This is a genomic window from Lysinibacillus sp. NPDC097868, from assembly GCF_044761135.1.
Taxonomy (GTDB): domain Bacteria; phylum Bacillota; class Bacilli; order Bacillales_A; family Planococcaceae; genus Lysinibacillus.
The window spans coordinates 2,658,036-2,715,706 of record NZ_JBIWBS010000001.1 but is presented as its reverse complement, the minus strand read 5'-3'; the positions used below and the strand labels follow the sequence as shown (position 1 = coordinate 2,715,706).

General features: G+C 35.5%; 62 protein-coding genes, 3 tRNA genes, 1 pseudogene, 1 riboswitch and 1 other annotated feature (2 of these 68 cut by a window edge). Of the genes and pseudogenes, 57 read left to right on the top strand and 9 right to left on the bottom strand.

Annotated features, from left to right (window positions below):
* The 5 genes from ACIQXJ_RS13695 to ACIQXJ_RS13675 form a co-directional block, all read left to right on the top strand.
* Positions 1-922, top strand: the 3' portion of a protein-coding gene (locus ACIQXJ_RS13695) for an electron transfer flavoprotein subunit alpha/FixB family protein (RefSeq protein ID WP_403054481.1). 56 nt of this gene lie to the left of the window's left edge; the window shows 922 of its 978 coding nt (coding positions 57-978); its start codon lies off the left edge, out of view; its stop codon occupies positions 920-922.
* A 157-nt stretch (positions 923-1,079) separates the two neighbouring features.
* Positions 1,080-1,313: a binding site (T-box leader), on the top strand.
* A 28-nt stretch (positions 1,314-1,341) separates the two neighbouring features.
* Positions 1,342-2,721, top strand: coding sequence for an amino acid permease (locus ACIQXJ_RS13690; RefSeq protein ID WP_403054479.1), 1,380 nt, complete (start codon positions 1,342-1,344; stop codon positions 2,719-2,721).
* 121 nt (positions 2,722-2,842) lie between these two features.
* The gene (gene trxA / locus ACIQXJ_RS13685) at positions 2,843-3,154 is read left to right on the top strand and encodes a thioredoxin (protein ID WP_024363864.1); all 312 of its coding nucleotides are present in this window, start codon (positions 2,843-2,845) and stop codon (positions 3,152-3,154) included.
* A 192-nt stretch (positions 3,155-3,346) separates the two neighbouring features.
* Positions 3,347-5,137 carry an excinuclease ABC subunit UvrC gene (gene uvrC, locus ACIQXJ_RS13680; RefSeq protein ID WP_403054477.1) on the top strand — a complete coding sequence of 597 codons (1,791 nt, stop codon included), beginning with the start codon at positions 3,347-3,349 and terminating at the stop codon, positions 5,135-5,137.
* A 138-nt stretch (positions 5,138-5,275) separates the two neighbouring features.
* Positions 5,276-5,454, top strand: a riboswitch (Lysine riboswitch).
* A gap of 102 nt (positions 5,455-5,556) precedes the next feature.
* On the top strand, positions 5,557-6,786 hold the full coding sequence (locus ACIQXJ_RS13675; RefSeq protein WP_403054475.1) for an aspartate kinase: 1,230 nt from the start codon (positions 5,557-5,559) through the stop codon (positions 6,784-6,786).
* A gap of 342 nt (positions 6,787-7,128) precedes the next feature.
* Here the strand turns inward: ACIQXJ_RS13675 and ACIQXJ_RS13670 are convergent, their stop codons facing one another.
* Positions 7,129-7,563 carry a YslB family protein gene (locus tag ACIQXJ_RS13670; protein ID WP_401008979.1) on the bottom strand — a complete coding sequence of 145 codons (435 nt, stop codon included), beginning with the start codon at positions 7,561-7,563 and terminating at the stop codon, positions 7,129-7,131.
* A gap of 272 nt (positions 7,564-7,835) precedes the next feature.
* Between ACIQXJ_RS13670 and ACIQXJ_RS13665 the strand changes: the two genes are divergently transcribed.
* From ACIQXJ_RS13665 to racE, 7 genes are all read left to right on the top strand, one after another.
* Complete coding sequence (locus ACIQXJ_RS13665; RefSeq protein ID WP_401008978.1) at positions 7,836-8,444, top strand: succinate dehydrogenase cytochrome b558 subunit; 609 nt, start codon at positions 7,836-7,838, stop codon at positions 8,442-8,444.
* A gap of 67 nt (positions 8,445-8,511) precedes the next feature.
* Positions 8,512-10,266: a succinate dehydrogenase flavoprotein subunit gene (gene sdhA, locus ACIQXJ_RS13660; protein WP_403054472.1), complete on the top strand. Its 1,755-nt coding sequence runs from the start codon at positions 8,512-8,514 to the stop codon at positions 10,264-10,266.
* Between the two features lie 5 nt (positions 10,267-10,271).
* Positions 10,272-11,051, top strand: coding sequence for a succinate dehydrogenase iron-sulfur subunit (sdhB, locus tag ACIQXJ_RS13655; protein WP_340823175.1), 780 nt, complete (start codon positions 10,272-10,274; stop codon positions 11,049-11,051).
* Between the two features lie 235 nt (positions 11,052-11,286).
* Positions 11,287-11,745 (top strand): acyl-CoA thioesterase, encoded by a 459-nt coding sequence (locus ACIQXJ_RS13650; RefSeq protein WP_403054470.1) that lies wholly within the window; start codon positions 11,287-11,289, stop codon positions 11,743-11,745.
* Between the two features lie 317 nt (positions 11,746-12,062).
* Positions 12,063-12,284, top strand: coding sequence for a helix-turn-helix domain-containing protein (locus ACIQXJ_RS13645; RefSeq protein ID WP_172772342.1), 222 nt, complete (start codon positions 12,063-12,065; stop codon positions 12,282-12,284).
* 74 nt (positions 12,285-12,358) lie between these two features.
* On the top strand, positions 12,359-12,811 hold the full coding sequence (locus ACIQXJ_RS13640; protein ID WP_172772341.1) for a MarR family winged helix-turn-helix transcriptional regulator: 453 nt from the start codon (positions 12,359-12,361) through the stop codon (positions 12,809-12,811).
* Positions 12,812-12,821: 10 nt separating this feature from the next.
* Positions 12,822-13,619: a glutamate racemase gene (gene racE / locus ACIQXJ_RS13635; protein WP_403054468.1), complete on the top strand. Its 798-nt coding sequence runs from the start codon at positions 12,822-12,824 to the stop codon at positions 13,617-13,619.
* A gap of 66 nt (positions 13,620-13,685) precedes the next feature.
* Here the strand turns inward: racE and trhA are convergent, their stop codons facing one another.
* Positions 13,686-14,327, bottom strand: coding sequence for a PAQR family membrane homeostasis protein TrhA (gene trhA, locus ACIQXJ_RS13630; RefSeq protein WP_403054466.1), 642 nt, complete (start codon positions 14,325-14,327; stop codon positions 13,686-13,688).
* A gap of 175 nt (positions 14,328-14,502) precedes the next feature.
* On the opposite strand from trhA, the gene rph reads away from it, so the two are divergent.
* The 5 genes from rph (at position 14,503) to ACIQXJ_RS13605 (ending at position 18,289) form a co-directional block, all read left to right on the top strand.
* On the top strand, positions 14,503-15,252 hold the full coding sequence (gene rph / locus ACIQXJ_RS13625) for a ribonuclease PH (RefSeq protein WP_401008974.1): 750 nt from the start codon (positions 14,503-14,505) through the stop codon (positions 15,250-15,252).
* Between the two features lies 1 nt (position 15,253).
* Positions 15,254-15,847: an XTP/dITP diphosphatase gene (locus ACIQXJ_RS13620; RefSeq protein ID WP_401008973.1), complete on the top strand. Its 594-nt coding sequence runs from the start codon at positions 15,254-15,256 to the stop codon at positions 15,845-15,847.
* Positions 15,848-15,859: 12 nt separating this feature from the next.
* Positions 15,860-16,363: a metallophosphoesterase gene (locus ACIQXJ_RS13615; protein ID WP_403054464.1), complete on the top strand. Its 504-nt coding sequence runs from the start codon at positions 15,860-15,862 to the stop codon at positions 16,361-16,363.
* Positions 16,364-16,530: 167 nt separating this feature from the next.
* Positions 16,531-18,000, top strand: a complete 1,470-nt coding sequence (locus ACIQXJ_RS13610) for a protein adenylyltransferase SelO (RefSeq protein ID WP_403054462.1) — start codon at positions 16,531-16,533, stop codon at positions 17,998-18,000.
* 127 nt (positions 18,001-18,127) lie between these two features.
* Positions 18,128-18,289, top strand: a complete 162-nt coding sequence (locus tag ACIQXJ_RS13605; protein ID WP_340823188.1) for a DUF2639 domain-containing protein — start codon at positions 18,128-18,130, stop codon at positions 18,287-18,289.
* A gap of 107 nt (positions 18,290-18,396) precedes the next feature.
* Here the strand turns inward: ACIQXJ_RS13605 and ACIQXJ_RS13600 are convergent, their stop codons facing one another.
* On the bottom strand, positions 18,397-19,062 hold the full coding sequence (locus ACIQXJ_RS13600; RefSeq protein WP_403054460.1) for a hypothetical protein: 666 nt from the start codon (positions 19,060-19,062) through the stop codon (positions 18,397-18,399).
* An 82-nt stretch (positions 19,063-19,144) separates the two neighbouring features.
* A complete protein-coding gene (locus ACIQXJ_RS13595) occupies positions 19,145-19,891 on the bottom strand; it encodes an SDR family NAD(P)-dependent oxidoreductase (protein WP_403054458.1) in 747 nt (248 codons plus the stop codon).
* Between the two features lie 233 nt (positions 19,892-20,124).
* Here ACIQXJ_RS13595 and ACIQXJ_RS13590 point away from each other — a divergent pair.
* The 14 genes and pseudogenes from ACIQXJ_RS13590 (at position 20,125) to ACIQXJ_RS13525 (ending at position 35,352) form a co-directional block, all read left to right on the top strand.
* A tRNA-Arg gene (locus tag ACIQXJ_RS13590) sits at positions 20,125-20,198 on the top strand.
* A gap of 164 nt (positions 20,199-20,362) precedes the next feature.
* Positions 20,363-21,343, top strand: coding sequence for a tyrosine-type recombinase/integrase (locus ACIQXJ_RS13585; RefSeq protein WP_402763770.1), 981 nt, complete (start codon positions 20,363-20,365; stop codon positions 21,341-21,343).
* Positions 21,344-22,207: 864 nt separating this feature from the next.
* Positions 22,208-23,338, top strand: a complete 1,131-nt coding sequence (locus tag ACIQXJ_RS13580) for a GmrSD restriction endonuclease domain-containing protein (protein WP_402763773.1) — start codon at positions 22,208-22,210, stop codon at positions 23,336-23,338.
* A 3-nt stretch (positions 23,339-23,341) separates the two neighbouring features.
* Positions 23,342-24,103, top strand: coding sequence for an MAE_28990/MAE_18760 family HEPN-like nuclease (locus tag ACIQXJ_RS13575; protein ID WP_402763776.1), 762 nt, complete (start codon positions 23,342-23,344; stop codon positions 24,101-24,103).
* Positions 24,104-24,619: 516 nt separating this feature from the next.
* Positions 24,620-24,889: pseudogene (locus tag ACIQXJ_RS13570) on the top strand (tyrosine-type recombinase/integrase); the annotation flags it as partial.
* A 764-nt stretch (positions 24,890-25,653) separates the two neighbouring features.
* Positions 25,654-26,601: a hypothetical protein gene (locus ACIQXJ_RS13565; protein ID WP_403054456.1), complete on the top strand. Its 948-nt coding sequence runs from the start codon at positions 25,654-25,656 to the stop codon at positions 26,599-26,601.
* Between the two features lie 16 nt (positions 26,602-26,617).
* A complete protein-coding gene (locus ACIQXJ_RS13560; RefSeq protein WP_402763781.1) occupies positions 26,618-27,052 on the top strand; it encodes a hypothetical protein in 435 nt (144 codons plus the stop codon).
* 418 nt (positions 27,053-27,470) lie between these two features.
* On the top strand, positions 27,471-27,854 hold the full coding sequence (locus tag ACIQXJ_RS13555; protein WP_403054454.1) for a hypothetical protein: 384 nt from the start codon (positions 27,471-27,473) through the stop codon (positions 27,852-27,854).
* Between the two features lie 295 nt (positions 27,855-28,149).
* Positions 28,150-28,362 carry a hypothetical protein gene (locus ACIQXJ_RS13550; RefSeq protein WP_402763786.1) on the top strand — a complete coding sequence of 71 codons (213 nt, stop codon included), beginning with the start codon at positions 28,150-28,152 and terminating at the stop codon, positions 28,360-28,362.
* A 315-nt stretch (positions 28,363-28,677) separates the two neighbouring features.
* Complete coding sequence (locus tag ACIQXJ_RS13545) at positions 28,678-29,556, top strand: STM4504/CBY_0614 family protein (protein WP_403054453.1); 879 nt, start codon at positions 28,678-28,680, stop codon at positions 29,554-29,556.
* Positions 29,557-29,888: 332 nt separating this feature from the next.
* Positions 29,889-30,761, top strand: coding sequence for a tyrosine-type recombinase/integrase (locus ACIQXJ_RS13540; RefSeq protein ID WP_402763792.1), 873 nt, complete (start codon positions 29,889-29,891; stop codon positions 30,759-30,761).
* An 11-nt stretch (positions 30,762-30,772) separates the two neighbouring features.
* Positions 30,773-31,519: a hypothetical protein gene (locus ACIQXJ_RS13535; protein WP_402763795.1), complete on the top strand. Its 747-nt coding sequence runs from the start codon at positions 30,773-30,775 to the stop codon at positions 31,517-31,519.
* A 551-nt stretch (positions 31,520-32,070) separates the two neighbouring features.
* On the top strand, positions 32,071-35,058 hold the full coding sequence (locus ACIQXJ_RS13530; RefSeq protein ID WP_402763798.1) for an SIR2 family protein: 2,988 nt from the start codon (positions 32,071-32,073) through the stop codon (positions 35,056-35,058).
* 221 nt (positions 35,059-35,279) lie between these two features.
* Positions 35,280-35,352, top strand: a tRNA-Arg gene (locus tag ACIQXJ_RS13525).
* 173 nt (positions 35,353-35,525) lie between these two features.
* Here ACIQXJ_RS13525 and ACIQXJ_RS13520 read toward each other — a convergent pair.
* From ACIQXJ_RS13520 to ACIQXJ_RS13510, 3 genes are read right to left on the bottom strand one after another with little or no spacing between them, the layout of a single operon-like run.
* A complete protein-coding gene (locus ACIQXJ_RS13520; RefSeq protein ID WP_403054451.1) occupies positions 35,526-36,620 on the bottom strand; it encodes a site-specific integrase in 1,095 nt (364 codons plus the stop codon).
* Positions 36,621-36,679: 59 nt separating this feature from the next.
* Entirely contained in the window at positions 36,680-37,756 is a 1,077-nt protein-coding gene (locus ACIQXJ_RS13515; RefSeq protein WP_403054449.1) for an ImmA/IrrE family metallo-endopeptidase, read from the bottom strand.
* On the bottom strand, positions 37,722-38,096 hold the full coding sequence (locus ACIQXJ_RS13510) for a helix-turn-helix domain-containing protein (RefSeq protein ID WP_403054447.1): 375 nt from the start codon (positions 38,094-38,096) through the stop codon (positions 37,722-37,724). The genes ACIQXJ_RS13515 and ACIQXJ_RS13510 overlap by 35 nt, the downstream gene beginning before the upstream one ends.
* A gap of 118 nt (positions 38,097-38,214) precedes the next feature.
* Here ACIQXJ_RS13510 and ACIQXJ_RS13505 point away from each other — a divergent pair, with 118 nt between their 5' ends.
* The 4 genes from ACIQXJ_RS13505 to ACIQXJ_RS13490 all read left to right on the top strand — a co-directional run bounded on the left by ACIQXJ_RS13505 (position 38,215) and on the right by ACIQXJ_RS13490 (position 39,949).
* Positions 38,215-38,433: a helix-turn-helix domain-containing protein gene (locus ACIQXJ_RS13505; protein WP_403054445.1), complete on the top strand. Its 219-nt coding sequence runs from the start codon at positions 38,215-38,217 to the stop codon at positions 38,431-38,433.
* 86 nt (positions 38,434-38,519) lie between these two features.
* A complete protein-coding gene (locus ACIQXJ_RS13500) occupies positions 38,520-39,284 on the top strand; it encodes a BRO-N domain-containing protein (protein ID WP_403054443.1) in 765 nt (254 codons plus the stop codon).
* Positions 39,285-39,605 (top strand): DUF771 domain-containing protein, encoded by a 321-nt coding sequence (locus tag ACIQXJ_RS13495; protein ID WP_403054441.1) that lies wholly within the window; start codon positions 39,285-39,287, stop codon positions 39,603-39,605.
* A gap of 8 nt (positions 39,606-39,613) precedes the next feature.
* A complete protein-coding gene (locus ACIQXJ_RS13490; protein WP_403054439.1) occupies positions 39,614-39,949 on the top strand; it encodes a hypothetical protein in 336 nt (111 codons plus the stop codon).
* Between the two features lie 360 nt (positions 39,950-40,309).
* Here ACIQXJ_RS13490 and ACIQXJ_RS13485 read toward each other — a convergent pair whose 3' ends face one another.
* Entirely contained in the window at positions 40,310-40,531 is a 222-nt protein-coding gene (locus tag ACIQXJ_RS13485) for a YozE family protein (RefSeq protein WP_403054437.1), read from the bottom strand.
* Positions 40,532-40,583: 52 nt separating this feature from the next.
* Here ACIQXJ_RS13485 and ACIQXJ_RS13480 point away from each other — a divergent pair, with 52 nt between their 5' ends.
* The 15 genes from ACIQXJ_RS13480 to ACIQXJ_RS13410 all read left to right on the top strand — a co-directional run bounded on the left by ACIQXJ_RS13480 (position 40,584) and on the right by ACIQXJ_RS13410 (position 51,870).
* Positions 40,584-40,841 (top strand): AbrB/MazE/SpoVT family DNA-binding domain-containing protein, encoded by a 258-nt coding sequence (locus ACIQXJ_RS13480; protein WP_403054435.1) that lies wholly within the window; start codon positions 40,584-40,586, stop codon positions 40,839-40,841.
* A 98-nt stretch (positions 40,842-40,939) separates the two neighbouring features.
* Positions 40,940-41,458: a hypothetical protein gene (locus tag ACIQXJ_RS13475; protein ID WP_403054433.1), complete on the top strand. Its 519-nt coding sequence runs from the start codon at positions 40,940-40,942 to the stop codon at positions 41,456-41,458.
* A gap of 47 nt (positions 41,459-41,505) precedes the next feature.
* Entirely contained in the window at positions 41,506-41,802 is a 297-nt protein-coding gene (locus ACIQXJ_RS13470; protein ID WP_403054431.1) for a VRR-NUC domain-containing protein, read from the top strand.
* The gene (locus ACIQXJ_RS13465; RefSeq protein ID WP_403054429.1) at positions 41,744-43,000 is read left to right on the top strand and encodes a helicase-related protein; all 1,257 of its coding nucleotides are present in this window, start codon (positions 41,744-41,746) and stop codon (positions 42,998-43,000) included. Before ACIQXJ_RS13470 ends, ACIQXJ_RS13465 begins: the two co-directional genes overlap by 59 nt.
* Positions 43,001-43,005: 5 nt before the next feature.
* Positions 43,006-43,314 (top strand): hypothetical protein, encoded by a 309-nt coding sequence (locus ACIQXJ_RS13460; protein ID WP_403054427.1) that lies wholly within the window; start codon positions 43,006-43,008, stop codon positions 43,312-43,314.
* Entirely contained in the window at positions 43,314-43,619 is a 306-nt protein-coding gene (locus ACIQXJ_RS13455) for a hypothetical protein (protein WP_403054425.1), read from the top strand. The genes ACIQXJ_RS13460 and ACIQXJ_RS13455 overlap by 1 nt, the downstream gene beginning before the upstream one ends.
* Positions 43,609-43,770 carry a hypothetical protein gene (locus ACIQXJ_RS13450; RefSeq protein WP_403054423.1) on the top strand — a complete coding sequence of 54 codons (162 nt, stop codon included), beginning with the start codon at positions 43,609-43,611 and terminating at the stop codon, positions 43,768-43,770. Before ACIQXJ_RS13455 ends, ACIQXJ_RS13450 begins: the two co-directional genes overlap by 11 nt.
* Entirely contained in the window at positions 43,767-44,708 is a 942-nt protein-coding gene (locus ACIQXJ_RS13445; RefSeq protein WP_403054421.1) for a YqaJ viral recombinase family protein, read from the top strand. Before ACIQXJ_RS13450 ends, ACIQXJ_RS13445 begins: the two co-directional genes overlap by 4 nt.
* A 2-nt stretch (positions 44,709-44,710) precedes the next feature.
* Complete coding sequence (locus ACIQXJ_RS13440; protein WP_403054419.1) at positions 44,711-45,796, top strand: AAA family ATPase; 1,086 nt, start codon at positions 44,711-44,713, stop codon at positions 45,794-45,796.
* Positions 45,793-46,590, top strand: a complete 798-nt coding sequence (locus ACIQXJ_RS13435) for a zinc-finger-containing protein (RefSeq protein ID WP_403054417.1) — start codon at positions 45,793-45,795, stop codon at positions 46,588-46,590. Before ACIQXJ_RS13440 ends, ACIQXJ_RS13435 begins: the two co-directional genes overlap by 4 nt.
* Before the next feature lies 1 nt (position 46,591).
* Positions 46,592-48,310 carry a DNA polymerase B gene (locus tag ACIQXJ_RS13430; protein ID WP_403054415.1) on the top strand — a complete coding sequence of 573 codons (1,719 nt, stop codon included), beginning with the start codon at positions 46,592-46,594 and terminating at the stop codon, positions 48,308-48,310.
* A 13-nt stretch (positions 48,311-48,323) separates the two neighbouring features.
* Positions 48,324-48,758: a hypothetical protein gene (locus ACIQXJ_RS13425; protein WP_403054413.1), complete on the top strand. Its 435-nt coding sequence runs from the start codon at positions 48,324-48,326 to the stop codon at positions 48,756-48,758.
* Between the two features lie 163 nt (positions 48,759-48,921).
* The gene (locus ACIQXJ_RS13420; protein ID WP_403054411.1) at positions 48,922-49,176 is read left to right on the top strand and encodes a hypothetical protein; all 255 of its coding nucleotides are present in this window, start codon (positions 48,922-48,924) and stop codon (positions 49,174-49,176) included.
* Between the two features lie 43 nt (positions 49,177-49,219).
* The gene (locus ACIQXJ_RS13415; protein WP_403054409.1) at positions 49,220-51,112 is read left to right on the top strand and encodes a DNA primase family protein; all 1,893 of its coding nucleotides are present in this window, start codon (positions 49,220-49,222) and stop codon (positions 51,110-51,112) included.
* Between the two features lie 362 nt (positions 51,113-51,474).
* Complete coding sequence (locus ACIQXJ_RS13410) at positions 51,475-51,870, top strand: hypothetical protein (protein ID WP_403054407.1); 396 nt, start codon at positions 51,475-51,477, stop codon at positions 51,868-51,870.
* Positions 51,871-52,068: 198 nt separating this feature from the next.
* Here the strand turns inward: ACIQXJ_RS13410 and ACIQXJ_RS13405 are convergent, their stop codons facing one another.
* The gene (locus ACIQXJ_RS13405; RefSeq protein WP_403054405.1) at positions 52,069-52,236 is read right to left on the bottom strand and encodes a hypothetical protein; all 168 of its coding nucleotides are present in this window, start codon (positions 52,234-52,236) and stop codon (positions 52,069-52,071) included.
* Between the two features lie 438 nt (positions 52,237-52,674).
* Between ACIQXJ_RS13405 and ACIQXJ_RS13400 the strand changes: the two genes are divergently transcribed.
* From ACIQXJ_RS13400 to ACIQXJ_RS13370, 7 genes are all read left to right on the top strand, one after another.
* Positions 52,675-52,748, top strand: a tRNA-Arg gene (locus ACIQXJ_RS13400).
* Positions 52,749-52,824: 76 nt separating this feature from the next.
* Positions 52,825-52,995, top strand: a complete 171-nt coding sequence (locus ACIQXJ_RS13395; RefSeq protein ID WP_403054403.1) for a hypothetical protein — start codon at positions 52,825-52,827, stop codon at positions 52,993-52,995.
* Between the two features lie 180 nt (positions 52,996-53,175).
* Positions 53,176-53,685, top strand: coding sequence for a hypothetical protein (locus tag ACIQXJ_RS13390; RefSeq protein ID WP_403054401.1), 510 nt, complete (start codon positions 53,176-53,178; stop codon positions 53,683-53,685).
* A 1-nt stretch (position 53,686) separates the two neighbouring features.
* Complete coding sequence (locus tag ACIQXJ_RS13385) at positions 53,687-55,477, top strand: phage terminase large subunit family protein (RefSeq protein ID WP_403054399.1); 1,791 nt, start codon at positions 53,687-53,689, stop codon at positions 55,475-55,477.
* 3 nt (positions 55,478-55,480) lie between these two features.
* Positions 55,481-55,714, top strand: a complete 234-nt coding sequence (locus ACIQXJ_RS13380; protein ID WP_403054397.1) for a DUF6148 family protein — start codon at positions 55,481-55,483, stop codon at positions 55,712-55,714.
* Between the two features lie 16 nt (positions 55,715-55,730).
* Positions 55,731-57,278, top strand: coding sequence for a phage portal protein (locus tag ACIQXJ_RS13375; protein ID WP_403054395.1), 1,548 nt, complete (start codon positions 55,731-55,733; stop codon positions 57,276-57,278).
* On the top strand, positions 57,278-57,671 hold the start of the coding sequence (locus ACIQXJ_RS13370) for a head maturation protease, ClpP-related (protein ID WP_403054393.1). It continues 677 nt past the right edge of the window; 394 of the gene's 1,071 nt are visible here — the first part of the coding sequence; it begins with the start codon at positions 57,278-57,280; its stop codon lies beyond the right edge, outside the window. Before ACIQXJ_RS13375 ends, ACIQXJ_RS13370 begins: the two co-directional genes overlap by 1 nt.

Sequence of the window (57,671 nt, the reverse complement as noted above, 5' to 3'; positions counted from 1 at the left end):
ATCTTTCGAGGCAATTGCAGCAGCAAAACAAATCGCTGATGGTGGCGAGGTTGTTGGCGTACTTTTAGGAGATGCGGTTGCAGGATTAACAGGTCCATTATTCGAGCATGGTGCAGATCGTGTTGTGACTGTGGAACATCCACATTTAAAGCAATATACATCAGATGGTTATGGACAAGCTTTATTAGCTGTTATCGAGCAAGAACAGCCAACGGGCATTGTGTTTGGTCATACTGCAAATGGTAAAGATTTATCTCCAAAAATTGCAAGTAAATTACAAGCAGGCCTTGTTTCTGACGTAACATCGATTGAAGGTGCTGGTGACGATGTAGTATTCATTCGTCCAATCTTCTCAGGTAAAGCTTTTGAAAAGGTAAAAGTAAAAGAGGGCATCGTGTTAGCTTCAATTCGTCCTAACAATATTGCACCTTTAGAAAAAGCTGCAGGTAAATCAGGTGATGTATCTTCTGTAACTGTAGATATTACAAACCTACGTTCAATCATTAAAGAGGTTGTACGTAAGTCTTCAGAGGGTGTAGATCTTTCAGAAGCAAAAGTAGTTGTAGCTGGTGGTCGTGGTGTTAAATCAGAGGAAGGCTTTGAGCCACTAAAGGAATTAGCTGACTTACTTGGCGGCGCAGTTGGTGCATCTCGTGGTGCATGTGATGCTGAGTACTGTGATTATTCTTTACAAATCGGTCAAACAGGGAAGGTTGTTACACCAGACCTATACATCGCAGCAGGTATTTCAGGTGCAATTCAACATTTAGCAGGTATGTCTAACTCTAAAGTAATTGTAGCGATTAATAAAGATCCTGAAGCAAATATCTTCAAAGTAGCAGACTACGGTATTGTAGGCGATCTATTTGAAGTGATTCCGCTTCTAATCGAAGAATTTAAAGCATTAAAAGTAAACGCATAACAAGCAGAAGCAGGAAGGGGTAATCCTTTCTGCTTTTTTTATGGATGTATCTAGCGGAAGCCATTATTTAAAAATTATCGTAAAATAAAATATTGACATAACGAACAGTAGACATTATAGTGGTGAATAATCATTAATTTTTTCAATAATAATGTTTTGAAACGCAAAGATTAGGAGTAGTAAAAGCTCATTATTCGGTAAAGAGAGCTGCGGGTTGGTGCAACGCAGTCCAATAAGACTTTGAACTTGCCTAGGAGTGGTAAGATAAATAGAATTATCAGATTATTCTATTTGTTTGACGATTAACCTTCGTTACAAGGTTTTTTAAGTTGGGTTCTTAATGGACCAATTAGAGTGGTACCGCGGTTGCTTATGGCATATCGTCTCTTCTTTCATTTGATGATGAAGGAACAGACGGTATGCCTTTTTTGATTTTAGGAGGTAAGAAAGTGGAAAACAACAGTCAACAATTAAAACGAACTATGACCTCGCGTCATATCACAATGATGGCGTTAGGTGGTGCCATTGGTGCTGGATTATTTAAAGGAAGTAGTGCAGCTATTGATATGGCAGGGCCGTCTGTGCTTATTGCGTATTTAGTAGGAGGCATTATCTTATTATTTGTCATGCAAGGTTTAGCCGAAATGGCCGTTCGAAATAAAGAAGCAAGAACGTTCAGGGATTTAGTTGAATCTGTGTTAGGAAAATACCCTGCGTATTTCCTTGATTGGATCTATTGGAAAATGTGGGTTTTAAATATTACAGCAGAATCAGTAGTGGCTGCTATTTTTATTCAATATTGGCTACCGCAATATCCGGTTTGGATACTTGCGCTATCTGTTTCAATATTAGTGACAGCCATTAACCTGTTATCCGTAAAACTTTTTGCAGAAACAGAATACTGGCTAGCGATGATTAAAATCACTGTTATTATTGTATTTATTATTGCAGGACTTATTTTATTGTTTGGTACGTTTGGAAATCATACAGCAGTTGGTTTTTCTAACTTAACTGAACACGGAGGCTTTTTCCCTAACGGATCAACTGGGTTAATAGCTGCAATGCTTGTTGTCATTTATTCTTATGGTGGTACAGAAATCATTGGGATTACATTAGCTGAAACAAAAAATCCTGAAAAAGTAGTCCCAAAAGCGGTTCGCAGTACATTAGTCCGTATTGTTACGTTCTATCTACTTCCGTTCTTTATTATCGTAAGCTTGATTCCTTGGAATGAAGTAAATGGTGTCCCTGAAAGTCCATTTGTAATGGTATTTAAAATGATCGGAATTCCAGGTGCAGACCATATTATGAATGCTGTTGTTTTACTTGCTATTATTTCTTCTATGAATTCAGGGCTTTATGGTTCATCTCGAGTACTGTATACACAAGCTGTAGACGGTCGTGTTCCTAAAATCTTTGCTCATTTATCTAAACGAAAAGTTCCTGTATATGCTATTTTAATGTGTACGTTAGCTTTATATTTAGGTGTAATCTTTTCTTTATTTGCTGGAAGCAAGACTTTCGATTTCTTAATGGGGTCCCTTGGCTATACAGTATTATTTATTTGGTTAATTATTGCGATTGCCCATTTAAAATCACGAAAAAAACAATCAGAAAACACAAGCGCCTATGAAGTTAAATGGTTTCCGTATACAACTTGGATAGCGATTATAGCGTTAAGTGCCATACTCATTGGGATTATTTTTACAACCTCTATTATCGTGACAGGAATTACGTTAGCAATTTACATCTTTATTACGTTAACGTATGTATTTAAAGGCCGACATCAAGTAAATTAATTGGCGTTATTTATTTTTTTGACACGTTTTTCATAAAATATACATTGCAGGCAGATTGTTCGCTCAAGCTATTTTATCCGTGCTATACTACAACCATAGTAAGATTTAAGGAGGATTTCAAATGGCAATTGTACATGCAACAGATGCAACGTTTCAAGATGATATTAAAGAAGGCTTAGTATTAGTCGACTTTTGGGCTGCTTGGTGTGGACCATGTAAAATGATTGGTCCAGTTCTTGAAGAAATGGACGCTGCAGGTAGTGCGGCTAAAATCGTAAAAGTAGATGTGGATAATAACCAAGGTACTGCAGCACAATACCAAATCATGTCTATCCCTTCATTGCTTTTATTCAAAAACGGTGAATTAGTAGACAAAACTGTTGGTTTCCAACCAAAAGAAGCATTAGAAGCATTCATCGCTAAACATGCTTAATTCGTAAAATAAAGAGCTGAGCCATCTTTAGATGTGCTTGGCTTTTTTTCGTTATATAATAGATAGAGGAAAATCAATAAACGCTCGTTTTTCAATAAATTTTCTTATTTTCGTAAAGATTGAAAGGCAATAAGAGAATGGTAATGGAATGGCGGTTATTATTAAGACATCAAAAAGGGGGGCAGGTAGGCGATGAATGATTTAATTAAACGAAAGCTTGATATTTTACCAGATCAGCCTGGCTGCTATTTGATGAAGGATCGACAAGGGACAATTATTTATGTAGGTAAGGCAAAGGTGCTTAAAAATCGAGTACGTTCATATTTTACAGGAACGCATGAAGGAAAAACACAGCGCCTTGTTGGTGAGATTGAGGATTTTGAGTACATTGTGACTTCTTCTAATTTAGAGGCACTCATTCTAGAGTTGAACCTTATTAAGCTACACGATCCTAAATACAACATCATGCTAACGGATGATAAAACATATCCGTATATAAAAATTACGAACGAAAAATATCCACGTCTTATTACAACACGTAAAGTAAAAAAAGATAAAGCAAAATACTTTGGCCCTTATCCAAATGCGTATGCAGCAAGTGAGACAAAAAAGTTGCTCGATAGACTATATCCACTTCGGAAATGTGTACAATTACCTTCGAAAGTTTGCTTATATTACCATATGGGACAATGTTTAGCGCCGTGTGTAAAAGAAATTGATGCACAAGTATATCACGATATGATTGAAGATATGACGAAGTTCTTAAATGGTGGAGTGGAGACAGTAAAAAAAGAGCTTGAAGCGAAAATGTTGGCTGCAGCTGAGCAACTAGAATTTGAGCGAGCGAAGGAGTTCCGCGATCAAATTGCACATATTGAAACGGTTATGCAAAAGCAAAAAATTGTGTCCAGTGATACAACGAATCGAGATGTATTCGGTTATGCAGTTGAAAAGGGCTGGATGTGTGTACAAGTCTTTTTCGTTCGTCAAGGTAAGCTGATTGAACGCGATGTTTCCATTTTCCCTATTTATCAGGATGTTGAGGAAGAATTTTTAACATTTGTCGGCCGTTTTTATGAAAAGCCTGAGCATATTAAGCCTAAGGAAATTTTTATACCTCAGGCGATTGATGCAGCAATTTTAACGGAATTATTAGAGGTTAAAGTGCTAACACCGAAGCGAGGGCAAAAAAAAGAATTAGTAGATTTGGCCATGAAAAATGCAGAAATTGCTGTGGCGGCGAAATTCCAGTTAATCGAGCGACAGGAAGAGCGAACAATCGGTGCTTGCGAGGCATTGGGTGAAGCAATAGGGATTTCAGCACCACTTCGCATTGAAGCATTTGATAATAGTCATATGCACGGTGCTGATGCGGTATCAGCAATGGTCGTGTTTATTGATGGTAAACCTGCAAAGAAGGAATATCGTAAATACAAAACACGCACAGCCGCTAAACATGACGATTACGGAGCAATGCAAGAAGTGATACGTCGCCGTTACACGCGAGTATTAAAAGAAGGCTTGCCATTACCTGATTTAGTTCTAATAGATGGTGGTAAAGGGCAGATGGAAGTAGCGCGAGAAGTGTTAGAGGATGAGCTTGGTCTTGTTATCCCAATTGCTGGCTTAGCAAAAGATGAGAAGCATAATACTTCCCAGCTTTTATTTGGAGATCCGCCCGATGTCATTGCATTAAAGCGAACAAGTGACGGGTTTTATTTACTACAGCGTATTCAGGACGAAGTACACCGTTTTGCCATTACTTTTTTACGCCAACAGCATGAGAAAAATGCTATCCAATCTGTTCTCGATGGAATAGAAGGCGTTGGTCCAAAGCGCAAGCAACAACTATTGAAGCATTTCGGCTCTGTTAAAAAGATTCGTGAGGCGAGTGAGCTTGCACTTCAAGAAGCCGGAATACCAGCGAACTTAGCGAACAGTATTTACAATTATTTTCAGCAACAGTCATTGTCAAAGGATTAGACATATGCTAAGGTTGTGATAGAACAATGAAGTGAAAAGACTATCATGTTCTATTACAGCTTATATGAATGTTTATGTAAGCAAAGCATAAAAAGGAAGTATTTTCATAAAGGTAAAATTAATAAATTCACTATTTTAAGTGATGATAGAGGTGCAAGATTCAATAGTAGCACATTGAAGGATGGACAAATCCGGTGACAGTGTGTGAAAGGGGAGCTTGCCGAAGTAAAGTATCGTTGTTTCCGATACTTTGCTGGTTTTGCATTTAATAGATGTAAGACTGTCGAATCTTGACGTTTCGGAGAGCTATCACACATGCGCAAGCTTTTTATTGTACATGTTGCAGGCAGCTTTCACGTTATGTGAGGGCTGCCTTTTTGCTGTTCTAGAGACGAATCGATAAAAGGAGAATGATGATAATGGCGAGTATTGTATTGAAATTTGGCGGACCTGCAATCGCTTCAACTGAGCGGATTCGAGAGGTCGCTAAAATAGCGATTGCCAAAAAAGAACTTGGCTATGATGTAGTAGTGGTGACCGCGGCGATGGGTCGCACAGCAAAAGACTTAGCGAAGATGGTACGTGATTTATCAGACGATGCTTCTAAACGAGAGATGGATGTACTACTATCGACGACCTCACAACTAGCAAGTGCCCTTTTTGCAATTGCTTTACAAGAGGAAGACTATGATGCAGTTTCATTGACTGGTTGGCAAGCTGGTGTGCAAACAGATGCGAAACATTTTAATGCACGTATCGACCATATCGATGTGTGCCGTATGAAAGAACACTTGGTACAAGGACAAATTGTCGTAGTTGCGGGGGAACAAGGCATTAATCGTGCGCACAATATCACAACACTTGGTAAGGGTGGAGCAGAAACAACAGCAGTAGCCATTGCAGCCGCATTAGAAGCGGAACGTGTTGATATTTATACAAATGTGGATGGTGTTTATACAGCAGATCCTCGTCATATTGAAAAGGCAAGAAAGTTAAAGGAGATTTCATATGATGAAATGCTTGAACTATCTCATTTAGGTTCACATATTTTACATCCACGTGCAGTGGAGCTCGCAAAAAAATTTCAAATCCCAGTCATTATTCGTTCAAGCGTAGTTGATACTGTAGGTACTTTATTGAAGGAGGAAGTTGAAATGGAGAAAAATTTAATCGTACGTGGTGTTGCTTATGAGTCTGATATCATTCGCCTAACAATCGGTTATGATACATACTCAACTGCATCGTTAGCAGATATGTTTGCGCTTCTTGCAGAGAATCGCATTAATGTTGATATTATTGTGCAAGCCATTATAGAAGGTGTGAGACCATCAGTGTCTTTTACAATTTTAAAAGAAGAGTTTGCTGATGCTTTACGTGTACTAGAGGATAGTAAATTGTCACTTGGTTTTAGCTTTGCAGATTTTGAAATTGGCTTAGCGAAAGTTTCAATTATAGGATCAGGCATGGCATCAAATCCTGGCGTTGCTGCACGAATGTTTGACCGTTTACGCCGCGAGGATATTGCAGTGAAAATGGTCAGTACTTCTGAAATTAAAGTTTCTGTTGTTGTGCCACAGGATGAAATGATCCGCGCTGCAAACGCATTACATGAGGAGTTTAATTTAGCAGAAGAGATTCACGTAAACTAAAAGGTAGAAGGCAACATCCTTAACTGGTTTTATATGCATCACATTAGCTTACTTAGATGGCTACTACAGTTGATTTTCGCTACGGGCAGCCGCTTTCCGCGGGCACAGAGGTAAGCCGTAACCCTCGCTAATGCGCTGATAGTTACGTCTTACGTTCTATGCGTTCTGAGCAGGAGTCGACCGCCCTCCGCTCCAATCGCCTAACAAGGTGGTAGGAATATTCCAATTGATTACTATAAAAGGATAAAGAAATGACAAAAGGCATCAAGTTAACTTCATGTTGCCTTTTGTCGACACTCAAAAAGGATTGCATTTCTAACAAAATCGCAATCCTTTACTAGTTTATTTATTTTGTATTGTATTCATAATACGCTCTTTAACATCCCATTTAACTGTAAACATGACTAGCTGTTGCTTTTCGCGCTTCTCATCATAACATTCCGTTAAGTATCCTTTTGCTTGTTGGATTTGTTCAGCAATAAATCCTGCTTCTAGTCTGAAGCTTCGATTATGAATTTGCAAAAGTGTTGGTTCATTTGTTAAATGGAAAATGCGTCCATCCTTAGACTCCTTTGTCAATTCAAGAGTACCCCAGCACGCATCCGCGAAAAATGCGATAAGTTCTTCTTGACTTTTACAAGGGAACTTCCGTGCAAGCTCCTTCCCAGCCCAATAAAGTACGTCATCTTCATGTTTACCGAGGATAGAAGATAGGATATGATCACGGATTAACTCATATCCAAATGGTGAGATTGTATTAGATGGATTATTTAACATTGAAATCCTTCTTTCTTAGAATTTTCTTATAATTTAGCGTCAATAAAGTAAAGGTAGAATTTTCGAGAAGAAACGACACGTTATGTACTAGATTACTTCTATAATAAGGGCTATTAAAAACTCTATGTTACCTTGACGCTCGTAGCACTTGAGAGTACAATAAACATGTCATAATATTGTACCATGATGAAATACACAGTCAATGGAGTATCATTTACAAAATGGTGACTTCTTTTGTTGTGCTATTTTAAGTACTAAGGGGGGTAACAGTCTTGTCGAAAGATCGAGAGTTTTTATGGCGTCGCTTACATTCTCTACTAGGTATCATTCCAGTAGGTCTGTTTTTAACGATGCACCTATTCATTAACTTTACAGCAACAGGCGGAGCAGAAAGCTACAATGATGCTACCGCAGTAATGGAAAAGATTCCATTTCTTATCCTAGTAGAGTGGATTGTCATCTACATTCCATTAATGTTCCACGCATTTTATGGTGTGTACATCGCATTCACTGCTACACCAAATACAGGGCGTTTTAGCACATACCGTAACTGGATGTTCTCATTACAACGCTTCACTGGTGTATTTTTAGTAATCTTCATTGCATGGCATATTTTCCAAACTCGTATTCAAAAAGCGCTTGGTACACACGTTGATTACGACATGATGGCAAATATCGTAAATAATCCATTTATGCTTGGATTCTATATTGTTGGTATTATATCAGCAACTTTCCACTTATCAAATGGCTTATGGGCATTCCTAGTAAGCTGGGGTATCACACAATCTCCTCAGTCTCAAAAGATTGCTACTTATGTAACAAACGTTCTTTTCGTAATTCTAAGTGTAGTTGGTGTGGCTGCTATTTTAGCTTTCGTATAATTTAATAAAAGCTACTATAGAAGTGCATGCAATCTTTGCAATTTTTTAAGAGGAGTGAGAAATAATCATGGCGAAAAGCAAAATAATTGTTGTCGGCGGCGGTTTAGCTGGTCTGATGGCAACGATTAAAGCAGCTGAAGTTGGTACTGAAATTGATTTGTTCTCATTAGTTCCTGTAAAACGCTCACACTCTGTATGTGCGCAAGGCGGAATTAATGGTGCCGTAAATACAAAAGGTGAAGGGGATTCTCCTTGGATTCACTTTGATGATACAGTATATGGTGGGGACTTCTTAGCGAACCAACCACCTGTTAAAGGTATGTGTGATGCAGCCCCTGGTATTATTCACTTAATGGACCGTATGGGTGTAATGTTCAACCGTACGCCAGAAGGTTTATTAGACTTCCGTCGTTTCGGTGGTACGTTAATGCACCGTACAGCATTCTCAGGTGCAACAACTGGTCAGCAATTACTATACGCGTTGGACGAGCAAGTTCGTTCTCACGAAGTAGCTGGATTAGTTAACAAATATGAGCACTGGGAATTCCTAGGTGTTATTATCGATGATGACGGCGTTTGCCGCGGTATCGTAGCACAAAATATGCGTACAGAAGAAATTAAATCATTCCGTGCAGACGCTGTTATTATGGCGACTGGTGGCCCTGGTATTATCTTCGGTAAAACAACAAACTCTGTTATTAACACAGGTTCTGCTGCTTCTATCGTATACCAACAAGGTGCTTCATACGCGAATGGTGAGTTCATTCAAATTCACCCAACAGCGATTCCTGGAGATGACAAAAACCGTTTAATGTCAGAATCTGCTCGTGGTGAAGGTGGTCGTATTTGGACATATAAAGACGGTAAACCTTGGTACTTCTTAGAAGAAAAATACCCTGCATATGGTAACTTAGTACCACGTGATATTGCAACACGTGAAATTTTTGACGTTTGTGTAAACCAAAAGCTTGGTATCAACGGCGAAAACATGGTATACCTAGATCTTTCTCATAAAGATCCACATGAATTAGATGTTAAACTTGGTGGTATCATTGAAATCTATGAAAAATTCGTAGGTGATGACCCACGTAAATTACCAATGAAAATTTTCCCAGCAGTTCACTATTCTATGGGTGGATTATGGGTTGACTACAACCAAATGACTGAAATTCCTGGTCTATTTGCAGCAGGTGAATGTGATTACTCTCAACATGGTGCAAACCGTCTAGGTGCAAACTCATTATTATCTGCTATTTATGGTGGTATGGTTGCTGGTCCAAATGCAGTTGATTACGTTAAACATCTTAAAAAGCATGCTGAAGATTTATCTCAAGATATTTTCGATGCACGTGTTAAAGAAGAGCAAGCTAAGTGGGATGCTATCATGAAAATGGACGGCACAGAAAACGCTTACCTTCTTCATAAAGAGCTTGGTGAGTTAATGACAGCTACAATGACAGTTGTACGCTTTAACGACCAACTTGAAGAAACTTATAAAAAACTTGGCGAATTCCAAAAACGTTGGGAAAACATCAATATCAACGATACACAAAAATGGAGTAACCAAGGTGCTCACTTTACTCGTCAGTTGAAAAACATGCTTTACTTAGCGAAAGTAATGACAAAAGGTGCTTTACTTCGTAATGAATCTCGTGGTGCGCACTATAAACCAGACTTCCCGCAACGTGATGATGAAAACTTCTTAAAAACAACTATGGCGAAATTCGACCCAGCTACGGGCGAGCCAGTTATCACATATCAAGAAGTAGACGTTTCATTAATCCCACCACGTAAACGTGACTACTCTGCGAAAGGAGACTAAGAATTATGGAAATCGCAGCTAATACTGGAAGAAAAGTAAAAGTTGAAATTTTACGTCAAGATACACAAGGTGGCCAAGGCTACTGGCAGAAATTCGAAGTTCCTTACCGTCATGGTATGAACGTTATTTCTGTGTTAATGGAGATTCAAAAAAACCCAGTGACAGAAACTGGTGAAAAAACAACTCCAGTTTCATGGGACATGAACTGTCTTGAAGAAGTTTGTGGAGCATGTTCAATGGTAATTAACGGTCGTCCACGTCAATCATGTTCAACACTGATTGATCAATTGACTGAACCAGTTCGCCTTGAGCCAATGAAAACTTTCCCGGTTGTACGTGACTTACAAGTAGACCGTGATCGTATGTTCAACGCACTGAAAAAAGTAAAAGCATGGGTGCCAATTGATGGTACTTATGATTTAGGTGAAGGTCCTCGTTTGCCAGAAGGTAAACGTCAATGGGCTTATGAATTATCTAAATGTATGACTTGTGGTGTATGTATGGAAGCGTGTCCAAACGTGTCTGAAAAAGCTTCATTCATTGGTCCAGCACCATTATCACAAGTACGTCTATTTAACACTCACCCAACAGGTGCAATGATTAAGGACGAACGTTTAAATGCAATTATGGGTGATGGCGGTCTTGCTAACTGCGGTAACTCTCAAAACTGTGTAGCTGCTTGTCCTAAAGGTATTCCTTTAACAACATCTATCGCATCTTTAAACCGTGCAACAACAGTGCAAATGTTCCGTAACTTCTTCGGTTCTGACCACTACGTTGACTAATTGTACAATGCAAATCCCTTACACAATTGTGTAAGGGATTTTTTTTATAGACTGTTAGTTATAAGAAAATAGGCGATTCGGGAATAAAACACTAAAATTTCTGATTTTTCTATGATAATATAGCAATTTCCTTTATAATGAATTTGTATTCATTTTTAAACTATTAATATACGGTTAGATAAACAACAGTTTCATTAAACATAAGCTGGATACAGAACGAAGGGGGAAGTTGAATATGAAAGCAAGTTATATTGGGGATTTTGAGAAATGGGCAAATGATTTTTCGTTTTATATTGAGGTACGTGTGCGTTTTTCAGAAACGGATATGTATGGCCATATGAATAATACAGTTAGCTTTACATATTTTGAACAGGCTAGAATCGATTATTTTAATCATCTGGGTATATTATTGCCTTCTGCAATTGATGACAATGTAAATGGAATACCGATCGTAGCAGATTTACAATGTGATTATAGAAAGCAAGTTTTCTTTGATGATGTAATTCGCGTGTACACGAAAGTAGCCAAGGTAGGTAATTCATCAATGGATATTCATTACTTAGCAAAAAATCAAAAGGATGAAGTATGCTTTACAGGACGTGGTACTGTTGTACAAATGGACCCTCGAACAGGTAAAAGTGTGCCAATAACAGAAGAAGAAAAGGCACATTTAGCGGCACTAGCTATTATTTAACTTGCTTCAGCAAAAGTCACTTCTATAAGTGGGGGATAAAAGGCAACTTTTCACTAAATTAAGTGGGGGATAAAGCTAAATCAAGATAAATGCGTAGATGTCACCAATTTAAAGAGTAGTTTTTCGAACAGGCTCAAAAAAGCTGGACGTATTTATGCAAAGGTAATTGATTCATTTTTTTATTTCATATTGCGCTATTATAGAAGAACTTCCGATTTTTTTGTGGAAACTACGTATATTAATGAAAATAGCCGTCACCGCTCAACACTCCTTAACATAAGTTACAATACGTGCGGGGGAGGAGGGTGTGACTGAAAATGAATGGCTCTCATCATCGTTCTCTTTTAACAAACCGAGAACGTGAAATATTTGCGCTTTTATTAGCTGAAAAAACAACGAGGGATATTGCAGGGCAACTTGGTATTAGTGAAAAAACAGTGCGAAATCATATTTCCAATACAATTCAAAAGCTGGGTGTAACAAATCGATCTCAAGCGTTAATTGAGCTGTTACGCTTAGAAGAATTTAAATTAGACTAATGGACTCTTGCTATTTCGTGAAAAAAACGACAAAATAGAACTATTCAACGTATTTTTAGGAGTGGAATAGTTATATGTCGGATGAAGTAACAAAGCACTCACCTGAAACCGTTGCAACGGTTGAAAAGGAACTACGCTATATAGCGGCCATTGTGAAGCAAAAAGGAAGAGAAATTGTTTCACAATATGCGATTACGCCGCCACAATTTGTTGCATTGCAGTGGTTAGAAGAGCTTGGTGATATTACAATTGGCGATTTATCAAACCGTTTATACTTAGCTTTTAGTACGACAACAGATTTAGTGGACCGAATGGAGAAAAATGAATTAGTCAAGCGAATGCGTGATGAAAATGACCGTCGTGTCGTTGTCGTTCATCTTCTCGAAAAAGGCGAACGTATTATTCAAGAGGTTATAGAAAAAAGACAGCAATATTTGCAGGAAATGCTTGTTGGATTTAACGAACAAGAAGTCGCGCAATTATCAAGCTATTTACAAAAACTACATGTACACATGAAACAGGATTGAGGCGGAAAGTATGAATGCCCCGATAGGCGTTATTGATTCAGGAGTAGGCGGTTTAACCGTAGCAAAGGAAATAATAAAACGTTTACCAAATGAAACGATTTATTATATTGGTGATACAGCAAGATGTCCCTATGGTCCACGAACTCGTCAGGAAGTACGAAATTTTACTTGGCAAATGGCAAAAGCGCTAGAGAAAATGAATATCAAGATGCTAGTTATTGCTTGTAATACAGCGACTGCAGTAGCACTCGAAAGTTTACAACGTAATATGCCTTTTCCGGTATTAGGCGTTATTAATGCTGGCGCACGTGCAGCTGTAAAGAAAACGAAGCGACATGAAGTCGTTGTGCTTGCAACAGAAGGAACAATTAAAAGTGGGGCATATGAAGAAGCATTATTATCTCTTAATACGTCTACCCACATTATTCCATTGGCTTGTCCAACATTCGTACCACTAGTAGAAAGTGGCGAATATAAAGGTGAATTTGCAAATAATTTAATTGCTGATGGCTTAAAACCGTTAAAAAACGAACAATTTGATACGGTCATTTTAGGATGTACACATTATCCTATTTTGCAAAAACAAATTGAAGCTGTCGTCGGAGAAGATGTATTCGTGCTATCTTCTGCGGAAGAAACAGCAAAGGATGTTGAGGAAATGCTTGCGTATAATGGCACTTTAGCAGACTCAAATGCTAAGCCCGCACATAAATTTTTTGCAACGGGCTCTGTTCCAATTTTCCGTTCGATTGCAGAAAGTTGGCTGGAGCAAGGTACGCTTGACATAAACCGTATTACATTAAAATAAAAATCAGCTTAGCTTAATAGCTAGGCTGATTTTTTTATTTCGTAATAATTTATGGAGATGAATGTTTTACATAAATAAATAGATCGCAACGAACATAGCAGCACTTCCAGCCATTACAAAGACATGCCAAATTGCATGGTTGTACTTAATCTTTTTGTTCTTATAAAAATAAGTGCCTGCAGTATAAAAAATGCCACCGATTAAAAGTGTCATAAACCCATTGAATGAGATGTAGGCAACTAATGGCTTATAGGCGAAGACAATGAGCCATCCCATACCAATATAGACGATTAATGATATTTTTTTAAAGCGATAAACGAAAAATTGTTTTAGAATGATGCCGATGAAAGCAAGCACCCATTCAATAATAAAAATGCTCAATCCAAGCTTTCCACCAACTGCAATAAGTGCAATCGGTGTATAAGTTCCGGCGATTAATAAGAAAATGGAGCTATGATCTAGTTTTTTTAAAAGCACCTTGTTTGTCGGCAGTGAGTGATACAAGGTGGATGCTATGTATAAACAAAACATCGATAAACCAAAAATAATGTAACTAATAAGCTCGGTGCTTGTACCAGTTGTTACAGCTTTATGCACTAATAGAAGGGTAGCAGGAACTGTCAAAAATGCACCTATTCCATGTGTTAGCGCATTCCAAAATTCTTCCTTTATGGTATAACTACTATGCCCAATTGTTGGTTGAGACATGACCATCACCTCTTTCTTTATTATATTACTATAACATGAAGGGATTTTTCATTGTAGATGAAAATGTAATGCAATTTATATGATAAATATCATATATTGGGCGTAGTAAATCGTCGCACCAATGTAAAATATGATAAAATAAGGGCGCGAAAGATTTTAGGAGGCACGATTAATTATGACAAGATTTGATGGTAGAAATGCAGATGCATTGCGTCCTGTAAAAATGGATAGCGATTATTTATTACATCCAGAAGGCTCAGTATTGATCCAAGTTGGAAATACGAAAGTAATTTGTACGGCAACAGTTGAAGATAAAGTACCGGGTTTTTTACGCGGGCAAGGAAAAGGATGGATTACAGCTGAGTATTCTATGCTACCACGTGCCACAGCACAACGTACACCACGTGAATCGTCACGCGGGAAAGTAAACGGACGTACAATGGAAATCCAACGTCTTATTGGGCGTGCATTGCGTGCTATCGTCGATTTAGAGGCTTTGGGTGAACGTACGGTATGGATTGACTGTGACGTGATTCAAGCAGATGGTGGGACACGTACTGCGTCAATTACAGGTGCATTTGTAGCGATGACACAGGCGATTGCTAAGCTTGCTGAAGATAAGCAATTAGAAAAATTCCCTGTTACAGATTTTTTAGCTGCTACAAGTGTTGGCATTGTTGAAGAACAAGGTGCCGTTTTAGACTTAAACTATGTTGAAGATGTAGATGCAGCTGTAGATATGAACATCGTTATGACCGGAGCAGGTCGTTTTGTAGAATTACAAGGCACTGGTGAAGAAGCAACCTTTTCACGTGAGGACTTAAATGATTTGCTTGCATTAGGTGAAAAGGGAATCCGTGAGTTAATTGAGCTACAAAAACAAGCGCTTGGAGAAATCGCTCTTAAAGTAGGAGGAAACGACTAATATGAAACAAGTTGTAATTGCGACAAAAAACAAAGGCAAGGCAAAAGATTTTGAAGCATTATTTGCGCCACTTGGTTATGAAGTGGTGACGATGTTTGATGTCGCACCGAATATGGAAATAGAAGAAACAGGCACAACTTTTGAAGAAAATGCTGTGTTAAAGGCAGAGGCTTTGGCGAAAGAACTTGCAACTATTGTCATTGCTGATGATAGTGGCTTAGCTGTAGATGCACTAAATGGTGAACCAGGTGTATATTCGGCTCGTTATGCAGGTGATCACGATGACGAGGCAAATATGGTAAAGCTTTTGCATAATTTACAAGATGTTGAAGATGATAAGCGTACAGCTCGTTTTTGCTGCTGCATTGCCATTGCAGGTCCTGATTTTGAAACAACGACTGTATTCGGCACTTGTGAAGGTGTAATTGCACATGAAAAACGTGGTACAAATGGCTTTGGTTATGACCCAGTCTTCTTCGTACCAAGCTTAAATCGTATGATGGCTGAGTTAACACCAGAAGAAAAAGGTGCTATTTCTCACCGTGGAAATGCCATTCGCAAGCTAAAGGAACAATTGCCAAATCTTATTAAGTAAGAGGTGATTTCTATGCAAATATTAGTCATGAGTGATACACATGGAGATAGCGCTGTTATTGATAAAGTACGTAGCTTTTATCCTAATGTAGAAACGTTGATTCATTGTGGCGATAGTGAGCTTCCCTTCTCCCATGATGCACTCAATGATATGAAGAAAGTACGGGGAAATTGTGATATCGATAAAGCATTTCCAGATGAAGTCATTATGGAAGTGGGAGATGTTACCCTGTTTGTGACACATGGTCATTTATTTAATGTGAAAACATCAATTTTGTCATTGTCGTATCGTGCAAAGGAGGTCGATGCACAAATTGCCTGCTTCGGCCATTCTCATGTATTAGGTGCTGAAATAATTGATGATGTGCTATTTATAAATCCAGGAAGCTTATTAAAGCCAAGAGGTCGCACCGAAAAAAGCTTTGCAATTATAGATATTCAAGATGATTATTTTCAGGTCAATTTCTTAACAGATGACAACGATTGTATTTCAACGCATAAGTTTATTCGGAAATAAATCATAAGAAGTCATAAGGAATGACACTTATATAAAAACGCTTAAGATTCTGCTAAAAGAGAGTTTAAGCGTTTTTATATTTATGTACACAGTGTTTATGGAAATTATATCCATGAATTAATTGCATTATAGTAGAAAAACTAAATGAAAAGAACAAGGGTGATTAAATGACAAAGGCAAACAACATAGGTTGGAATTTCGATAATAGCTACACTCGTCTACCAAGTTCATTCTATAGCCGTCTTCAATTGAATCGTGTACAAGCGCCAAAATTGGTGATCGTTAATGAGGCAGTTGCTAAGTCCCTTGGATTAGATTATCAAGCCCTCCAACGCGAAGACAGTATCGAAATACTTGCAGGTAATGAGGTGCCAAGTGATGCATGTCCGCTTGCACAGGCTTATGCAGGACATCAATTTGGGCATTTTAATATGTTAGGAGACGGTAGAGCACTGCTTCTCGGCGAACAAATCACTCCAACGGGGGAGCGCTATGATATCGGGCTTAAAGGGTCAGGGCGAACACCGTATTCTCGAGGTGGTGACGGTCGCGCGGCACTCGGTCCGATGCTCCGCGAATACATTATTAGTGAAGCGATGTATGCACTGGGCATTCCGACTTCTCGTAGTTTAGCGGTGGTGACGACAGGAGAAACAATAATACGTGAAACTGAACTGCCTGGTGCCATTTTGACGCGTGTTGCAAGCAGTCATTTGCGTGTGGGGACATTTCAGTATGTGGCACAATGGGGGACGGATGAAGAGCTTCAAATTTTAGCTGATTATGCGATAGAACGCCATTTCCCAATGATTGATCAGATGCACCCTAATCGCTATTTGAGTCTGCTTCAGGAAGTCATGGAGAGACAGGCTAAACTCATTGCACAATGGCAGCTAGTTGGCTTTATTCACGGTGTTATGAACACTGATAATATGACCATTAGCGGTGAAACAATTGATTATGGTCCTTGTGCTTTTATGGATACTTACGATCCTGCTACAGTTTTTAGCTCAATCGATAGACAAGGTCGCTATGCATATGGAAACCAGCCACCTATAGGAGGGTGGAATATTACTCGTTTTGCTGAAACACTGCTCCCGCTTATTCATGAAAATGAAGAAGAGGCTGTAACACTAGCACAGGAGGTTATACAACAATATCCTCAGCTTTATTACACAAATTGGCTCAAAGGCATGCGAGCGAAATTAGGAATCTTTAACGAAGAAGAGCAAGATGCAGCACTAATAGAAAAACTGCTCTCATTAATGGAAAAGAACGGTGCTGATTTTACGAATACATTCCGTGCTTTAACTTTTAATCAATGTGAAGGAACTTCCCTATTTGATAGTACAGAGTTTAAAAAATGGAATGAACAATGGCAAGCCAGACGCGGTAGACAAGAGGAAACCGAAGAGGCATCACAACAATTAATGCGAAGTAACAATCCAGCGATTATTCCTAGAAACCACAGAGTAGAAGAGGCATTAGAAGCTGCTGTTATACATGGTGATTATCGTATAATGTTCAAGCTATTACAGGCACTTTCACAGCCATATGCCCATTTAGCTAATCAAGAAGAGTATGCAACGCTACCAGCACCCACAAATTGTCCGTATCAAACGTTCTGTGGCACATAAACATAGATTTAAAACGAAGGAATGTCATAGCCTTCGTTTTTTTTATTGAAGTAAAAGGAAAGCGGTAACAGCACAAAACCTTTAAGCATACGTTATGTATGAATAACAGAAAAGGAGACTGTGTAACGTGCATCAATATTCTAAAGGTTGGTTTGTAAAGGAGCTCCGTGCAAAGGGGATATTAGTACATCCTCAATTAAAGAGCCATCTAGGGCTTTTTAAAGAATCTGAACTACGGAATTTATATTACCGCTATGTTGACAAGCAACCAATCGATACGGAGAAATGATAGGTTGGTTTAAATAAAAGGGAAACACTAGTTTATAGGAAAATAACGAAAAACCAGATTGATGGACAAAAGATATTGTCGATGAATCTGGTTTTTTATTTATGCGTTTAATAAAAGCGGTAGCAAAACTGCATAACAATTGCCATTGCAATCATATCCGACATCTCGAGCACCTCTGCTTCGATTTCATCGAAAACTTGCACATCTGCTTGATAGTCTTTTTGTATCATGGTAACTGCTTCTTTTTTCGTTAAAGCTAAATGGCTATAAAACATTTGCTGTACGGCTTCTTTACTCAAATAAGGATTAATCGTACTTAAAAATATAGCGATATCATCGGCATTACGATACCATTCTTTTTCTTTTGCCGCTGCTGTTGTCGCAACTCCTTTATTCGCTGCTGTAACGAGCTGCGCTGCAATAAGTAGATGCTCTTTAATAAGTTCGGCGTACCGATCAGCTATTTGATCTCCATAGAATGGACGAAGACAATTTCCTAAATCCGTCGCATTGCGTAAAAGACGCGTTTGCACAAATGGTAAATCTGGCAAACCAAAGACAATACTAATAATGGTCATCCTCGTCCAATTGACATGCTCCATCCACAACAGTCGATTCATAGCTAAATAATCAGATTCAGCTTTACTGATGCACTTTCGATTATCGCGCTGTGGTTGTAAAAAGTGCCGAACAGGCGCTGTATACTGGTTGTATGGGGCAGTATAGATGGCGCTTAATGAATTGCTGTAATATTCATTTGAATACGGAAACAATACACGTTCACTCCTTTAAAAATACATTCTATTGTAGAATACTCGACAATATCTTTGGGTGTGCATGCATGCAGAGCGTGCATTATTCTTCATATATCATTTTCTTTGTCATACCTCCATCGACAGTAAGATTAATACCTGTAACAAATCGATTTGCTGGATTTGTTAAATACAGACATGCTTGTGCAATATCTTCAGGCACGCCAACACGCCCTGATAAATGTTGCGCATGATCGATTGAACGTAACTGTTCATAAGCCTCCGTTTCAATCCAACCAGGTGATATACAATTGACCATAATCTGATCTGGCCCTAAAGAGCGTGCTAAAGCGTGTGTTAAAGCCACAATACCACCTTTTGAAGCGGCATATGCTTCCGTATCGGGCTCAGACATACAAGCCCGTGTAGAGGCTAAAGAAACAATCGAACCACCATTCTCATTCGCCCGCATTATTTTAGCCGCCTCTCGTGAACAGAATAAAACACTCGTTAAATTCGTTTGTAAAATATCATGCCATTGTGCAAACGTAATATCATAAGGAGACACGTGCTGAAACTTTCCAGCATTATTAATTAAAATTGAAATCGTCCCGAAATGTTGAACCGTTTGCTGCATTAAAGAAATAATATCTTGTTCCTTTGTAACATCTGTCTCTACGAATAATGCCGAATAACCTTGCCCATGCATTTCTTGCTCAAGCTGTTTACCGCACTCTACATTGACATCTGCAATGACAACCTTAGCACCATTTTTTGCATATGCCAGCACTACACCTTTACCAATTCCTTGTGCACCACCAGTCACTACAACAACAGCGTTTTCAAACATATTCATTCCTCCAATTTTTGCTTTTTATTATTTTAGCAAAAATAGAGCAGTGTACTATATTGAAATGGCATAAAGAAACATCTAGATTCATACAATAAATAGGTATATAATATTTTCAAGGCAAACCTTGCCTTCATAGTAAAATTAATGTTGACATTATGTTATAAACGACATATAATAAATATTGTCTTTCCTAAGAGAAAATTAAATTAGAAATTAGGAATATACATCATGTCTCAGTAGCTCAGCAGGATAGAGCAACGGCCTTCTAAGCCGTCGGTCGGGGGTTCGAATCCCTCCTGGGACGTCTAAAAAGCAGTCACAAACCATTGATACAATTGGATTTGTGAGAAACTAGGGATTCGGTCGGGGCTTCGGTCACTGATGTAGAATCCCTTTTTTATTACCCTAAAATTACGTGAACATCGTACCGAAATTATCTTCCAATTCAATTGAATGGAGGATTTTTTTATGACCAAAAAGTCGGGATTATTTGATGTAGACTTCACACTGACAACTAAGGAACTTACCGCTTCTATCAAAGAAGAAAAGACTGTCACAGCTCGCTACAAGCCCTTTTCAGAAGCGTTAGGAACTATCGTTAATCAAATGGAGGTAAGTGGTTATCGTACTCGTACTATCAAAGATTACAATACAGTTCTGATGAATTTCTCAAAGAGTACAGGGGTTACCTATTTGGAAGAAATCTCAGTAGACACGATTTACTCATGGCTTGAGTGTATGCAGGTGGAGAACCAAACAAAGCTAACACGTCTAAAGGTTCTGAAATCGTTCTTAGGTAAATGTTTCACCAATGGTTGGCTGAGCTTGAACTTTTGGCAATCAGTCAATGTGAAGGTAGATAAGAAGGTTAAGAAGGGAGCAAAGCCTAATGACATTGCTATTCTAGTTTCGTTGATTGACAAAAGTACATTCATTGGTTTAAGAGATGTGACTGCCATTTTAACGATGTACAAGACAGGGATTCGCATTAACACACTAGGACAATTAAATGAGCGACATATTGACTGGGAGAATAAATGCTTGGTGCTAGATGGAGCAGTACTAAAAAACCATCAAGTATTAAAGCTACCGATTGATGACCAGCTTGTGAATCTATACCAAATACTTATTAAATGTAATTATAAGTTGAAGGAACATTACGGTGAAAGTAATTCCAATTTGTTTATTTCATCTAAGGCAACATCATTGAACACGAAGTCAACCAACAATGCTATTTCTAAACAGCTTACTAAGTATGCAAAGCGCTTTGGTTTGGAGAATATTAACGCTCATGCTATTAGGAGAGCATACGCAAAGAACTTGCATGAGAAGGGTGCTGGTGTAGCTTTAATCTCAAAAGCTCTTGGGCATCGCTCACTTGATGTAACGACACTTTACTTAGATTTAGATGTTGAGGAAGTAGCAAAGGATTTGAGGGAGTATCTCTAGGATAATTGATTGTCTATGTTTTAGATTCTATATAATTAGTTTCTGAAACATAGGCAGTCATTTTTGCACCAAGCCGTTGTCCTCAACTCTGGCTTCATGTTGGTGGATGGCGACATCAGTGTCAACAAAAAAATGATGTAAATTGGGTTCTTCACCTGCACTGAAAAATGCAATTGGTCTTACTCGATATATGGGTATATCACTTTCTGTTGGAACAAATTACACAACGCAGTATTTGGATTTAGATGTTGAAGAAGTTGCTAAGAGGTTAAGGGACTTCCTGTGAGGATAAGCGATTATTCTTTAGTCGAAACAATAACAATCCTGGTAATAAAAGTATAAGCCACATGAAATTAGACGGACATATGCGAACACCCCCTTGAAGAAGGGGGGAAGTATAGGTCTGTAAGCCTTTTTTGCTGAAACGTTACCTTGTGTACATTGTGAAGAAGAGGTTAAGACAATTGAAGATAATTATTAAAGAAAAATCAAAGTAGAACTCAAATTCTCAACTATCCATAATTTATGTGGAGTATAATGGCATTTATTATTCATGAAAAAAGGATGACATTTCGTAAAAAATAAAAGAGTTAGAGGTTACAACGAAAAAAATCTGACATTCCAGTGATAACTTTGATAAATTAAGATTTGATAAAATAAATAAGTAGATATTTTATAAGGAAAGATAAAAAACGGTTTAATGGAGAGAAGAATCAAACAAAGTTATTGGGAAATTGTAAAGTATGTTGCTTAGACAGCGTGGTTTTTTATAAAAATAAGAATTTGGTTAAGTGGTAAATTTAGTAATAATAATAATTGGTTTAAATGTTATAATAGTTATATTATGAAAGCAGGAGGGATAATATGGATTTAGAAAATCAAGGTAGATTAAATAGGAGAAATTTTGATATTTCTTTTAATGAACTTTATGATATGTATAAGGATGAGGAATTGATAATTCAACCAGAATTCCAGAGGTTATTCAGATGGTCTGGAAAACAACAATCATTATTTATGGAATCACTACTATTAGATATGCCTGTTCCACCTATATATGTCGATGAACAAGTGGATGGCAGTTATGTCTTAGTAGATGGTTTGCAAAGAATATCTTCATATTTGAATTTTAGAGGAATAGAACTAAATATAGTTAATGAAGAAGCTACTGCTGATTCTAATGAAGAAGATATATACGATGATATAGACGAAGAATTATCTATTATGGATGTTCCACCAGGATTTAAATTAAGTGGGTGTGAAATACGTAAAGATTTAAATGGTAAATCTTATGATGAACTTTCAATAATAGATAGAAGAAATTTGAAACGAGTATTTATTAGAGTAGAAGTTTTAACAAAGGATAATGAAAAATCTGTAAAATATCATATGTTTAAACGATTAAATTCAGGAGGAGCAATGCTTTCTGAACAGGAATTAAGAAATAGTAATATAAGAATGGTAGATAATAGATTTATAGACTTTATTAATGATTTGGCAAAAAACACAGATTTCAAAAATCTTACAAGTTATATGCAGCTTTCAGAAATACAGAAAATGAAGCCAGCTGAAAATGTTTTAAGGTATTTTTTATTTAAAAATAAATTTCTAAATAATGGATATGAAAAAGATAGATTTAAACTCGATGAAGAATTGACATTATATCTAGAAGAAGTAACTGAAAGTAAAGTTGATTTTAATTATGAAATCGAAAAAGAGAATTTTGAAGGTTTGGTTAAGTATTTAAGTGATAATTTTGGACCAGGACTGTTTGGGGGAGTTTCAAAAGCAAGTGAAAGAATTATGAAGAAATTTATACAATATAATTTTGATGGATTCATGCTATACTTTTCTAACGAGAATACTAGAAAAAATACCATTACTCTCGAACAAATTACAAATATTAAAAAAAGTAGCGAATATTTAAGTTATAGAACAGGTGGTATAGAGAAAGTAAAATCAAGAATTAGTTATATTAATTCAAAGTTAGGAGAATAATATATGTCTCTTAATGAAGGAATTAATGCAAATAGTAGTATTATCTTATCGGATGATATGGTAATAATAAAAGAACTAGTTGATTCTGCCGTGAATTTGATAAGGGATGAAATGAATTTTTTAAAGTATTATAATATAGAATTAGAGGATTTGAGAAAAAGAGAATTAAGGTGTTTTGAGAATAACAATGGTTTGTACAAACTTATTTTAAGTGTGTATGCAAGTTATGAGTTTACTGTTAAACGAATGTTTGAATATGTTCTGGAAATAATTGATAAAGAAGAAATTAGTATTTCGGATTTAAATGTTAATATTAAAGCATTATATTTTAAAGAAGATTTAGATGATTTAAGGAAGAAAATTAATCCTCAAAGTCAGCAGAGTAATCAACTAATCAAAGAAGAAATATCCAAAAAAGTTGTAAGGATTTTTAGTCACTTTGAGGAAGATAATGTTTTTACTACAAAAGATAACATGATTAATACAAAATCTAATTTAAAAATAGAAGTTTTACTAGAAATTATTTATTATTTCGATATAGAAAAAAGTTTGATTATGCCTTATGATTCTTACATTAAAACTTTAGTTCATCATAGGAATAATATTGCTCATGGTAATCAGAGATTTGCAGATAGTTTACCTCAATATATCATGCCTATTAATGTACAGAATTATGAGCGGTTATGCGAAGCAATTATTAAATTGATAAATGAATTATATAATCATCTTGAAGTATATGTGAATCAAAAAAAATACCTTAGATAAACTTAAACTCTCAACTTCACCTTAAATACCAGGAAGTTTATGAGTAAGAGTAATGAGCTTTGCTATATATCATTTAGACATAATTTCCGTACCTTCCATAATATAGAATGAAAAAAGTGGATTATCAACTCCTAAAATTACTCTTACAACGCATATTTTAAGTGTCTCGTAGTTAAAAACGTAGTCAATGATTAATTAAAATTACATAAACGCTTCAAAACACTGGTATAATGGTATCTCAATAAGATGTGGGTTCGACTCCTGCAGTCTCCATACTTAGATAGGATAAAAATGCAAACATATCAACAATTTTCAATAATAGGGATATTGAACGGGGGTTGAACTCTTGGGCAATATCCCTTTTCTTAATCCTTACGGAAAAATGACATATTTGAACTATTCTTAGACCTTCTAATTATAAAATTTGGAGGTTTTTTATGTTCAACAGAAAGTAAAAACGGCATATTTGTAGTAGATAGTGAAGCGATAGAAATGATAGAGACAATCAAAATGGGATTTATTACACAAAATGGAGCAGCGGTGAATACGAGTAAATCTTCAAATTGTGCTATCTCAAAACAGTTAAACAAATATTCGAAGCGGTATGGACTTGAGTATATTAATGCTCATGCTATTAGAAGGGCTTTTGCAAAGAACTTACATGACAAGGGAGCCAGTGTGGCTTTAATCAGTAAGGCTCTTGGTCATTCAGATTTAGGTGTCACAACGCAGTATCTTGATTTAGATGTGGAGGAGGTGGCTAAGGATTTAAGGGAGTATATGTAAAATTTCGGATGTCTATAGTTTAGATTCAGTTAATTTCTGAGACAGAGGCAGTAATTTTTACACCAAGTCGTTGTCTTTAATTAGCATTCGTTTCGAGTTAACATGTCGATGCAGTTAATTAAAAAAATTTCAAAAAACCCTGTCAAAAGTAGAAATAGAATATATAATACTAAGTGTGAAGAGTTTTTAGGCACATACAGCAGAACATACATCTCGACAATGAGATAGTGCCTAGTATAGTCAAATAGGTTTTTGAAATCCTTTTAGAGGGGTTTATTCGATTTTGCCTTTTATTTTAAATAATGGGTTTATTAAGAATAGGCTTTTTAAGGATAAGGCTATGCTATGGGTTGTCTGTTGTTATGATAATTTGGTCTAAGAACGCAAGAACGTAAACCAAACATTTCAAATGATAGACACTTTTAAACGCTAGTTTAAGAGTGTCTTTTTATATTCTACAACGATAATAACTGAAAGGACTACTTGTGCAAAAATGGTTTCTTTCAGAACCTCGATTTTCCATCATCAACCTACATTTGAGTATCTTCATGACACCTTTATTACCCTGTTTAAAGAAAGACCCTTATTAAAGAGAGAACAAGAGAGGAGAAAAGAAAATTAATACAAAAATTTTTGTAAAGGTACAGAATAGACTTATTACCGAAGATACAGAATCTCACCTGTCTGTAAATGGATTATATCTATATGTACTGATTAATTCACAACTGAATATTAACAAGACATTTTCTACAAATAGAGATGTTTTGATTCAACAGCTAGAAGGTGTATTTGGTTCTAAGCGAAGTACCGTTGTTGCAAAGCTAAATAGTGCAATGGAAGAGATATTAGAAAAGTCGCCTTTGGTTGTTGATAATTCGGATTGGGAAAATAGTTCGAGTAAAGAGCTATTAACTTTCCGTATGCCTGAGAATCGAGAGAACCATACGCAAGTACCATATGAAGTAATACTGTCGCTGAACGATGTCGATATGCTTTATATCTACGTGTGTGTTGCTCGATGGGCAAATAAAGATAAAGGCTTCTTCAAGTGTCCTTACACACGTTGGGCAAAGTTGCTCCAATGTACAGAGCGCACAGCTAAGAGCAAAATTAAAAAAGCCGTATCTGAGAAAATGATATTCGTTAATAGAGGGAACTACATTGATGGTGTTTCCAAGCAACAAGAGGTTAATGAATACCATATCAATCCCATTCCACAGGAGTCTAAGACTCTTGCTTCTATTTCATATGAAAACGCAGCTAATAGCAAGTATATGGATGGAATCATGGGTTATGATAGCACCCCTCTAAGTGGCAGAAAAGGTATGCAAGAATACGCTGTCCAAGTTGATGAAGCAATAAAAGCCTTCGAGAATATGGACAAATCCTTCTTTCCGAATGATGAGCATTACTATACGCTCGCTGTTGTTCAAAGAAGAAAGAAAACACACCTACTAGCACCTGAGGAAGAGAAATTACTTGAAGTGGCAGAACGTAGAATTAAAATTCTATCGACTAACGGAAAGCTAAAAGGCATTGTCCAAGAAAAGATTGAACGGGCAAAATATAAGGTTAGTCAAATTAGTAAAACTGATATTTTATTCGTAACTTATCAAGACAAAATAAAACAGAAATCACCTAATAATCATCAGAATATGAACTCTATTGAAAGAGCCGTAGTACAAGTTGATGACCTATTTGGTGATGATTAGAGAAGGAGTTCAAAACATGACAACAAAAGAAAATGAAATTTTAGCCCCTGAGTATTTAATGCAAAAGGCAGAGAGAGGGCTAGAAATGTATGAAGATTTACTAGAAGAAGGTTTAGTGACTGAGGGGCAAGAGGTAGAAGTAATGACACTTTTCAATAGCTGTTATTCACGATACATTGATACCAAATATGGACATAAGGCTTGGTATATTAAAAAGGAATATCCCTATGATTCTCCCGAACATTTTGTTTGGTCGATACTTATTGAGAAACCTGATTTTTGGACAAAATGGATAAATCAAACTATGAGGTATGGAGAGAGTGGTTGGGAACCTAATTACCGCCCTACTATTGACCGCTTAGATGATTCTAAAGGTTATTTTTTATATAACATTCAAGTGTTGAGTTTTAGAAATAACGCTCTAAAGAATAACCAATTTGTTTTTTTATAATGATTTAAGCACATCACAATTACGTGGTGTGCTTTTTCTGTTCCGCCTTCTCAGAACGCTCTTAGATGGTTCGAGATATAGATAGACGGATTCTCGGTTATATTTAAATTCAAATTGCCTGCTGTCCAGTTCAATGCAGGCGGTAGAGCCTACCTTAGTACTATTCGTTTTTGTTATCAGTATAGATTACATATCATTATGTTACTTATTGGAATTTTATTCCATATAAGTTTAAATTGTGATAAACTTATATTAAGTCATAGAATAGGAGGGGAAGGTTGCTACAAAATGTTGCCCAATGGACAACATTTTGTAATCATTTCAATGTATGTCGAGATGATATTGAATGAGCATACATTGAAACCTTTAGAGTAGAAATATGGGTGGAAAATCAAACTTTTTAGAAGGGGTGATAGTAATGACAGGAATAAGTGAAGTACCAAAGGTCAATTCTGAATATGCGAAATCTGTAATAAAAGCTATGTTTTTAGTTAGTGATGGGCAAATCTATGAAACTTTAGAACAAGCAATGGATGCTTACGAAAGGGTTTCTAAAAGATTTTCTGTTGAAGAAATAGATGCTCTAGGGCGACTTTATGATAAGGAGAACCCGATAACTTTTGCTGGAATCATTAGTTCGAATTATAAAATAGTTCAACTCGTGTTTTTAGAGAAAATAGGAGAATCAAAAGACGATTTAGAGCCGTTAAGTGACCAAGAATTAAAAGATTTGATTGTGGAAAAGATTTTAGATGAACAATACAGAAAACGTGCGGAAAAGCTTTTTTTCATACAACAATAGAAATATTAAATGAAGATTTAAAAGCATACTTGAAAAAGTGTGCTTTTTGTCTTAATCCAAAGCTCAGACCAAAGCTATAAACCGTTTAGAAGTATTGAATAGAGTAGGTGGGTTGTTGTTGCTACCAAACAATGAGCTTGCAACAACAAAACAGGTAGCTAAGTTCTATGGTGTTGACCAAATAGGTAATCAGACAAATCAATCAGCTAAATCGTGAGGAGCTTGAAGTAAACGGTGTAAAAGTAAAGAAATTCGCTGAGTTTAGTGAAGTTTTTAATAAGGAGAAGTGGTGTATATGTCAAAATATTTGAATTTGCCCTCGATGAAATTTAAGTTGGGTGATAAAGTTCGATTCACAATCAATGGCAATGAAATGATTGGAATAGTTGAAATAGCAGACTATGGCGGTTCGATGGAAAATGATTTCCATTCGTATGATATTTTCGTTGCTGAAGACAATTGTTTGTATAAGCATATTCCTGAAGAAGTTTGTGGAATTACTTGCTAACAAGCCTATGCGAAAGTGATATACTCGTATTTCCATGATAGGCAGGTAAAGACCAACAGGGGGCAAAAGGAATACATTGAACTTATCAGAAAAGCAAAAGGAACAGATAATGAGAACTTTATTAAGTTGCTACTAACAGATGTCCAATGGACAACATTCCATATGCACTTTAAAGCAAGTCGTGACGACATAGAGAGAGTGTACAGTGGTGTACAGCATTTAATATATGACTTCCTAGCACAGTATCACAATTAGTGGTGCTTTTTTTATTGTATGGTATTATTTAGTCTATATAGTTATTTTCGGGGTGATACGATGGGGAGAAGTTTTTATGACTTTCAAGTGCAAATGGGGTTCAAAGAGGTAAGTGATGTTTTTCAATATGAAGATGTATCAACTAAAATGAAGAATCAATTTATCTTCATGGTAGAAAAAATAGTAGAAGAAATTTCTGAAAGGTATTATAAAGTTGAATTTTGGCAAAAAGTAATTAATAGAATCAATGTGGAATATGGAAAAAGCGTTAGGACAATTGTAAATCCCGAAGAAAAAGTTCATGAAGCATTTCAAAAGTTAAATAACGAAGAATCATTGTATTTTTTTGAACTAATGCTTGAAGAAATGGATGATTATTTATCATTTGATTATGATGAGTTTGTCAAAAGAGTAAATAAACTCTTTCTTGAAAATTCATTTGGCTATGAATTTGTTGAAGGGCAAATGATTAGAATTGATAGCAAGTTTATTCATCAAGAGGTAATAATGAACGCTATCCAATTGTTGTATGAAGTTGAATTTGAAAGTGCTTCAACTGAGTATATGCAAGCATTTAATGATTACAAAAATGGAAATCTAAAAGGTTCTATCACAAATGCAGGGAAAGCATTTGAAAGTACTATGAAGATTATTTGTGAAGAATTGAATTACTCGTATAAACAAAGTGATAATGCTAAGAAGTTAATTTCAACTTTGATGAATAAAGAGTTTATCCCAAGTTATTTGCAGACACACTTTAGCGGATTAAGTAACACTTTAGAAAGTGGCTTACCAACTGTAAGGAATAAACATTCACATGGCGATGGAGTAATTGAAGTTGAAGTAACCGATAAGATTGTTCGATATGCACTAAATCTATGTGCCACAAATATTGTGCTTTTAGTTGAAATCTACAATGAATATATTCATCAAGGATAGCACGTATAGCAAAGCGAACCTGTTACCATAACTCGACACGATAACGTTTGACTGCTTCAATTCATTTTGAAGTGGTCTTTCTTTTTATCTGAATAGCAGCACTCTTTTGGACAATTAATTAATTTAGTGGTTTGCGTGAAGTAGGAGCAACCAACTGGACAATTAAGTGTGATTAGTGGGCATCTAACGAAAGAGTGATACGATAACGAATTGTACGAATAACGTGTGTTTTAAGAGAATGGATGACCATTCAATTATCGAAAATCTTGCTTTTCATAACTTTAGGATGTATACTAAATTAGTAAAAAATTACATGAACGGTTGTGAATAGGATGGAAGAAAAAGTAATTAAATTTAATCGAGCAATCAAGAAGCACGAAGTAAGCAAAGCGGTACAGGAACAAATTAATAAAAAGTCAAAAATGTATGAGAGCGACTTCAAACGATTCCAACAGTATGCAGAACAGCAAGACCTTGAGTTGTCATTTGAAACACTTGAAGCATACTTATTACATACAGTTAAAACAGGTCTTAAACTCAGTACCTTCAATCGTAGGTCAGCGAGTGTAAAGCATTTCTTAGTCCATGAACTAGGTCAAGTTGAAACAGAGGATAGTAAGCAGACAATAGCAATGATACGCCAAAAGTACAATGATGTTGATTATGCAGAGGGAAAACAAGTGAATGGTCAAGTAGCCCAACCGAAAGATGAAGTGTTGGCTATGATTGATAAACTTGACACAAGAGCGAAAGCAATTTCTTTATTCAATCTGATAACAGCATGTAGACCTAGTGAAATGGTTACAATCCAAGTGAAGCACATTGACCTAAAGAATCGCTCGGTCAATGTTTACTTAAAGAAGCAAAAGGAATGGCATACGAAACGATTAACATTAGAAGCGGTCAATGCAATCAAAGACTATATCAATGCTTATTGTTTGGAATTAGAAAGTTATCTTGTAGGTAAGGTAGATAAGCACAACAATTACACAAGCGTTGAAGTGTCTGACATTGCTTATCGTAAGTCGATTCATAGGTGGCTAGGGTTCGCACCATACACACTACGCAAGACACAAGTTTCAGCAATGCACGAAGCAGGGGCAGACCTAGCGACAATTGCAAAGCAAAGTGGTCACAAAAACCTTGAAACTATCAATAGACATTATCTTTCTGTTAATGATAGAACGGTTGACAAATATTTATGATGAGAGAATACATGTTGAATCCCAAAATATTTAAAAATAATAAAGTATGGTATCTATTAATTGCTGTTGCATCTCTTTCAAATCCATTACTAATGCTAAATAAGGTTCTTTTCGCTTTTATTTTAATGTGTATCTTTTTAGTTAGTCCATTTTTTATGAGTAAATTATTAAGTAGAATTTACAGAGAGAAATTCGAAGTGAAAATATATGTATCTTATATAAAAATGATGTTTTATTTATTTGGTGTACTTCTAATGGCACAATTTATTGAGAGGTATTTTAATCCTAATAATCCGTGGATTGTAATTATATTTTGTTGGTTGATGTTCGGGATATTATTAGTTTGGTTGGTTGAAAATTTAATAATACTAACTAAGCAATTACAAAGGATGATTAGAAAAAAAGAAAAATCTAAAAAGTCTATTTATTATTGTTTAGCAATGATAATTCTTGTATTTATAGCACCAGATGTAACTTTTGGTTATGGATATCAAATCTTTTTCTCGATAATGTATAATATCGAATTTCAAAATTTTTTAGAGAGTTTCTATTTAAGTTTCGTTGTTACCTACACACTTCCAGTAGCAGATGAAAAATTATTATCACACATTGATTTAATTAATAAAGAGTTTGTTCTATATACATATCAAATGGTACAAATCTATTTTAAAAGGATTTTAGATATCGTATTAATTGCTTTAATAGTAGGGTATTTGCAAGATTTAATTAAAGGTGATTTAAAAGGTACTGTTAAATAAAATTCACATTTTAATTAGACTTGAACTAGAGGTCAATGAGTTACTGCGAGAGCGACTAAGCCACCTATGATAGCCTGTTAGTGACCTTGTGTGCGTCCAGAGAAGTCGAGTTAAATATTGGTCAGTGGAGGTCGAAAGTTTGTCACAGAGCCATTTCAAGTGTTACAGGGCAAGGCTTTGGTAGGGGGTATTTTCCGATGTTTTGATGATGGTGAATGAAGAATCTAAGCTACCTACTACACTCACACCAAAAGGAAAATAAAGTAATGCGATTAGAAATTGGAAAGAAATCTATAAATGGGAATTAGAAGAATATATAAGAAATCGGAGTTTTATTTAATAGTATATCGATATTTATTAATGACTTGAAATGGTATTATAATACTAATGAAAATATATGGAAATTGTCATCAAGAATATTATTTTATTGAAATATAAAAGTAAGAAATATAAACATAACTTTTTTTACGTATGAAGGTATTGGTTTTCTTTCTTAAAATATTTTTATCTTAAATAAAATATAAAAAATTGTATGTTGTGGAGTGTATAAAATGGGAGCATTTATAAAAGAAAGTAAAAGAGTCATTAGGGATGCAATTAATAATAATAAGCTTATTATATTTGTTGGAGCGGGTGTTTCTGCAAACTCTGGATTACCATCTTGGTGGGATTTAGTTGAAAAGTTTACTGATGGTCTAGGGATTGATACAGAAAGTATAACCCAAGATGATTTTTTGAAGATTCCACAATATTATTATAATGAGAGAGGTAACAAAGAATATTATGACATAATAAATAAAGTATTTAATGTCTCTGTAAAATCAAATCCAATACACTCATTATTATTAGAATTACAGCCAAGTCATTTTATAACTACTAATTATGACGAACTAATTGAAGATGCAGCAAGAGAAAAAGGTATTTTTTTCGATGTTGTCTCAAAAGACGAAGATTTACCGTTCACACCAAATAATAATATGATAATAAAAATGCATGGAGACTTAAAAAATAAAAATATTGTCCTTAAAGAGGACGATTATTTGTCTTATTCTAATGAATTCAAACTTATTGAACATTATATTAAAGCCTTGTTATCTACACATGTTATTTTGTTTGTAGGTTATTCTTTAAAAGACTATAATGTTAAATTAATTTTTCAATGGGTTAAGGACATTTTAAAAAAAGATTTTCAACCAGCTTATTTTTTAAATATTGATGAAAAGCCAGATGTAGATTTACTTGAGTTTCATTATTATAGAAATCGAGGATTAAATATATTAAATTATTCTGATTTAGAAAAGGAACCAGAGTATACATTTTTGGATTGTACTGAATTAACTAATATAAAAGGAAAAAAAACTTATTCATTTTTAAATTACTTAAAAAAACCTAATGAATACAAGGAGTTAGATTTAGAATATTTTTATTCTAAACTAAAAGAATTTGACCAATTAAATCGAGTGCGCTTTAAAGATATTAAAAGGGCATTAGATATTGAATTTAGCTATAGAATAGAAAGACATTTTCTAATACTTCATGATGATTTATTAAAACCGTTTATAACGGATTTAATTTCTATTGAAGAGAACCAAGAAGAAAATGAAATTAATAAGAATCATAAATATAACATAGTATGCGATATTTTTAGAAAAGCAAAAATAGAAGGTTTTAAAATACAAGGAAAAGAAAATGATGATTTTTTATATGAATTTAAACAAAGTAAGAGTATTAATTTCAAAAATGATGACCAATTCATAAAATTAATTTTAGAATTTGATTACATAGGTTTAAAAGAATGGACTGAAGAGATTTCTGATGGCGTTGTAATAGAAGGTAATGAAATTTTATTTTTACAAAAAGCCTTTGCCTTATATAAAACTCAAAATTTTTATGAGGCATATAAGTTGTTAAAAAGGATATCTGACTCTACATTTTTTAATAAAAACTATATGTTATATTTTATTTCAGAATTTAATAGGGAAAATATCGGTAAACTAATTTCGACGAATATTTTTATATATATTAATGAAACTCTGAGAAATGAAATAAGAAATGAAGTTAAGAAAATAGATTTGGAAAATATTTATTTAAACTTACCTAAAGTATCTAGAAAGAATATAGAATTTTTAAGAGAAATTAATAACTTCAATTATATATATTCTACAATATATAAAGTTGCAAACTTATCAAAAAAAGTAGAAGAAGAGATGAATACGGTATTTGTTGGATTACCTAAAGAGGGGAAAATTCATGAACTGCAAAATGAAGTTGAGTTTTTTTGGGAATATATAAATTATAACTTTTTAATGGTTGAAAACTTCACAGAAGTACATGAAATTTACAAATATTATATTGAGGGGACTTTAAAGAGTATTTTGTTTTCTGAAGATACAATAGATAAAAATACTCTCTTTGGAATAGAAGGAGAGATTATTAAATTAAATGAATTGGATTATTTTTCTTTCTATCTAATGGTATCATTCTTCAAAAGCAAAGAACTTAAAAGTCTTTTTAAAAAACTAGATGTTGAAATTATTCCAATCAGAAACGAAGATTGTAATTATATTATTAGTAATTTTATCAATTTAATAAATTCTAAATATTCTAATGCAAATTCCGAGGTAAATAATAAGATAGATAATATATTAATTATATTGTCAAAAATTAATGTGGGAAAAGCTGAATTTAAGTTAATTATTGAAAATATGATTAGGTTAATTAATTCTAAAAAAGTGACAGAAGATAATATTGTAAACTTTGGAAACCTTATTGTTTCTGTATATAATCAATTCAAAGAAAATTTAGATGTTGAGAGCTTGGACGAACTCTTGAATTCATTATTAAGAAAAATTATTGAAGATAATAAAATATCTAATTCAAACAGATTTAATCAAATTATTGATAATATAGTAAATATAATCAAAAGTTTGAACCCTAAATACATTTCTGATAATTTACAGCTAATAAATATACTTACTGTTGGTCTTGATTTTTCTAATAGGCCTCTAAAAGGAGTAATAATTTCTGTATTTAAAATATTAAATAGTAATTTGAAGGTAAAAGTAAGACGAGCTATTAATAAGAAATTAAAGCAAGAATTTTGTATGGAACTTTATCATGATGCTTTAATGGAGGGAGTTATTAAAAGGAACTCAGAATATGAAGAATTACTAATTATTGAAATTGATAAAATAATAGAACGTAATAAATTTAAGACTATATATTCATTTCCTGACCCTATTGATAGAGTTTTAGAAATGACTGTTAACTTGTTGATTAATAACTTATTAATTAATCCAGCTTTGTTTAGTAAATATAAGGGGTTAAATGATAAGTTTGATTTATTTATAGATATAAATAACTTTGATTTTGAAAAGTTTAAGTTTGAATGGATAAGTGAGTTCTCTGATAGGATACATGAAAAAATATCAAAAGTAAGTGTGGCGAGAGATGTTATAAAAGAAAAATTTAAAAAACTTATAATGGAAGGAAATATTAGTAAGGAGTCGAAAATTATATATTTTAAGTATTACGATTAAATTTGTTCTTTTGAAGTTTTTATATATGGTTATTTAGCGAAGTGAAATTTAGGTATTAAAAGTGCAGTATTAAAGAACTTGTTGAGAAAGAGAAGTAGGCTTATCAGAAGGATATATTGATGGTATTATTGATTCAAAGATAATTTCGGTCTAAGAACGTAATTTGACCGAATCCCTAGTACGAATTGAATACGTCTCAAACGCATGGTATGACCGTGTTATCTCAGTAGCTCAGCAGGATAGAGCAACGGCCTTCTAAGCCGTCGGTCGGGGGTTCGAATCCCTCCTGGGACGTCAATTGCTTATCGTAGGTTGATTTTTAACCGAAAAGAAAAACGCTTGAAACCTTGAGAATACTGGGTTTTGGGCGTTTTTTTATTTATCTAAAGAATATCGAGAATCGCATTGAATAACATATAAAATTTAATCTTGGTAGGCGAAATGTAGGCTTTGTAGGCAAAAAAAAGTTAAGAGCTAAACATACTGATTGCAATAGTTTCATCTCGCTCTTCCATTTCTTTTAAAACATGTGCGTAGTGATCCAAGGTCGTCTGGATGTCTGCATGTCCTAACCGCTTTGATACGGAATGAATATTAGCGCCTTTATATAACAATACACTTGCATGAGTATGTCTCAATCCATGCATAGTGATAGGACCAAAACCTAAATCGATTAAAGTGTTTTTTAGTAATTTATTTGCACCTTCATTGGTAACTGTTTTTATTGCAGTTTGGCGATAAAAAACTAAATTATATTCATTACTAGGCATTGCTACTATTAACTTTTTCATTGCGGACATAACTTTTTTATCGATTAAAATAGTTCGCTCAGATTGGGAATTTTTTAATGGTCCAAAACCACTACCATCTTTATAGTCCCAAGCTCGATAAATATATATTGAATTGTTCTTGAAATCAAAGCAATCTGTAGTTAATCCTACCAATTCACCGAAACGCATACCAGATACAAGACCCAATAGTATTAAATGATATGTTGATGTTATAGTTGAAAGTTTATCAAATAGAGTATTGTAAAATATATTTGATTCGTTAAAGTTAAGATGTTTTTCATCATCCTTTTTAGCAGCTACAGTAGCGTTAAACTCTGCTTTTCTGGTAAAATCAATAGTTAAATAACCTTCTTCGATGGCATCTCTTACACAGGCTCTTACATGTGTATTTAGCTTCCGCACAGTTTCTTTTGTTCTTCCTTTTCCATAATCATTTAAAAATTTCTGATAATCAGATCTACTAATTTTTTGTATGGGCGTATCAGCAAAATGTTCCTTAATTCTTTCAAAAGAGTTTAAATAACGGCTATAAGTATTCTTATGTTTATTAACCTTATATAACTCTATCCAGTCATGAAAATACTGTGAAAAAGGCTTTTCTTTAACGATTACTTGGTTCCCTTTTTTTAAAGATAATTCTACTTCTGCTGCTGCAATTTGAGCTTCACGTTTGGTGTTAAATCCGCCTTTAATTATAGGCCTTCTCTTTCCATCAGCATATCGATTTATTGTATATTCCCAACTACTTCCTCGATTTCGAATACTAGCCATTAAAATTCTCCTTTCGGTATTTTAGAAAAGAGCAAGCGATGAAAGCCTGCTCTATGTATTTAGAAGGGTAGATCGTCTCTTTGTAAAGGAGTATAATTCCATACCTTTAAATGGCCATCAGTCATAAATCTAGAAGGGTTTCCGCATTTATGACAATAACGTGCATTTCCAGATAATTTTGTTCCACAAGATTCTACTAGAATTTCTTGATTTCCAAATGGGTCATCGTCATTAATATCTGTACATTCATTGACTAAATATGTGGAACAAATGTTACAATAATTACCATCGTATTCTAACTCCTCATTTAGACAACAAGGACAAATCTTTGCTCGACTTTTAAAATCGACTTCTACAACTGCTGGATACTTCATTTCAAACTCATCTCCAAATTTATATATAGTTTTTGTTAATGATTTTTTTCCGCAACAAGAGCAATAAGAAGGTTTTTCTATGGTGTAGTAAACTCTACAGTTTTTGCAAAAGTATCTATTGTTAACTTGATGCAGAAAGTCTTTGAAACCTAATTTTTCAGCGTAATCTTTCGAATAGCCTATACCATATTCACGAACACCTTTATATAAAAAACGGAATATGTTCTGGGCTGCTTCATTACTAACTTTACATATATGTTCAATTATAGAAGGATCATTTTCTTCAAAATGAAATATAACATGTGGAGGGGCGATTAAATTTCTGGCAAAACAATTTGCTTCTTTTTCAAAAGCTTCATAATTCTCATTTGGAATACCATTTCTTTGCATAATGTTAAGCCCAAATATTTCATGATGTTTTAAAGCATAATGACCTAATTCATGAGCAAGTGTCCAACGTTTCCTACCTTCATTTTCAATAGTGTCGTTATAATAAATACGATATTTTTGATTTGTTTCGTTGTAAACACAACAACCATCATCGCTGCCTAAATCTTCACAAACTTTTTCTATCGTTAATCCCATTTTTTTTGAATACCACGAATATGTTTTAATTTCCAAATCATTAAAAATTTTTTTGAATTGCATTAGTTTGATGGGTAATTTCTTTTCGTCTAGATAGTCTATAAATTCAATTGCCTTTTCTTCAGCTAATTTGAAATTGGGTCTATATGTCTTCATCCTCGTCTTCATCTTCATCATCAAATGCCTCCACAAAAGATAACCTTAAAATTTTCATAGCTCTTTCCCAATCCTCATCACTCATTTTAGTTTTCGCTCGTTGAATTACTTTCAATTCTTCAGAATCAACTTTGTCGTTAAAGGATTCACTTAATCCAAGGAGATAATCTGTAGAAACGCCAAAAATATCAGACATAGCTACAATTATGTTTCCGGGAGGAATTATTCTCCCAGCCTCATAATTAGCGATGTTTGTACGTTTCATCCCCAATAAATTGGCTAATTCTTCTTGAGAATAACCACTATTTTTACGACAGATTTTTACTCTTTCGGCAACTAATAAATTGTCGAACTTAGTCATTTTTTTAATCCTCCAGTATTTTTTTATAAAAATGACGTTTTTTAGGTTGACGTGTTTATTATTGACGTGATAGTATGAGGGTGTCAATTAAAAGCACAAAACGAAAGAGGTGATATAAATGCACAACAATCTTCGTAGAGAGCGATTTAGATACTATCGTCGATTAAACAACGTTTCCCAACGACAGCTTTCAATAGAAATGAATGTGAGTGATAGTCACATCAGAAACATTGAAAGCGGTAGAGGTAATCCAGACGTCAAACTGTTATTTAAATTAGCTAAATACTTAAAGACTTCCCCAGAAGAACTTTTTCCTGATTTGGCTAATGTAGATTAATTATTATTAATGCTTACGTCATTATTATAAACCGTCATTTAAAATAACGCAACGGAAAATAACTAAATAAAAGGAGAATTTTTCAAATGACGTTACAAATTGTAAAAAGTGAAACCTTTAATCAAGTGGAATGTGATTTTTGGCAGAATGAAAATGATGATGTGTTTATGACAATTAACCAACTAGCCCAAGCTTTAGAATATTCGGATCGTAGTGGTGTACAAAAGATTATTAACAGGAATGATTATTTAAAAGACTTAGAGTATTCAGTGCAGGACAAAATGTCCTCAACTGATGGGAAACAATATGATACTCGTATTTTCACAGAGGATGGCATTTATGAAGTAACGATGTTGTCCAAGCAACCAAAAGCTAGAGCATTTCGAGCATTTGTACGTAAAACTCTTAAAGCTTTACGCAAGGGTGAAATGGTTTTGGGACAACCACAAACTGACAATTCGAAGCTTGAAATCCAACGTATGCGGGCTGAGGCAATGTTGAATAACAGTCGTACACGCCAAGCTAAATTAATTTTGGACATGCAAAAGAATAAAACTTTATCGCCAATTGCAGTTGAGTTATTACAGATTAACGCTTTAGAAGTTTTAGGTGAAAAAGCAATAGAGCATCGTCCAGAAGTTGAAAAATCTTATACAGCTACGGAGTTGGGTGGGATGTTTGGTGTTTCTGCTCAAAAAGTTGGGAAGTTAGCTAACGCTCATAATCTTAAAACAGACGAATATGGCTACTTTGCTTTAGACAAATCACCATATAGCAATAAACAAGTTGAGTCATTCCGTTACTACGAAAGTGGAAAAGAGAAGATTCAAGAGCTACTAGGAGTGAGCTAAATGCAACAACTTCAGGTTAATTTAACTGTACCTGTACCAGATAATTATGTACTTATAAACCGAATTGAGTACGAAGAATTACAAACTCATTCTCTACAAGGTGTCTATTGGACAATGAGCGACTTAGAAAAACGTATTGGTAAAAAGCAGGTTTGGATAAAAGAAAACATTTTATATCCACAAAAATTCAAAAAACAATTGGATGTTTTACAAGGTGGATTTGTTTATTACCCAAAAGCGAAAGGGGAAAAATGGAGCTTCTTAGCTTCAAAGATGTCGCAGTTTTTAGAAGATAACTTTTACACAATTTTTAGGGGGTAGGTGAAAATATGAGTGATATTGTTTTAAAGTTCGCGAATGAAAAACAGTATGAAATCTTCTTAGCGAAGGTAAAGGAAGATGTACTGAAAGAAATGGAAAACAAACGTAACTATTCATCTAACTGGACAACAGTAAGGGATCAAATTGAAGGGAAGATGCGAGGAGAATATAACGATGGTTGTGGAAATTGGTACAACAATCAACAAGGTTTATATTCAACTTTCAGACTAGCATTTCAAGTAAGTAGAATAGGTGAATTATCAAGTGTAGATGGTAAACAGATTCAGAATTTCCACGATGAATTATTCGCATTAATAGACAAGTATAGGGAGGGCGCAAAATGAAAATCAAAGTAGCAGAATGGTTAGCATTACCGATTGAACAACGATTAGCTTTGATTAGCAACGCGATTAATAAAGCTGTAGCAGTGCGTTACAAATAAAACTATAAATCTATGAAAGGAAAGTGAAGAGTGTGGAGGGAAAAGATGTATTTGCCAATTTAAAACAAGCATTTGAACAAGCTGTTGAATATACAGTTGCGAACTGAATGGGTGAATGCGAAGTAGGTGAGATACGACGTTCAAAACTATTACAGGTAGTCATAAACGAAGCATCTCAAAGATCGCAGGAAAGAAATATACCATACCAAGAAGGTATAGCGAACATTATTACTGGTCGCAAGAAGTACCAAGAATATTAATGTTACTTTTGAGTGCTTTCTTTATACATCGTATATGAGTATTCAAAAACTCTCATAAAACTATCTGCTGAACCAGATGTAGTTAAATACTCAAAAATACTGTCGTAGTCTTTCGTATTTGGGAAATCTTTATCAAGAGCAACATCTTTCGCTATATCACCAATAGGTAAATCAACATCAATGAATTTTAATAACCATGCTTTATAAGTTAGCAAATTTATCACCTACCTTTCTACAAATAGTTTAGCAGAAAGGAAACATAAGGAGGAAATAAAAATGAAATCAACAGGAATTGTTCGTAAAGTCGATGATTTAGGACGTGTGGTTCTTCCAATTGAACTACGTCGCACACTAGGTATTGATGTAAAAGATGCTTTAGAAATCTTTATTGATGATGATCAAATTATCCTTCAAAAATATCAACCAAATACAGAGAAAGATGAAGTTGTTGCATCACTTAAGAAAATGGCGGCAAGTGCTAATAATCCAAATGTGCTCGAGACAATAGATCGTGCAATTAAATTAATTCGGTAGGTGACATTATAAATGATTGTCTTTTAGAAGTCCTGGGCGATTACTTTGTAAAACATAACCTTGCCAATAAATATTGTGATGGAAAAGAGGTGAGTATCATGGCTAGAAATCCTTATGATTTTTACATTACAGATGAAGAATACGCATTGGCATTAAGTAATGGGATAAGTCGCAAAACTTTAGAATATCGCATTAGGAATTCAGGATGGCCGAAACTAAAAGCAATTACTGAACCAGTATTGAAACAACGTAAATATCCTGAATGGGCGCTTGAATTAGCTAATATGAATGATATTTCCTACGGAACGTTTAAAGATCGTATTCATCGAGGATGGGATTTAAAGAAGGCAGCAACTGTGAGTGTAAAAAAAGGGCCTAAAAGAAAGCGAAAGTATCCAATTGAAGTTATTCAAATGGCTCAAAATAACGGGATACCTTACAAAACATTTCAAGCAAGAGTTACTCGTTCAAAATGGTGTTTAATTCAAGCAGCTACAACACCTCTTATTCCAAATGATGAAGTGTTAACAAGAGCACGTGAAAAAAGTTCTTTTAAGCTTGGTATTGAAACATTTTGGAAAATAAAAAGGGCCACTCTGCAAAGTGACCTCAAGTAAATCAATTAATAAAGAAAGTATATCAAATCGGGAGGTTGTTTCCTAGTATGACGAGAAAACCACTCGAAAAAAAAATAGAAAATCAAATAAAGAAATGGCTCGAATCGCACGGCTATTGGTGGATGAAAGTACATGGAGACATGTTTCAAAAGTCTGGAGTACCTGACATCCTGGCTTGTATTAATGGTAAGTTCGTTGGCATTGAAGTGAAGCGCCCAGGTGGTGTTGTAAGCGAGCTTCAAAAATACAATATCGAAAAAATTCAAGCTGCAGGAGGTGTAGCATTTGTCGCATACAGTGTCGAAGATGTCCGAATTAATCTCGACCGATTCCATGTTATATGAGTATCAGAAAGAAGTGCTGCAGAAAGCAAAAGCAAATTATCTATATGCACTTGATACTGGAACAGGGAAAACCATTTTATCTATTCACCATTATTTGCTTCATAGCAATGGTGAGCCTCTATTAATTGTGGCACCGCCACAAAAGATAAAAGAAGGTGGATGGGATAGGGATATTCAAACGGTCGCTAATTACTACGGTATAGAAATTAGTTATGATCTATTGTCTTATGGCAAGTTATTTGCCGATTGGAAGAAATACAAAGGCTGGTTTGTCATATTTGATGAATGTCATTATGTGAAAACATCTACTTCACAACGTGGTAAAGCCGCAAAGAACTTAGTTAAAGCCAGTACGTTCTTTGTACTCTTATCTGCCACACCATCAAGCAATGGGTGGGGCGATACAATAAACTATTTTATTATGTTTAATTTGGCACAAAGTAAAACGCAATTTGAGCGTGAATTTGGAGTGTTTGACACACTCTATCTTGGCCAACGCCGAGTAAATAGGGTTGTGGGTTGGACACGCGAAAATCTACTCAAACAAATGTATCAATCCTTTAGTGTGAAGCTGTCGAAAGATGATTGTTTAGATTTACCACCAATGGTTATTGAAGATGTATTTTTCAAGCGATCAACTGAATATTTGAAGCTAAAGAAAGACCGCATACTCGAAGTTGAAGGCGAGAAAATTGTTTACGACACTTATCCAAAACTTGCACAGGGGTTACGATTTTACGCTAATCAAAAGAACAAGCTCGAATATGTGGAGATGCTTGCGGAAAGCACTAATGAAAACATCATTGTTTTCTACAACTTTAAAGCTGAAAAAGAAAAGTTGCTTCAAATACTAACCAAAATGAAGAAAAAAGTGTTCGAGGTGAGTGGGCAACGTTCTGAATTACCAGCTCGTAATACATGGTCAAAGTTAAGGGGAAGTGTAACGCTGGTTCAGTACCAGGCTGGTGCTGCAGGTATTGAATTGCAATACGCCAATCTAGTGATTTTCTATACACCTACTTATAGCTTGCAAGATTATGAACAGTCACTCGGTCGAGCATATAGAAATGGCCAAGATAAAAAGGTTACAGTTTATCATTTCATTACGAAAGATACGATTGAGGAATTGATCTACGGTGCCTTGAAAACAAAGAAAGATTTCACGGACGAGTTGTTTGTTCGTTACTTGGAGGGGTAAAATGCATGGCTAAAAAAGAGAAAAGAAAGGTAACTCAATCAGTAGCTGATGCAATGCAAGAATTAGAAAAATGGATGGGCGCTGATAAAGAGCGTTCTGAAAAAGTGTTAATAGTTGCTGAATTAATAGCCTATGGTTTTGAGGTTGCACCAACTCCAGAAGAAATAATTTTAAAAAACTATAAAAATGCAGAACGGATAGTAGATACCGAAGAAGACGATAGAGATGCTCCATTGATTAATAAGGGCTATATGACCGGTGTTGAGGAAACGTTAAATGCTTTAAAAATCAAAATCAAATGGGTGAATGAGTAATGAAGGAAACAAAAGAAAAAGCCGTGATCATTGACCTTGGAAATATACGGATTAAAGAGTATGACAGCTTAAACGTTCAAATTGAACGTCTTGAAGAAGTCTATAATCCAACGACCAAAGAGACGACATCTAAGTGGCGATTTAAAGGCTATTATAATACCATTTTGAACGCTTTAACTGTAATTGTTAACAAAGAGTTATTGATTGATAAAAAAGCTATAAATGGTTTGAAAAATTACTTAAAACAAGTGGAGGAAATTCATAACAAAATAAAGATTGCTTTGGAGGGTGAAAATGTCCGATAAAGAACGATTGGAATATATCAAAGACAAGATGCAGACATTGCTTTCCGAAATGGACGAATTTGGTAACGCGGAAGTTAACGCTCAAACAATTTACAACGATATGCAATGGTTGATTTCAAAGATTGAATCAGTGGAAGGGGATAATGAATGACTAACTTAAAAGCAGCATTACAAACGGACGATAAAAACGTCACTGAAAACCGCCGTACCTTCGTAGGTGGCTCGGACGTTCCAATTATTTTAGGTCTTAGCAAATACAAATCACAGTTTGAGCTTGCAAAAGAAAAAATGGGATTAGTGCTTACTGTTTATGAAGGAAATGAATATACAGTATATGGCCAAACATTGGAGCCACAAATTCGTGATTACATTAATGCAATTAACGAAACAAACTTTCAACCTGACACTGTGATAGATAAAGAACTAAGGATTCGTGGTAACTGTGATGGTGCAGATAAAACAGAATTATTGTTACTTGAAATTAAAACACATGGTAAAAACCCAACGATGGAAGTTTACAAAGCACAAATGCAACTTTACATGTACGTATTCGATTTACCTGCAGGTTGGTTGGCTCTATATGAACGTCCAGATAATTTCGATGCAGAATTTGATCCGGATCTTTTAAAAATTGAAGTTGTTCATTTTGACGAAGGATACATGAAAGGGATTTTAAAGGCTATCGAGTTGTTCTGGATACGTTGTGAGGCATTAAAGGAAAATCCTGAAATGTCTGAGGCTGATTTTTATTCAATAGGTGTTAAGGAAGGACAAGGTAACGAAATTGCTGTAGTCGCTCAGCAAGTAGCAAAATTAGAAACTCAAATTGCAGATTTTAAAAAGCTAGAGACTGAATATAAGGCAATGAAGCAAAAAATGTACGACCTTATGATTGAACACAAAGTAAAGTCTTTCGAAACAGAGGGATTAATCATTACAGCTGTTCTCCCTTCAACTTCTACAAAAGAAGTAATTGATATTGCAGTTTTTAAAGAAGCACATCCGCGCATTGCGAAAAAATTCATTGAAGAAAAAACAAGTAATCGAGCTGGATATGTACTAATCAAACCAAAGAAGGAGGCTAAATAGCCATGGCATTACCACCAAATAGACCAAAGAAAACAATTGAAACACCACGTAATTATTTTATCTGGGGACCAACAATGAATGGTAAGTCCTATTTAGCTAGTGAGTTTCCTAATCCAGTTATTTTCAATACAGATGGGAATGCAGCTCAAATTGAAACGCCATCAGTTGATTTGAAAAATGAGCGTGACCCAAAGACAGGTACAGTTAAAAAGACTGTTGTTGAACAAATGTTAGAGCTCATTAAGGACTTGGAAAAGGGTGGTCACGGTTTTGAGACTGTGGTTATTGATGTAGTTGATGATTTAGTAACTCTCATTGAGCAAGCGATTTGTGAAGAAAACGGCGTTGATTATATAGGAGACGTTCCATACGGAAAAGGTTGGGGCTTACGTAAAACTTTCATTACTTCTATCGTGGTCCGACTTAAAGCTCTACCGATGAACGTAATTTACATCAGCCGTTATGCAACAAAGCTTGAAGGAACAGTTGAGAAGCCAATTCCATCATTAGGTGATAAGGATTTAAACGTAGTAAATGGCAACTGTGACCTAAACATAATGTGTCAAAAAATCGGTAAAAAATATCTTCGTCGTGTTGTGGATCGCCGTAAAAATTATCAACGTGACTGGATTGAAGACGAGCGTATTTTAAAAATCTTAGATTATGTTATTGGTGCATTTGATAAAGGTTCAGCTGCAGCTACACAAGCTAAAGTAGACGAACCTTCAGCACCTGCAGAAGAAAAGAAAACACTAAATGAATTGGCTGAGGAAGTATCAATTGAATTAGAAAACGGTGCAATAGTAACAGCCACAGTTAAGCCAAACGAAAATTTAGCAACTGAGACGATGTATTTTCACCATGAAGGCTCAGGGGAATTTATCAAAGTTGAAAAAGGAGAGTCTTTAGATTTCTTAGAAAAAGACATATATGATCCGCGTACTAAAGAAGAATATGAAAAACAAAACATTGAACAATACGTGAAGGACAACCCACCACCAGCAAATGAACCGAACACAACAGTAAAAGCACCACGTACAGCGAAACCAGGTGCTCCAAGAGCGCCGCGAGCACCACGTACTAAATGATTTGCCCGTATTGCCAGGAACAAGCCGAGTTTATTAGTTCCAAAGATTTTTATGGAACAGATTATCGTACCAACTTATATGTATGTAGGCCGTGTGATGCTAGGGTAGGCACACATGGGCGAGGTAAAACACCACTTGGCACAATGGCAAATGCTGAATTGAGAGAACTACGTAAATTGTGTCATGCACGATTTGATGTTCGGTGGAAATATGGAAAAGTTAGTCGTTCAAAAGCTTATCAACAATTAGCCGATATGATGGGATTAACACGAGAATTGGCACATATCGGTATGTTTGATAAAGAACAATGTAAAAAATTATTATCACTAATACCAAAGGAGACGAAAAATATGAGTAACTTAGCAGCTATGGCTCAAAAATTATTAGCAGAGGGATTTGATCCAAAAACATCACCGGTAGACGATTATGAGGCATTACCGGAAGGTGGCTATGATGTTGTACTTTCAGAGGTACAATGGCGTGTAAACGATAAAGGTACGGAATGGTTACAACTAGATCTAGAAATATTAAATGAAGGTTATGAAAACCGTAAACATTTCGGAATGATCTTCTTTACCGAGAAGATGATGGAGAGAGCATTAAAACAAACGATGAAATGTGCTTCAGCACTTGATATTGAATTAGATCCTTCCGTTTTCGGTTCACCTGAGACAGATTTAGTCAATGCATTTAAGGAAGCACTAGGCACCCAATGCGAAATGGATATTAAACATTCTAAATCTAAAAATGGCACATTCGTTAACTTCTCATTAAGCCAACCGGAGCCATTCTAATATGTTCAAAGTGTATGATTTTGAGGTTTTCCCAAATGACTGGATGTGCGTCATCTTAAATCTGGCCAACAATAGAATCATACGCATACACAATGATAAAGAGCGCCTACAAAGCGCTCTTTCTTCAAAAGATATTCTTGTTGGCTTTAATAATTATCATTATGACGACATCATCTTATGGGCTATTCAAACAGACCAAAATCCGTATGAAATTAGTCAACAAATAATAGCCGGGACTTTTAAAAGAAAAGTAAATTGCGGCTTTCTTACTTTGGATGTAAGACAAGAGTTGATAAATAAATCACTCTCTTTAAAAGAGGCTATGGCCAATTTAGGTATGAACATAATCGAAACGCCAGTAGAGTTTGATAAAGAAGATTTATCACCAGATGAAATAAAAACAGTCCTTGATTACTGTGAAAATGATGTTAAAGCTACTGGTGAAGCGTTTCAAAAACGTGAAGATTATTTTGCTTCTAAATTTGAAATTATTGATACGTTCAAATTACATCCATCTGATGTGAAAAAGACACGTGCAAATTTAGCATCAGCAGTATTAAAGGCCTTTAAAATTAAGGACCACAAGCGCGACCGATTAAAACTTAGCTATGATAAGCGACTCAAAATTAATGAGTTGCCAAAATCAGTTGTCGATTTTTATAACAATATCCATGTGTCTTATTTAGAAGGTGGATCTGTAACAGATTTAGAGAAACGACAGTATGAATACAAGCTTGCTGGATTAACTCACACGTATGGTTTTGGTGGATTGCATGCTGCTAAAGAGAATTATATAGGGGAAGGATATTTTCTTCACATTGATGCAAAATCTTATTTTCCTACTTTAAAGATTAATAATGGATTTATTAGTAGAGCCGCAAAGATGCCTGAGAGATACGAAAAGATATACCAGGAACGGTTAAAGTATCAAGCTGCAGGTGAATCGAAAGAGGAAATATATAAGATATTACTTAATGCTGCAGTAGGTGCATGCAAGTCAGAATTCAATGCGTTATTTGATCCACAACAATTTAACAACATCGTCGTAAATGGCCAATTAATTCTTACACATTTAATAGTGCTATTAGAGCCCTTTATAGAACTCATTCAATCAAATACCGATGGATTAATTGTTAAGTACGAAGACAAGTCATTCAGACCTATTATTGACGAGATCATTGAGCGATTTAGTAAGCACTATGAAATAAAATTCAAAGTAAATGAGATAAATAAAATCGCTCAACGCGATGCCAATAATTATTGTGTTCGTTATGCAGATGGGAAAATTGTTGCCAAAGGGATTATGAAGAATTTTGAGGGTGGGACCTGGGAGCGTAATAGTTTATCTATTATCGATGCAGCCCTGGTCAATTATTATATGCATGATATACCTATCCAAAAGACAGTTATTAATACTTTTAAAAAGGATTTAACGGCTTTTCAATTAGTTGCGAAGGCTGGCAAATTTGACGGAATAACGTGCGAGGTATTTGAAGATGGTCAAATGCAAATGAAACCACTGCAGAAAGTAAATCGGATTTTTGCCACAACTGATCCAAAGCGTGGTGGTGTTTATAAGGTACGTGATGAGAAATACCAAAAGGTATCTAATAGCCCAGAGCAAGCTATTGTATGGAATGGTGGGCTAGAACAATTTGAAAAACGAAAAATTGATTTAAATTGGTACGTGAAAATGATTCAAAAACAATTATTTGTATAGGAGAGTGTTTCAAATGACAACAGAAATAGCAGAAACAAAAGACATTCAAATTAATGTGCTCTTTAAAAAAATGCAAAAGGATGATAAAAAGGAAGTTTTAATGTTTCATATTTTATCAGATGAAACGAAACATGCTGCTGAATTATTAAGGTTAACAGGTAAAATGACCATTTTAACAATTTCAGATGATGAGGGACCATATGAGTCGATTCAAGCTGAATTTGTGAATCTACAGCGTGACAATAAAAAAACTGTGCTCAAATTTAATGTAGCAACTGAGGATGTAGACCGAGTGAACGCCATTTATCCCGCAGCTGGTACGAATATTTCTTTATTAATACAACCTCAGCAAATGAGTATTGATGATCTCGAAGGTGAGCATGAGGGGATTCCTTATGAGGTTGGTTCGGATGGTACTGTAGAGGTTAGTTCAGGCCAGGAGCAATAGATAAAAATTGTGCAACAATAGGGGTAAATTCAATGACACGTAGCGAACGAAAAAAGAAAAATAATTGGTTCTATGATTTGATTGATTTTGTTTCAATACTTGAAAAATTTAATCCGTAGTTGGTTAATTGAATTGTTCAAGAAGGTGAGGAAGGAGTGCTAAATTGGGAGCGTTTATCGCGCAGCAACCAAACGGATTATATTGTCGATTTTCAACTATTGTCGATACAGTAACGCATTACAATATGACTCGTGAAGAATATTTAAACAATATAACAGATACAACGAAAAATCGAGCTGATGCAGAAGATACATTAGTGAATTACCTACAGCCGTTTAGTGAGGTAGTTAAGCGTTTTATTCCAAACAATATGTCACAAGAGAAATTTAATGAATTAGTGAAAATCATGAGCGGATGATTACTGATCACTTTTAGGAAAACAAGAAAGGAGGTGCTACGGTTTGAAGTCTACTATAAAGCCATTGCGCTATATCGAGCTAGAAGAAAAAAAGCCTAAACACTCATTCGATATATTTTCGACAGACCACAAAAATTATAAAGATGCAGGTGTCATTTTAACAAAAGATATAGTGGTTGTGGACTTTGATACACGCTCAGATGCAGCTGAATATATCTATTCTGTTTATCCATCCTTGCGTGTGGAAACAAGTCGAGGGTTTCATCTTTGGTATAAGCGTCCAAAGGCAGAGGGAATGACAACACCAATTAAAAACTACACAGATAAAACGACAGTGGCCGGACTAAAAGTCGATTATAAAACAGGCACACGTTCACAAGCTACGATTAAGCAAAATGGCAAACTTCGACCAATGGAAAATGCTCATTATCTTGAAGATGTGAGCACGTTACCAGAGCTTCCTTTGCTCTTGTATCCTTCTAAATTAAAACATAATTTACTAGGCATTAAAGAAGGGCAAGGGCGCAATAGTGCCATTTACAGTCATTTGCTTACAACGTTAGAGCAGTATGGCACCGATATGATCGACAACGAAACAATCCAGGTACTTGCAACTTTTATCAATACCAAAGTATTTGCCGAAGCAATGGACGATGATGAGCTAAATAATACAATTAAATCCGTTTTAGATAAAAAGCCGGCACCTAGTTCGCAACAATGGCTGAATCCAAAAGACATGGTCATGACAAGTGAAGTATTGTCCAAACGCCTGGATCTGCATTATTACAACAATCAAATTTATTTTAAGCAACTGGACCGTTATATTTCCGATTCCAATAAGCTACTGCGAGAAATAGACAAGAATATTAAATTAAAGCCAGCGCAACATAAGCAGCTACTTGAACTATTTAAAATAAAGTCAAACGTAGTAGAGGACAATGATTTTGTTATCCAGCTGCCTAATGGGGTGATTATCGATGATGGCGAGCCCATAATAATCGATGCGGGCTTTACACCCTATTTTTTAGATGTTCAATACGATGAGGAAGCCTATGACGAGAATGTAGATCAATTCTTAGATTTCTTCACTTGTAACCGAAAAGATTTACGCATTGTGATTGAAGAAATGTTTGGTCACATTTTAATGACTAAAGGTTTTCCGCACAAGGTTTTCTTTTACAAGTCTGAAAAAGGGAACAACGGTAAATCAACCTTATTAAAAATGCTTACTGCATTCACGAATGGTCTAGAAACGAACGTGCCATTAGATAAATTCGATGACGACACCGCTGTTTATGGGATGTCCGGTAAGCTTATGAACATTGCTGATGATATTGATGCGTCATACCTGGACAAATCAGCCAATTTTAAAACACTGGCATCTGGTGATCCAGTTATGTTACGTCCAATTTATTCAATTCCGATTACCATACGCTCAAAAGCTACACTCATTTTTACATGTAATAAGATGCCACAGTTTAAAGATAAGTCGGGAGGTATTGGTAGACGTTTAGTTGTCATTCCTTGTGATGCAGAAGTTAAAGTGATCGATGAAAATTTAGACGAGAAGCTTTCGAGTGATACAGCTAAGTCTTACATACTAAAATTAGCACTCGAAGGAATTAAGCGAATACGCAAAAACGGAAATAAACTATCCGATTCGGACACTATCGAACAGCAAACAATTGAATATTTCATTCAATCCGATAGTGCTCTTTCATTTTTGTACCAATATAGCGATGAAATCGATGGAAAAAGAACCAGGGATGTATATGCAATGTATGTAGCCTATTGTGAAGATGAGGGGCACAAACCGGCTGGAAGTACCGAATTCGGTCGTAGGATGAAGAAGGAAGGCTGGGAATCGAGGGTTGTAAAAGTTATGGGCAGTTCCGTAAGAGTATATAAAAAGGTTACGGATGAGGTAACAGGATGAGAGATTACATCAGTAACCCTCTTTAAGCCTTTATATATCAAGGGTTTATCTGTCATTTTAAATAGAAGAAGGTTACAAATGAAAAAATACATCTGTAACCTCTACAAACCCTTATTATATATATATTTATATTAATATTATTTCTTTAGTTACAGATAAATAATAGATATAAGTATATAAAAAATAAATAAAAAGAAAAAAAGAAAGAAATAGAAATATATATAAAGGAAAATCGCTAAATAATCTGTATATCTGTAACTAATCTGCTTGAAACGTTGATAAATCAACATTTTGAAGGTTACACACAGCTTGTAACTATGAGTATCACAATTTGTAACCATATTAAAAGGTAGGTGCTGCATATGTACGAATGGTTGAAGGATTATCGAAAGCTTGAAGAAGCCATCGCCTATCTCGAATTTAATTTAGAGAGAAGTAAAAAAGAGTTAGGTAGATGGACAGGCGGAGATTTATGGAATGTTAAATTGACAGCCGAATCTGACGGGGCACAATTAGAAGAGCGGATTGAAGTGATTGAATATGAACTTGCCCATAAATTAAATGACCTTCACGACTTAAAAGAGCTCATCAGCACATTCGATGGACTGGAATACAAAATACTTTATCGTAAGCATGTGGAAGGCAAGACGCTCGAAACAATTGCTAATGAATTAAATTACAGCACGAACTATATAAAAATCAAACACGCTAATGCCATGCGTATGATGGAGTATGCTGAAAAGGTTTCCTCAAGGTAAGGTGTTAAAAAAGTACCTTACTATGTAGTGGCTGAAACTATTGAAAAACCGTTATATGATGGTAATGTGATAATTACATCACGCCATGAAAACATCCTTTCAGAAAGAGACCGTGCAAAAATGTACGGTCTTTTGTTATGCCTGAAATGAGGATAAATAAAAAAACATCTACTAATTGTAGATGTTTCCGTTTTAGGACTATTTCTTTTTTTCCGTACGTACACCTTTAAACTTCCCACCAGAAGTTTTTTGGTCCATGAAACGTCCTGTGCTTGTATCGCGTTTAATATAGTTGCCATTAGGTCCTTTGAATTGACTACGACCTGTCACTGCACCATCGCGATGATTACCTGCATTACCTGCCATGTTATCACCACCTTTTAATAGATTAATAGGATATACGTGGAAGATTAATTAAAGTTTCAAAATCATGGATATATATTATAAAGGGGAAGTCACATCTAACTAGGTGTGGCTTTTTATGATCTTGAGACAGTGGCGAAATAGGTAGACGCTACTACGTAGATTAATCGAAATCGGTTGGAAGTTTGATTATAGGTCACAGTAACAAGAACCTGGTCAAGACTGCTTTTATGACGAAGGGAACAACTCCATTATAGTCGCAAACACAGATTGCTAATCTTGTGAACCCAATTAAGGAGCCCATATCATGAGCTGGTGGTTAGAATTTCGTAATTCCGATAGCGACATAAACGGTAAAGATTAGTCATACAAGGTGCAAATCCTTGTCTGTCTCACCTAGTTTGAAAGTCTGCATTCGTTTGAATGTAGGCTTTTTATTATGCCTCAATAGCTCAATTGGATAGAGCAACATGTTTCTACCTTGTTGGTTGCGGGTTCGAATCCTGCTTGGGGCTCTAAGAATGTGGGCATAGGGCAGTTGTTATGATGTAAGTCCAGGATCAACAATTATGAATTGTGGAGGTATGAACAATGATAGAGTGCAAGGATAAGTTCAAAGGGTTAGAACAAGAGGCTAAGGCATTGGGTGCAATAGCAAGTAAGAGTGCAATGTGTGTAGCCAGTGCGTTAAATATGATTGCTAATAGGGTTGAAGAAGGAAAACAAAGGAAAAAACAAAGGAAAAAACATAGGTTCTTCTAGGACTTTTTTTGCATGCGGGTCTTGCGAGCCCCAAAAGTGGTCTATTTTTATTTCGAAAATTTCACTTTCGCTTTCGCTTTGTGAGAGCTGAAAGGTACTACTTAGAAAAAAACCTTCATCTACTGTTTTACAAATAGAGGCGAATTTATATGCATAAAAGCGAAAGTGAGGTGTGAGGATATGACAAAATCCAAAGCGAAAGTAGATGACCTTGCTACTTTGGAAATTGGAACAAGTGAATTTGCAAAATTAGTTGGGAAAACGCCGCAATGGATTCGTCAATTAACACGTGATGGCGTGCTCACACAATGCGGCCGTGGAAAATACAATATGGCAGAAAATATTCTTGCTTATATTGAGCATGCTTCAGGTGGTAAAGAGGAAGATGGGAAACCACGCCACATTGATGTTAAAACAGAGCATGAAGTTTTAAAGAAAGAAAAAACAGAGCTGCAAGTACAGCAGTTACGAGGGCAATTACACGCTGCAGATGATGTTCGTTTGGTTATGGGTGATATGATTTTAAGCGCTAAATCGAAATTATTGTCATTGCCAACACGGATAAGCCCACAGTTAGATGGTGAATCAGCTAAAACAATTGAACAAATTTTAATTCAAGAAATCACAGATGCTTTGACCGTTTTAGTAGATTATTCACCAAAGCTTTTTGAAAAGGAAAGTAGCGATTAAGTTGGTTGCACAAAAAACAATCAATTTATTTAAAGATTTAGCGCAACTGTGGTCGCCACGCCCGGCTTTAACAGTTTCTGAATGGGCAGACCAATATCGTACCTTAACATCAGATACATCTGCAGAGCCAGGTCCTTGGCGCACAAATCGAGCGCCCTATATGCGTGAAATAATGGACTGTATTACAGATTCAGAAATTGAAGAAGTAGCAATTATGGCATCAGCTCAGGTAGGTAAAACAGAGTTCATGCTAAACATGGTTGGTTATCACATTGATTATGATCCGTGCCCGATAATGTTCATGCTGCCAAACAAAAAATTAATACGTTATTTCTCTACAACAAGGCTCTCTACAATGATTGAAGCAAGCCCAGCATTACGTGAGAAAGTTGCAAGGAATGCCGGTAACACAATTGATGAAAAAGCCTTTTTAGGTGGATCCATTGCGATTGTTGGGGCAAATGCAGCTTCATCATTATCTAGTAGACCAATTCGAATTTTACTATGTGATGAAGTAGACCGTTATCCAGTGTCCGCTGGTAAAGAAGGGGATCCAATTAATTTAGCAAAAATGCGTACAACTACTTTCCCATCTAATCGAAAGCATGTTTACGTATCAACACCACTTGATAAAGATACTTCGCGTATTGAGCAACTTTATGATGATAGTACTATGGAGCAATGGTCATTGACCTGTCCTTCATGTGATACGGTCCAACCAATTAAATGGGCGCAGATAAAATTTGAGTATCGTAAAACAGAGGATAATGAATTTATTGTAGATGATGTTAATCATGCATGTAGAGAATGCGGCTGTTTACATAGCGAACGTGAATGGAAACGCGCTAAAGGTAAATGGGTTGCGCAAAAAAAACATTCTCGCCGGCGCGGTTTCCATTTAAACCAGTTTGCTAGTCCGTGGGTAACTTGGGACGAAATTGTAAGAGATTTCTTAGAGGCAAAGCGTGATGGGCAAGAAAAATTAAAAACCTGGGTAAACACAGTTTTAGGTGAAACATGGGAAGAAAAAGGAACAACTGTTGATGAAGATAAATTATTTGAACGTAGGGAAAAATATGACGCTGAAGTACCTGAACAAGTTAAAGTGTTAACTGCAGCTGTTGACGTTCAGGATGACCGATTTGAAATTGAAGTAGTTGGTTGGGGGCCTGGTCGAGAGTCGTGGGGAATAGAATATCATGTTTTATACGGAGATTTAAAGCTTGAAGAGACTTGGCAACAGCTTGACTTATGGCTTCAAAAACGTTGGAGCAAAGCGAACGGTAAGCAATTTGGAATTGCTTGTACTTGCATTGACTCAGGGGGACACTTTACACAAGAAGTCTATCGTTTCACGAGGGTTCGAGAAGCGAGGAGAATTTATGCTATTAAGGGGGCAAGCGCAGTAAAGGGTGAATATATCCCGCTGTTAGCAGGTACATCAAGACCTAAGCCTCTAAAAACGCTACTTATTAGACTCGGTGTTAATGATGGAAAGGCTCGGGTTCTGTCTAGCCTGCGTGTAGATGAGCCTGGACCGAGTTATTGTCATTTTCCAAAAGGACAAGGTTATGAATTTAATTACTTTCTTGGTTTGACTGCTGAAAAGTTAGAAACACGTCTGGAAAAAGGTCGACCTTATCATGTGTGGGTTAAGAAACGTAATCGAAACGAACCGTTTGATTTACGTGTTTATAATACAGCAGCAATTGAAATAGTTAATCCAAACTTTGAGAAAGAATATCCGGGTATTTATAGTGCAAAGAAAAAAAGAAAAAGAGTGAGGGGATAGCTAATGGCTATTACATTACAGGAAGCTCAGACAAACCTAAAAGTTTGGCTAGATGCAGAGCGAGCTATTGCAAATGCTCAAAGTTATACAATAAGTAATCGTAGTTTAACAAAAGCCAATTTATCAGAAGTAGCAAAACGAATTACGTATTGGCAAAATAAAGTTGCAGAACTTGAGATGGTTCAAAAGGGTAAGAGAATACGGAGAACAAAACAATTTATTCCGATGGATTTTTAAAAGGTAGGTGAAATGTGTGAAGGCTGAAAATATTAATAAAGATAAGCATCAACAAAAACCATTAATAAATACTGTTTCACCGACAAATACAGGTTATGGAAACCATGCTGCTAGTGGTACCAAACGTTCGGTCGTAGGATGGATCAGTTCTTTAAGTGATCCAATTGATGATATTGAACGAAATGTAGAAACCATGCGTGAGCGTTCGAGAGATTTATATATGGGTGCACCCATCGCTAGTGGGTCATTAAAATCAATAGTTACCAACGTCGTCGGCTATGAGCTTAAATTAAATGCTCAAATTGACGGCGATTTTTTAGGCCTTTCAAGAGAAGAAGCCGAAACCATTGAAGATAATATTGAGCGCGAATTTACTTATTGGGCTGACTCTAAAAATTGTGATGCTAATAGAATGTGTGATTTTGGACAGCTGCAACAACTTGCGCTTCTATCAACCTTAGTTTCCGGAGACAGCTTTGCTATTTTACCTTATAAAAAACGAAGCGGTTCTCTCTATGAGCTTACAGTAAAATTAATTGAAGCTGATAGAGTGTGTAATCCAATAGTAAATACATTTACTAACGAGCAAATGATAAATGGTGTAGAGATTGATTCAACAGGTGAAGTTATTGCCTATCACATCGCAGATAAACATCCTAACAGCTCATTGACTGGTCAAAACAATTGGAAACGTATTGAAAAGTATGGAAAACTCTCGGGGCGTTTAAATGTGATTCATTTATTAGATATAGAACGTCCAGAACAGCGTCGGGGAATACCCGTTCTTGCACCTGTAATAGAAGGATTAAAACAAATTGATCGATATACAGAAGCGGAATTAATGGCAGCTGTAATAAGCGGTATGTACTCAGTATTCATTACAACAGAACCATCCAAACAAGATGAGTTTGGCGGCGGGTTTGGTGAAGTTGATTACGATGAGGGAGACGATTCAAAAATAAGTATAGGTAACGGTTCTGTTACATTTCTCCGTGAAGGTGAAAAAATTCAAGAATCTAATCCAGGTCGACCAAATCCAAATTTTGACGCCTTTACAACAGCTATATTTCGTCAAATAGGGGTTGCGCTAGAGATACCTTATGAAGTGCTAATGAAACATTTTACTTCTTCTTATTCAGCGTCAAGAGGTGCATTACTAGAAGCATGGAAAATGTTTAAAAAGCGTCGAGTGTGGTTAGCTAAAAACTTTTGTCAGCCAATTTATGAAGAATTTCTCGCAGAAGCAGTTTTGCAAGGTCGTCTTCATGCACCAGGTTTTTTTGATAATCCATTAATACGAAAAGCATATTGTGGGGCTGAGTGGAATGGGCCAACACAAGGTCAATTAGATCCTAAAAAAGAAGTGGAAGCAGCAATCTTACGTATTGAATCAGGAATAAGTACTCGTACTCGAGAAGCGCAAGAGTTAACAGGAACCGATTACTTCCGTAATCATGAATTAAGAAAGCGTGAGGAACAGTTACGATATGAAGCAGGATTTAATACACCTGTAAATATAAATATTCATTCTGATAAATCAGATGAAGGAGGTGAGAATGAATAATGAGAGTCGACATTAAAGGAACAATCGTAAGCGATGATTTAAAAGAGGTCTATGATTGGTTTGGCATAGCCGCAACAAGTCCTCAGGACATTAGGAATGCCATTAATCAAGCAGAAGCAGAGAATGATAGTGAATTAACAGTTGTAATTAATAGTGGCGGTGGTTCAGTTTGGGCTGGTTCAGAAATGTTTTATGATTTAAAAAATTATAAAGGCACAGTAAAAGCTGAAATTCCTTCTATTGCCGCATCTGCAGCATCTTTTCTTGCTATGGCAGCTGATCACGTTGCTATATCTATCCTTGGTCAAATGATGGTTCATAACGCATCTACCTCTGCAAGAGGTAATTATATGGACATGAACGCAACAAGTGAATTTTTACAAAGCACAGATA

What these genes read in the sequence shown, in the direction of transcription:
- trhA (WP_403054466.1), bottom strand. Translation starts at nt 14,327, where the DNA reads ATGTCTCAACCAACAATTGGGCATAGTAGTTATACCATAAAGGAAGAA.
- ACIQXJ_RS13470 (WP_403054431.1), top strand. Translation starts at nt 41,506, where the DNA reads ATGACGAGAAAACCACTCGAAAAAAAAATAGAAAATCAAATAAAGAAA.
- ACIQXJ_RS13610 (WP_403054462.1), top strand. Translation starts at nt 16,531, where the DNA reads ATGACAAAGGCAAACAACATAGGTTGGAATTTCGATAATAGCTACACT.
- ACIQXJ_RS13540 (WP_402763792.1), top strand. Translation starts at nt 29,889, where the DNA reads ATGGAAGAAAAAGTAATTAAATTTAATCGAGCAATCAAGAAGCACGAA.
- ACIQXJ_RS13575 (WP_402763776.1), top strand. Translation starts at nt 23,342, where the DNA reads ATGTCTCTTAATGAAGGAATTAATGCAAATAGTAGTATTATCTTATCG.
- ACIQXJ_RS13645 (WP_172772342.1), top strand. Translation starts at nt 12,063, where the DNA reads ATGAATGGCTCTCATCATCGTTCTCTTTTAACAAACCGAGAACGTGAA.
- trxA (WP_024363864.1), top strand. Translation starts at nt 2,843, where the DNA reads ATGGCAATTGTACATGCAACAGATGCAACGTTTCAAGATGATATTAAA.
- uvrC (WP_403054477.1), top strand. Translation starts at nt 3,347, where the DNA reads ATGAATGATTTAATTAAACGAAAGCTTGATATTTTACCAGATCAGCCT.
- ACIQXJ_RS13495 (WP_403054441.1), top strand. Translation starts at nt 39,285, where the DNA reads ATGCAACAACTTCAGGTTAATTTAACTGTACCTGTACCAGATAATTAT.
- ACIQXJ_RS13460 (WP_403054427.1), top strand. Translation starts at nt 43,006, where the DNA reads ATGGCTAAAAAAGAGAAAAGAAAGGTAACTCAATCAGTAGCTGATGCA.
- ACIQXJ_RS13675 (WP_403054475.1), top strand. Translation starts at nt 5,557, where the DNA reads ATGGCGAGTATTGTATTGAAATTTGGCGGACCTGCAATCGCTTCAACT.
- ACIQXJ_RS13515 (WP_403054449.1), bottom strand. Translation starts at nt 37,756, where the DNA reads ATGATGAAGATGAAGACGAGGATGAAGACATATAGACCCAATTTCAAA.
- ACIQXJ_RS13395 (WP_403054403.1), top strand. Translation starts at nt 52,825, where the DNA reads ATGATAGAGTGCAAGGATAAGTTCAAAGGGTTAGAACAAGAGGCTAAG.
- ACIQXJ_RS13620 (WP_401008973.1), top strand. Translation starts at nt 15,254, where the DNA reads ATGAAACAAGTTGTAATTGCGACAAAAAACAAAGGCAAGGCAAAAGAT.
- ACIQXJ_RS13580 (WP_402763773.1), top strand. Translation starts at nt 22,208, where the DNA reads ATGGATTTAGAAAATCAAGGTAGATTAAATAGGAGAAATTTTGATATT.
- ACIQXJ_RS13390 (WP_403054401.1), top strand. Translation starts at nt 53,176, where the DNA reads ATGACAAAATCCAAAGCGAAAGTAGATGACCTTGCTACTTTGGAAATT.
- ACIQXJ_RS13380 (WP_403054397.1), top strand. Translation starts at nt 55,481, where the DNA reads ATGGCTATTACATTACAGGAAGCTCAGACAAACCTAAAAGTTTGGCTA.
- racE (WP_403054468.1), top strand. Translation starts at nt 12,822, where the DNA reads ATGAATGCCCCGATAGGCGTTATTGATTCAGGAGTAGGCGGTTTAACC.
- ACIQXJ_RS13455 (WP_403054425.1), top strand. Translation starts at nt 43,314, where the DNA reads ATGAAGGAAACAAAAGAAAAAGCCGTGATCATTGACCTTGGAAATATA.
- ACIQXJ_RS13405 (WP_403054405.1), bottom strand. Translation starts at nt 52,236, where the DNA reads ATGGCAGGTAATGCAGGTAATCATCGCGATGGTGCAGTGACAGGTCGT.
- rph (WP_401008974.1), top strand. Translation starts at nt 14,503, where the DNA reads ATGACAAGATTTGATGGTAGAAATGCAGATGCATTGCGTCCTGTAAAA.
- ACIQXJ_RS13545 (WP_403054453.1), top strand. Translation starts at nt 28,678, where the DNA reads ATGGGGAGAAGTTTTTATGACTTTCAAGTGCAAATGGGGTTCAAAGAG.
- ACIQXJ_RS13670 (WP_401008979.1), bottom strand. Translation starts at nt 7,563, where the DNA reads ATGTTAAATAATCCATCTAATACAATCTCACCATTTGGATATGAGTTA.
- ACIQXJ_RS13550 (WP_402763786.1), top strand. Translation starts at nt 28,150, where the DNA reads ATGTCAAAATATTTGAATTTGCCCTCGATGAAATTTAAGTTGGGTGAT.
- ACIQXJ_RS13430 (WP_403054415.1), top strand. Translation starts at nt 46,592, where the DNA reads ATGTTCAAAGTGTATGATTTTGAGGTTTTCCCAAATGACTGGATGTGC.
- ACIQXJ_RS13585 (WP_402763770.1), top strand. Translation starts at nt 20,363, where the DNA reads ATGACCAAAAAGTCGGGATTATTTGATGTAGACTTCACACTGACAACT.
- sdhA (WP_403054472.1), top strand. Translation starts at nt 8,512, where the DNA reads ATGGCGAAAAGCAAAATAATTGTTGTCGGCGGCGGTTTAGCTGGTCTG.
- ACIQXJ_RS13435 (WP_403054417.1), top strand. Translation starts at nt 45,793, where the DNA reads ATGATTTGCCCGTATTGCCAGGAACAAGCCGAGTTTATTAGTTCCAAA.
- ACIQXJ_RS13555 (WP_403054454.1), top strand. Translation starts at nt 27,471, where the DNA reads ATGACAGGAATAAGTGAAGTACCAAAGGTCAATTCTGAATATGCGAAA.
- ACIQXJ_RS13560 (WP_402763781.1), top strand. Translation starts at nt 26,618, where the DNA reads ATGACAACAAAAGAAAATGAAATTTTAGCCCCTGAGTATTTAATGCAA.
- ACIQXJ_RS13410 (WP_403054407.1), top strand. Translation starts at nt 51,475, where the DNA reads ATGTACGAATGGTTGAAGGATTATCGAAAGCTTGAAGAAGCCATCGCC.
- ACIQXJ_RS13615 (WP_403054464.1), top strand. Translation starts at nt 15,860, where the DNA reads ATGCAAATATTAGTCATGAGTGATACACATGGAGATAGCGCTGTTATT.
- ACIQXJ_RS13500 (WP_403054443.1), top strand. Translation starts at nt 38,520, where the DNA reads ATGACGTTACAAATTGTAAAAAGTGAAACCTTTAATCAAGTGGAATGT.
- ACIQXJ_RS13640 (WP_172772341.1), top strand. Translation starts at nt 12,359, where the DNA reads ATGTCGGATGAAGTAACAAAGCACTCACCTGAAACCGTTGCAACGGTT.
- ACIQXJ_RS13475 (WP_403054433.1), top strand. Translation starts at nt 40,940, where the DNA reads ATGGCTAGAAATCCTTATGATTTTTACATTACAGATGAAGAATACGCA.
- ACIQXJ_RS13425 (WP_403054413.1), top strand. Translation starts at nt 48,324, where the DNA reads ATGACAACAGAAATAGCAGAAACAAAAGACATTCAAATTAATGTGCTC.
- ACIQXJ_RS13595 (WP_403054458.1), bottom strand. Translation starts at nt 19,891, where the DNA reads ATGTTTGAAAACGCTGTTGTTGTAGTGACTGGTGGTGCACAAGGAATT.
- ACIQXJ_RS13445 (WP_403054421.1), top strand. Translation starts at nt 43,767, where the DNA reads ATGACTAACTTAAAAGCAGCATTACAAACGGACGATAAAAACGTCACT.
- ACIQXJ_RS13535 (WP_402763795.1), top strand. Translation starts at nt 30,773, where the DNA reads ATGTTGAATCCCAAAATATTTAAAAATAATAAAGTATGGTATCTATTA.
- ACIQXJ_RS13505 (WP_403054445.1), top strand. Translation starts at nt 38,215, where the DNA reads ATGCACAACAATCTTCGTAGAGAGCGATTTAGATACTATCGTCGATTA.
- ACIQXJ_RS13530 (WP_402763798.1), top strand. Translation starts at nt 32,071, where the DNA reads ATGGGAGCATTTATAAAAGAAAGTAAAAGAGTCATTAGGGATGCAATT.
- ACIQXJ_RS13520 (WP_403054451.1), bottom strand. Translation starts at nt 36,620, where the DNA reads ATGGCTAGTATTCGAAATCGAGGAAGTAGTTGGGAATATACAATAAAT.
- ACIQXJ_RS13440 (WP_403054419.1), top strand. Translation starts at nt 44,711, where the DNA reads ATGGCATTACCACCAAATAGACCAAAGAAAACAATTGAAACACCACGT.
- ACIQXJ_RS13480 (WP_403054435.1), top strand. Translation starts at nt 40,584, where the DNA reads ATGAAATCAACAGGAATTGTTCGTAAAGTCGATGATTTAGGACGTGTG.
- sdhB (WP_340823175.1), top strand. Translation starts at nt 10,272, where the DNA reads ATGGAAATCGCAGCTAATACTGGAAGAAAAGTAAAAGTTGAAATTTTA.
- ACIQXJ_RS13490 (WP_403054439.1), top strand. Translation starts at nt 39,614, where the DNA reads ATGAGTGATATTGTTTTAAAGTTCGCGAATGAAAAACAGTATGAAATC.
- ACIQXJ_RS13690 (WP_403054479.1), top strand. Translation starts at nt 1,342, where the DNA reads ATGCCTTTTTTGATTTTAGGAGGTAAGAAAGTGGAAAACAACAGTCAA.
- ACIQXJ_RS13450 (WP_403054423.1), top strand. Translation starts at nt 43,609, where the DNA reads ATGTCCGATAAAGAACGATTGGAATATATCAAAGACAAGATGCAGACA.
- ACIQXJ_RS13510 (WP_403054447.1), bottom strand. Translation starts at nt 38,096, where the DNA reads ATGACTAAGTTCGACAATTTATTAGTTGCCGAAAGAGTAAAAATCTGT.
- ACIQXJ_RS13650 (WP_403054470.1), top strand. Translation starts at nt 11,287, where the DNA reads ATGAAAGCAAGTTATATTGGGGATTTTGAGAAATGGGCAAATGATTTT.